We start from the raw sequence: 57,671 nt of genomic DNA on the forward strand, positions 1-57,671 counted from the left end.
ATAATTATGTTCTTACATATAGTTCTAATGTTGACTCAGGCCTGAAGAATACTTTAGCTAACTATATTAATTATGTAGATAGACAAGTTATTGGTTATTTTAATGAGAAAATAAAATTCACAATAGATACGTATAAAAAGACTGCAAATGATGAGTATCAACTTGCCATGCAACAAGCAAAAAATGTACAAAAGGTCAGAATTCAGCAGTTGGAGCATAATATTTTAATAGCCAAAGCCGCTGGGTTACAAAAGCCAGTTGTTAATGCATTTGCTACACAGTCTGTTAATACTGACTTTCCTATTTCATGGGGTTATGATGTATTGAATCGTCAGTTGGAAATTGAAAAGTCAATTACTGATCTAACTACTATTAATGCTGATTTATTAAGAAATAAACTTTATCTTGATAAAATCAATGCATTGCAGCCAATTGTACTTAATACTCAGTCATTTAATTATTTGCAGCTGCCATCTGAACCTGTGCAGCAAGGTGCTGCAAAAAAACAACTATTAGTTATTTTATTTGGCTTTATTGGTTTTGTTAGTTCTATTGGATTTGTCTTGGTCCGTTATTATATTCTAGAACGAAAAAATACATTACTAAAAGAGTCTTGAGAATAATATTTTCTTTAAAATAGCTATAATTAGCGATGGCGTAATTAAGTCATCGCTTTTTTATTATCATCTTTAAACCACCTCATTGAGGTGGTCTTGCATTTCTTCTTCTACAGTACCTCCAATATTAGTACTTCTGTTATTTCTAGCTTTTAACTTGCTCTCTATTTCTGATATATCCCATTCTTTATCTAGCTTTGCCTAGGCAATATTGAAGAATACTATAGTAAAGTTGAATGTGTGACCTAAGTACTTCACCTCACCACCTCTTGATTTTTTGCTAAAGTCGCTAGCTTTCAATTGCTAATCTCTACGATAACTCTCGCCGTGATGTCTGTATACCTAACGCCTTTCTATACTCGTAACCATCAAATTTCCTGAAATATATTTTTATTTGTAAGTTGTCTATATGATTGTTTTTCGAGCAACTAATGTTAGCGTCTAGCATGAAAGCATTGAGGAACAGCGCCATTCTGTGGACAAAATCAGTACAAACTAGTGGTGGGTTTTTCGTATCTATGATTAGTTAATAGTATCAATCAAAGATAATTTTTTAAAATAACCTGTCGTTTTATGAATTGATGGCTAAGCTTTACGTTGAAAATGTCCAAGGATTGGCTGCCGGTAGCCAAGGGCGGTAGCTTTCTTATGGCTAGTTCAGTAACCGAGTAGTATGGTCTTGCCCACGAAAAATTGCCGCCATTAGCTACCAGTGATTTTGTATTCGTTCCTATAGTCACCATTGCAGTGCCTGAAACAATGATCCAATGTTCTGATTGATGATATATCCATCGTGGATTTACCGACATTCATTGTCGTTGCAGCGGCGGCAACGGTGTAGTGCTGAACGAGTACAAGCTGGGCAGCCTCAAGTCGGAACTCTGGGCTAAAATTGCTATTTAGTTGGGGTGTTTATTTATTTTTAATAAATAGAATGTGAATTTTCCCTAAGTATATTTTTTATATTTCTATATGACGTTAGTTATATTATTTCATTCGCTCTATATACCTATAAAAATAAATTGAATTTCCAGCTGTTTTCATAAAATAGTAACAATCTATGCAATGTTAATAATATCAGATTTTAAAGCACCGAAGGGTGTCTGACTGGAGTAAATTAATTTGTTTTTATCTCTTTGGCATCACCGTAGTCTGGTTATTGAACTGACAAAACGTGAGTTTTCCGGTAAATATCGCGGTTCTTTTGGGGGAGTTATTTGGTCTCTTGTACAACCACTATTTATGCTTGCAGTTTACACCATTGCTTTTGGTATGATTCTCAAGGCGAGGTGGGGATTTTCTGGTTCAACTGTGGATTATGCACTAATGCTATTTGCTGGCTTGATTGTTTTTAATTTATTCTCTGAAATTCTTACTAAATCAACGATGCTAATTATCGGGCAGCCCAATTTTGTTAAAAAAGTAGTTTTCCCTTTGGAATTGCTACCTGTCATTACTGTGTTCACTGCATTGGTCCATGCATTTATTGGTATTGTTGTATGGTTGTTGGGATATCAGCTTCTGGTAGGAACACCAAAGCTAACGATATTTTTCGTGCCCTTGATTTTGCTCTGTTTTTTACCAGTTCTATTAGGCGTAGGATGGTTACTTTCATCGATAGGGGTGATTTTCCGTGATATTAGTCAGATAACAGGAATGCTCAATCATGTATTACTTTTTTTAACCCCAATTTTTTTTAGTATTGATGCCGCTCCCCCCATGCTGCAAAAATTTCTGCTGTTAAATCCACTGACATTTATCGTTGAACAATTTCGTCTGGTTTTGTTTTACGGAGAAATACCTATGTTCAAAGGCCTTACTATATATTGTATGTTGGCAACTCTATTTGCCTGGGCCTCGTTTGTGTTGTTCAGTCGTTTGCGCCCTTACTTTGCAAACATGGTGTAAATGATGACCAATGTTGCCATTTCAGTTCGCAATGTCAGTAAATGCTTTCGAGTGTTTGATGATCAACGTTCCCGTTTGCTATACGCCATTTGGCCTAAGTATGTAAAGGGCATGCAAGATGTTTGGGCTCTGAAAGATATTAGTTTTGAGATACAGCGCGGGGAGGCTGTCGCGCTTATTGGTCGTAATGGCGGTGGTAAAAGTACTTTACTTGAGATATTGACGGGGACGCTGACGCCCACTACCGGAGAAGTCCATGTAAATGGTCGCGTCTCAGCTTTATTGGAATTGGGGAGTGGTTTTAATCCCGAATATTCAGGAAGAGATAATGTCATTTTAAATGGCTTACTTTTGGGGCTAAGCAAACAGGAAATAGTAAGTCGTTTTGATGAGATTGAGGCATTTGCTGAGATAGGTGCGGCGATTGAACGGCCAGTCAAGACCTATTCTAGCGGAATGATGATGCGCCTGGCTTTCTCGGTACAAGTTCTCTGTGAGCCGGATGTTCTTATTATTGATGAAGCACTTAGTGTGGGGGATTTTTTCTTTCAACAGAAATGTTTTAGTTATATCCGGGGATTGCGTGCTAAAGGCGTCACGTTACTTTTCGTCTCACATGATATGGGCACGGTTCGGGATTTGTGTAGCCGTGCACTCTATCTGCAACAAGGGCAGATGGTGTGGAATGGGGAGGTCAATGCAGCGATCCAGCGTTATCTTGGTGGGGAGTCGTCGGTGAAAACTTCGTTGATCACAGCGGCAACACTTGATGATGGTATTTCTGCTCATGAACTTACCTCAGAAGCTCCTTGGGGGAAAGCGGCTGTGTGGGAAAGAGTAAGAAGGGCAGATCGGGTTACACAGATTGTGGCCGTTGTTATTGAGGATATTACTGGTAATGCTACTCAGATGGTCCAGATCGGGGAAAGGCTACGTTTGGTAGTGTGGTATCAGGCCAACGAAGAGGAGCCTGTGCATGTTAGCGTTTTACTAAAAAATGCTTACGAGCAATTGGTCAATTGTACCAGTTCGTACACTTTAGGCACTCCAATGTTGGCTAATACAGATTGTAATCTTGCTACTTTTACACTTGATCTTGATATTAATCTTGAAGCAGGACAGTACTCAATCATGGTTAGTTTAGGGTTGATTGGCGATCAACCTAATCAAGGAACAATACTGGATGAAACGCCTTATTTAGGGCCATTGACTGTCCGTTGGGACTACTCGGCGGATATTCCACCTTTTTTGGGGATGTTCGGAATACCCGCTCAGGCTAATTCTCCAGAACTTTACCAAGAGGAAATATAATCATTGTTTGTATTTTAAAAATATGAGAATTACATCCCTCTGATTTTCACAAATAGCAGCATCACCGTTAATGATTACAGCCTGTGGGTTTACTTGTATCTAATGGTCCGCAGTACGATGAAATTGGCCTATTTAGGAATGAGGGCGTTTATTACCACGATTTTTCTATGAAAAAATAAAGGCCAGTGCTTTGAACAGTTATCCAAATATGTATAAATATTATCTGCTATTGTTGCTCTATAATGAGTGTTTAATTATTGGTAGAGAGAAACCAAAAGGTAAATTTAGGGAAATAAAAAATTTTGGGAGGATCTATGGGGGCGGTAAATTTTTCTATTGACCCAATGTTGGTAAATACATTAAAGAGCTCGCTTCCGCTGGATATTTTTGTCGAAACAGGAACTTTTAAAGGGGATACTATTGAGTTAATTAGAGATAAATTTAGTGAGATTTATTCTGTAGAGTTGTCGAATGAATATTATGAAATGGCGGTACAGCGTTTTGCTGATTATGCAAATATAAATTTGGTTCATTCAAACTCTCCTTCGGCTATGCAAAATTGGATGCCGGGGTTAATTAATAAATCAGTACTTTACTTTCTTGATGCACATTGGTGCGCAGCAGAAAATACCGCGAGTATAGCGTCACAGTGCCCTCTGCTAGATGAAATAAATGCAATTGGCAAACTCAATGCCGAAAGTGTTATTGTTATCGACGATGCTCGTTTATTTCTAGCTCCACCATTAATCCCTCATGAAATTTCGCAATGGCCAAGTTTTCATCAGATTATTTCAGCACTTCTTTCAATGAGTTCTAATCATGAATTGATGGTTGTTAATGATGTGATAGTATTCCATCCTAAATATGCCAAAGCAGTGATGCAAAGCTACGCACAAATTAACGGGATAGATTGGCTGATAGCAGCACAAAATATTCATAATGAGTGGATGGAAGAAGCTAAGGAAAAGGAGAATGTAATACAGGATCTTAAGCAGTCCTTATCTGAAAAAGATATTATTATTGAAAGTCAATATAAAGAAATTATTGCTTACCGAACAGCTTATGGTGGCCTAGGCCTGCTACGGCCTTTTGCTCGATTGATTCATCGGCTATACGAAATAGTTCGACCTCGATTAGGTAACCTTAATCAATATGCGCCGCGTGAAGTATATCTTGGGCGGTGGGAAACGAATAAAGTTTTTAATTCTTATCCATCAATTTCGATTGTTACGCCTTCATACAATCAGGCTAGGTTTATCGAGAGAACAATTGTCAGCATACTAGAACAGCAATATCCCAATATAGAGTATTATGTTCAAGACGGTGGTTCGACAGACAGGACTGTAGAAATACTAAAGCAATATCAAGCTAACTTAACTGGATGGGTTTCCGAACCAGACAGCGGGCAGTCACAGGCAATAAATCGAGGTCTGGCTAAAACCAATGGTGAGATCATGGCTTGGCTCAATTCAGATGATTTACTGTTGCCCGGTGCTTTACATACTGTGGCTGACTATTTTATCCGGCATCCTGACATTGATGTTGTATATGGTAACCGCTTATTGATAGATGAGTGCGATAAGGAGATTGGTCGCTGGATCTTGCCGGGACATGATAATGAAGTGTTATCTTGGACCGATTATGTACCACAAGAAACCTTATTTTGGCGACGCAGTATTTGGGAGAAAGCTGGTGGTCAAATTGATGAATCATTCCGTTTTGCCATGGATTGGGATTTACTTGTACGTTTTAGGGATGTTGGTGCCCGCTTTGGGCATGTAGACCAATTTTTGGGGGCATTTAGAATTCACGCATCCCAGAAAACATCTGCTGAAATAAATGAAGTAGGTCATCAGGAAATGGATCGAATTCGCATGCGTATTCTTGGTTCAGTCCCGGATCAGAAAGCGATCCGCAGAGCTATTTTCCCTTATATGATAAAACATATCGTAGCTGATATGAATTACCGGATTAAAACTAGATTAGGAATAAAGACATGAAAATATTGTTATTACGATTATCGATAGCACGTTGTAAAATGTAATTAAGGGAAATAACTATTATGTCTGCCTTTTTGTTTACATTGAGTCTCTTTACCTTCTGGGTGTTGTTAGGGTATGCCATTATTACAGTCTTTACTCCCCGGTTACGTATACTTCAAGGAATATTGATATCGCCAGCTGTCGGTATAGCGACTACCGTATTGGTTGTTTTCTTTATTAATCGGTCTGGCATTCCAGTAAAAGACTTTGGTCAATGGTTACTGCCCTTTCTTGCCTTTTTTTCAATCATCGTATTAGTTATAAAAAAACCGATCATACCATTAAAAAAATTGCTTCCATTTATAGGCATACTACTGGCCGCTCTAATTCTCAATGCTTGGCCGATGTTCAGTTATGGATTCAATTGGGTTAGCTTTGCCAATGATGACATGGCTAATTATGCGCTGGCGGCTCAACGCTTTCTCAATCATGGCTTTTTCGAACAACCAAATTTTGATGATTTACTGGTGGGAAAAGATTATTCCTCAGCCTTTTGGTTTATGCATGTTAGAGGTGGTGTCCGTTCGGGTAGTGAATTGATGCTGGCTGTGGTATGGGCATTCTCAGGTTTAAATGCACATCAGATTTTTATGCCGGTTATTATGGCCTTGCATTTGGTAGTGTTGTCTGTCACTGGTGCCATGGTGTCAGGGTGGGGCTATTCCAGAAGAACTGCTTTAATTGCCATGTCACTGCTAGCTGTTTCACCAATAGCATCGCTTGGTGCTATTTATCAGTTGATTGGCCAAGAAGGAGGCCTGGCTTTGCTGGGGGCAGCTATTACCTTAATGTGCCGACCATACACACTCACACCCGTCGCTAGACGAATCTGGGGTCTGCTCCCTACCGTTTTGGTATTTTCAGGGTTGTTTGTGTGGTATCCAGAGTTGATGCCATTCTTAGGATTGGGATGGTTACTCTATATTTGCTTGTTATTTATCAGGAATAAGAAGAAAACTACAAAAGTCATCGTACCAGCTTTAGTGATTGGTCTCTTCGTACTGATGGTGCTGAATAAATACGCGTTAGCGGCTTTAATGTTTATGTTCGTGCAAGTGACATCGGGTATGACATCGGGTGATTTTAATGGGTTTTCTTTTCCCTATTTTATGGTACCTGGTGGTATTGCGGCGTTCTGGGGATTAATACCGATTACAAGTATCCGTGAACCCTTTCTCTCCATTGCTATTATAAGTGGCTTGTTACTTACCTATTGGTTAGTGTTTCGGGTTATGCCAATGCAGATAAGGCGAGGGATGGCTCCAGTCAGCTTCATGTTGATTATGGTTGTATTGGGGATAATACTGTTCTTTCGCAACAACGATTTTGGTCTTTTTAAAATAACGATGTTTATTCAACCTTTCCTAGTTTGTGTTATAGCTATTGCTATCACAAATTGGAAATTGAGAAAGGTGCCGCGTTTAGTAATTCTCTTCTCAGTAGCTATATTTATTTCCATGCTAGCTTCTAATAACTTCTATCTTAATAAGAGTACTGGAGAAGACTCGGCGGGAGGATTAGTTGAAGTACCTAATGCATCTAAACAAAAGGTATATCAGCAATTACAGAAACTATTCGAATCATTGCCTTCAGAAAATGATAAATATATATCAGGTATAGACAATATTTCATTGGCAAAAATTTTAGTTCTATACTCACAGAGTAATAGTATATTCTTTCCAAGTCGAGACTATTTTGAGCGTATTATAAATACAAAGACAAGTGATATAGAAAATAAAAATGAAGCTGAATATAAAGATAAAAGATTTCGTGAGTATAAAATAGAAATGAATTCTAAAGTTAATCGATTTTCCATACCTGTGGATAGCGAAAATTTATCCTCTCGTTCATTGATTACGACTACAGCGAAACAAAATATTTTCAACGGAATAGAGACTACTGATGGGCATAATTATTTCAAACTAATTACATCCCCCAAGAATTATCTCATCTTCATACATTCAGATCTAGGCAATCACTACTTTTCTCCACCGAACCGTAGAAATGTGGCATTTTATATGTTGGAAAATGATCCTATGTTTCCCGGGCAAAAGTTCTCTGCACTTGGAGAAGATTTATTATTCTTAGTGCTGGGACCGACTAAAAAGCCACGAGCCATGATGGAGTTGACAACTACACTGACAAAGCAATTTGAAAGCGAACTACCAACGCCGCAAGTACAGGGTGTTCCTCTTAAGTTTATCGGGCGTGGGAGTGGCCGAATTTTTTCTGACCCTATTGGGCTTACAGATATTAACGGAATGTCTTTCGTTTCTGTAGATATAGGACGTCAAGGTAAGCAAATGCCAAATTCTCGAAATGGGTTGATGCTGCTATATGGTAGAGGTGTGTCGCTTGATCCTCGTTATATTACGACATTTGGGCGAAATATTTCGCTAATCTCTGAAGAACAATACCAATTGCTGCAATCACCACCAAGTATTACCCATTTCCCGGAAGATCTGGCTAATCCAAATCTGGAGTACTCTGGTATCTATGAAGATGGCTGGATTTCGGAGCGTTCATTTTTCAAATTAAAAAGTGGTAAAGAAACAAGCAAATTTATTGTTCGTGGAGTGATCCCACAGCTCGATAAGGCTGCTGATTTTTCGACTGAACTGATAATTAGTATAAATGGTCAGTTAGTCACACAACGGAAGCTAGGGATAGGGGGATTTTCGGTGGAAATCCCAGCTACTGGTTTAAATAATACCCAGCGTGTTGATCTCGAATTTACAAATTATCTACAACTTCCAGGCGATGATGGCCGTATTACTGCAGGAAAGATTGACTTTATAGGATTTAATTAATATGAACCCTACTCATTTAGCATCTGAATTCACTCCACAAATATCACTAGTTGTCCCAGTTTATAAGGAAGAGGCGAACATTCGCCCCTTTTTACAACGTGCGGAAGCTGTATTTTTGAATATGGGAGTAACCTATGAAATTATATTTTCCTTGGATCCATCACCTGATAAAACAGAAGAAATTATTATTGAGGAAATTAACCGTAATTCAAATATTAAGCTGATGGTATTCTCTCGCCGTTTTGGACAGCCGGCGGCAACCATGGCGGGTATTCTTAGTTGTGTTGGTGAGACCTGTGTAGTGATTGATGTAGATTTGCAGGATCAACCAGAACTGATTGAGAAAATGTTTGCCAAATTACAGGAAGGGTACGAAGTCGTTTGCGCGAAACGGCGTTCCCGTAAGGGGGAAACCCTTATCAAAAGGATAATTGCCCATCTTGGTTATGGGCTAATCAATAAGCTGAGTGATGTGGAGATCCCACGCAATACTGGCGATTTTCGTATCATGACGCGGCGGGTGATTGAAGAATTACGTCGACTGAATGAATGCCATGGCTTTCTACGAGGTTTAGTGGCTTATGTTGGCTTCCGGCAGGCATTTATAGAATATGATCGAGACGAGCGATATGCAGGAAAGGGGAATTATAATCGCTTCACTGGCTCGTTCAAGATTGGACTCAATGGATTGATTAGCTTCAGTTCTAAACCACTATTCGTAATGTCAATCAGTGGTTTTGTGCTTGCTGGTCTAAGCTTTCTTATTGGTGCATGGTATGTTTTTCAAAAACTTGTCGGAATTGATATTACCCCAGGTCTACCAACTACAGTTCTGATTATTAGTTTCTTTGCCGGAGTACAACTATTAGGTCTCGGATTAATTGGCGAGTATGTGGGGCGCATATACGATGAGGTCAAGCGCAGACCAATGTGTATAATTGACCGAAGGATTAATTTTAAAGATGAAAAGTAATGATATGAACGACAATAAATGGCCAAAGTTATTTCCTCCTCTTACTGAGGAGCAACAAAGAATTAGTAATGATTTTATGAAATATTGGCATGATGTATTACCAAAAAAATATGGGTTTGTTGATAGATTTAATCACTCATATCCTGTAAAAACTGCACCAAAGAATTTTTTTCGAACTCTAGAAATTGGTGCAGGGACAGGAGAACATCTCCATTATGAAGAGTTAACCGAAATCCAGGAAGCAAATTATGTAGCGGTTGACATCCGGGAAAATATGGTTTCTGCTTTACGTTCACGTTTTCCGAGAGTTCAGGCAATTGAAGGTGACTGTCAAAAAGAGATGAATTTTGAGGATGGTTATTTTGATCGAATCCTTGCAATCCATGTGCTTGAGCATTTACCTAATTTACCTGCTGCAACTAAAGAGATGTATCGGCTTTGTAATAAAGATAAGGGGGTGTTGTCAGTTGTTATTCCCTGTGAGGGAAGTATGGCTTATTCGCTTGCGCGAAAAATTTCGGCACAGAGAATATTTGAACGGCGTTATAAGCAAAGTTATAAATGGTTCATCGAAAGAGAACATATTAATCTTCCATATGAAATTCTTGAAGAGCTTTCACCATATTTTTCACTGTCATCTTCAACCTACTTTCCTATACCGATAAAATTTGAGTTTTGTAATCTTTGTATTGCGGCAACATTTAAACCTAATTGATTTTTATATATGTGGGTGGGCTTTCGATTCTATTGATATGCTAATTTTCACTTCAGGATTGTATGAAAAAAGCAAATAAATCCATTATTGATTTATGTGGTCATGTTCATTTTTTTTCTAAATTTCTCTTGGTCGGTGGAATGACCATGGCTATATACTTTCTATTTATATGGGTTATGAAAACATTTATTGGACTATCTTATCTTTTTACAGTAAGTTTAGCCTATTTTATCTCAGTATTATTTCATTTTTTTGCAAATAAGTATTTTACGTTTTCAATATCTACATTAGGGGAGAGTAAGGCTATTATTGTTCGGTATCTGTTTTTATTAATTCTTAATTATTTTATTACAATATCTATTGTTGGTTTTTGTGTTGATGTGCTTTATTTTTCAACTTATATTTCAGTCTGTATTTCAGCCGTTTTTACGATGTGCACTGGATATTTATTAGCAAGATACTGGGTCTTCAAAAATTAAGAAGGAAATACTATGAGTTATATAATAGTAACTGGATGCTCTGGTTTCATTGGTAGTAACTTAGTTGATAGGTTATTGATTGATGGTCATAAGGTTCTTGGAATAGATAATTTTAGCACAGGACTGCGTCGCTTTCTTAGTAGTGCTTTGAGAAACTCTAATTTCAATTTAATCGAAGCTGATCTCTTGGATCTTGATTCGATAATACAGGCATTTATAGGTGCTGATATGGTATTCCATCTTGCAGCTAATGCTGATGTTAGATTTGGAACACTGCATCCACGTAAGGATCTGGAGCAGAATACTATCGTTACTTACAATGTTCTGGAAGCAATGCGTGCCAATGGAATTAATAAAATTGCATTTTCTTCGACGGGTTCTGTTTACGGCGAAGCCTCTGTGCCTACTCCCGAAAATGGACCATTTCCTATTCAAACTTCCCTATATGGAGCTTCCAAGGTTGCTGGTGAAGGCTTAATTTCGGCATATTGTGAAGGCTTTGGATTTAAGGCATTTATATTTCGTTTTGTTTCAATTTTGGGTGAGCGTTATACACACGGGCATATATTTGATTTCTATAAAAAATTAAAAACAGATCCTACACGTCTTCCTGTATTAGGGAATGGTAAGCAGCGCAAGTCCTATCTTTATGTACAAGACTGTATTGATGCCATGCTATTTGCTGTAAATAACGCATCAGACAAAGTCAATATTTTCAACCTTGGGGTTGACGGATATTGTGAGGTGAATGACTCTATTGGTTGGATTTGCGAGGAACTGGGTGTTCATCCTCACCTAGAATATTCGGGAGGGGACAGAGGCTGGATTGGGGATAATCCGTTTATTTTCTTAGACACTACGAGGATTCGTACTCTGGGTTGGCAGCCAAAGTTTGATATTCGAGACGGCGTTATCAAAACTGTACAGTATCTTCGTGAGAATGAGTGGGTATTTGAATCAAGAGGATGAGATGACTAAAAAATATACATGCAAAGTTTGTGATGCAATAGCCATTCCCATTGGTTCGCAAAATGGCAACTTAGACGGAAGAACATATGAATTTGCACAATGTAATAATTGTCATTTCTCTTTTGTTATAAATTTCCGCGAAGATTATGCTGAAATATATAATGAAAATTATTATGCTGGCAGAGGCGCTGACCCAATGGTGGATTATATAAATGAATATAAAAATTCATCAATTACGATAAGAAACTATGAATGGCAGGGGATCGTTAAAATTTACCAGGAATTTTGTCCAGAGAATTCTAAATGGCTTGATTTTGGATGTGGTTCAGGAGGGTTAGTCAGGTATGTTAAAAAACAAGGAATAGATATTGTTGGATTCGATGAAGGATGGGCAGCATCATTAGGGCGGGAGGGGGGAACACAAATACTTACTGCTTCTGAATTGATACAGCATAATGGAACGTTCGATTTTTGCAGTGCTATTGAAGTATTTGAACATATACCTAACCCACTAGAAGCCTTTAGGCAAATTAGACGTATATTAAAACCAGGCGGGATATTATTTCTGACAACTGGGAATGCTCAGCCTTGGCGTTCAAAATTATTAAACTGGAGCTATGCAAGTTGTCCTGATGTTAATGTCTCTTTTTATGAGCCGGAAACATTGGAGTTTTGTATGAGAAAAACTGGATTTTTACCGAAGAAAATAGATAATTTTAATCAGTACTCGGATATTATTAAATATAAGATTTTAAAAAACACCGGATTCCAGAATAAAAGTTTTCTAATTGATATGTTGCCTTGGAGAATAATTTCAAAATTGGTCGATTTGCGTTATCAAGTTTCGGCCCAGCCTTATGGAGTCGCAATATAATTATGGGGAAATTAGCAGTAATCACTGGCGCTACTGGTGGGCTAGGTCGCGAGTTAACTCGTAAATTTTGGGATGCTGGATACAACTTGATTTTAGTTTCAAGGCAAGCTGATAAATTAGAATATTTATCACAAGCTCTGGCTAATAAAATTAATCAATCAGTACATTGTATAGAAACTGATTTATCCAGCCTTTCACAGGTATCTTTATTATCAGACTGTTTAACTGAAAAAAAACCTACTGTATTGATAAATAATGCAGCTATTCAAGGCCCCATAGGACCATCGTGGGAAAACGATTCCGCTGAGATTCAATCTACGATTCAAGTGAATTTATTAGCCCCAATTGAGTTATGTCGAGCTGTAGTGCCTGGGATGATAACTAATGGCGGTGGTGCAATCATTAATATATCGGGGGGAGGCGCTACTGCACCTCGAGCTAATTTTACCTCATATGCAACTGCTAAAGCCGGGTTAATAAGATATAGCGAAACGTTGGCAGAAGAAACCGCGGTATATGGCATTAAAATTAATTGTATCGCACCAGGCGTAATGAAAACGAGCATGTTGAGCGAAATACTGAAATGTGGCGCTAATGTTGCTGGTGAACGCGAATTCACCATGGCTAATAAGGTATTTGCCGAAGGTGGTGTATCTATGGAGTTGGCTGCAGAGCTAGCTTTATTTTTAGCCAGTGAAGAGAGTAATGGTGTAAGCGGGAAATTGGTCAGCGCTGTGTGGGACGACTGGACCCACTGGGCAGAACATCTAGAGGAGTTGTCATCTAGCGATGTTTATACTTTGCGACGTATTACTGGTCGAGATCGCGGTTTTTTATGGGGTGACAAATGACTGAAAGTAGACAGGTATTTGGCGTTGGCATAATTGGCTGTGGGCTGATTGGTAAGAAAAGGGCCAAAGCATTGGGCCAAGTAGGAAAACTTTTGGCATGTGCTGATCTTGATGTGAGTCGAGCAGAGAGCTTGGCGAATAGCTATGGCGCCAGAGTATTCCATGATTGGCGAGAGCTAGTGTTATACCCGGGAGTTGAGGTAGTGATTGTTGCAACACTCCACGACTCTCTGGCAGAAATCACGTGTGTCGCAATAGAAGCAGGAAAGCATGTATTGGTTGAGAAGCCTGCAGCAAGAACGGTAGCTGAATTGATGCCTGTGATGGCGGCGGCGGCAAAGTCCGATGTAAAAATTCATGTAGGATTTAATCATCGTTATCATCGTTCTTTACGTAAAGCTAGAGAAATTGTGGATAGCGGTGTACTTGGTGAGTTGATGTTCATTCGTGCTCGATATGGACACGGTGGACGTGTTGGATATGACAAAGAATGGCGCGCAGTACCTAAATTATCTGGTGGGGGGGAGTTGATTGATCAAGGACCGCACTTGATTGACCTCTCTCGCTGGTTTCTAGGTGATTTTACAGAGGCTCATGGTTTTGCACATACATATTACTGGGATATGCCAGTTGATGATAACGGATTCATGATGCTCAAGACCGACCAGAAACAAACTGCGTTTCTGCATGTTTCATGTACTGAATGGAAGAACATGTTTTCACTGGAAATCTACGGCAAGTTCGGAAAATTGGATTTGTCCGGATTAGGTGGTAGCTACGGTGTGGAAAAAATCATCTGGTACAAAATGTTACCTGAAATGGGGCCACCGGAAACCGTGTCGTGGGAGTTTCCTATGGAGGATGATTCATGGGCAGTAGAGCTTGCTGAATTTTTTGATGATATCCGATTGGATCGCCAACCTAGAGCGGGATTGTATGAGGCACAGGCAGTATTAACGATAGTAGAATCAATCTATAAGGAGTCTGGCTATGATAATGGCGCGTAGTCCATTGCGTATTACCTTGGGGGGTGGTGGAACAGATCTACCCTCTTATTATCGTGAGCATGAAGGTTTTTTGATTTCAGCAGCAATAGATAAATATGTATACGTGACAGTTATGAGGCCCTTTACGGAAGGTATTTACCTCAAGTATTCACAACTGGAACACATTAAAAATATCACTGAAGTCAAGCATCCTATCATCAAAGAAGCCTTACAGATACTGGAGTTTAGAACCCCGCAGGTTGAGATTACTACACTAGCTGATATTCCGGCTGGGACCGGATTAGGATCTTCGGGAAGTTTTACAACAGCATTACTGAAAGCACTCTATACCCACCGTAAACGTCACCTCCATCAAGAAGAATTAGCCGAGTTAGCTTGCCATATCGAGATTGATCGTTTAGGTGAGCCAATAGGTAAGCAAGATCAATATATTGCAGCCGTCGGTGGTGTTACCTGCTTTACCTTTCATAAGAACGACTCAGTAACTGCTTCTCCTTTGGGGGTATCCATGGACACCATGTTTAACCTAGAAGACAACCTACTACTGTTCTTTACGGGATTCTCCCGAAGCGCGAGTGGCATCCTGAAAGACCAAAATGTTAAATCGCAGCAAAACGATGTAGAAATGCTTAATAATTTGCATTATGTAAAGGAGTTGGGCTATCGCAGCCGAGATGCTTTGGTACAGGGAAGGTTAGAACTTTTTGGTGAACTCATGCATGAGCACTGGGAACATAAGAAACGGCGTTCAGGTGGTATGAGCAACCCACAAATTAATGAGTGGTACGAATTGGGCATGAGGAATGGTGCTGTGGGCGGTAAGTTAGTTGGTGCTGGTGGTGGAGGGTTTCTGATGTTTATGGCACATGATCGTAGCAAGTTACGTGAAGCTATGGCAACGGCAGGTTTGGAAGAGGTGCGCTTCAAGTTTGATTTTGAAGGTACGAAAGTTGTGATGTCTCATTGATATATTGAACGCGAGGCTTTCATGTTTTCGATTGCGATTTTAGCGGGGGGGTTGGCTACACGTTTGCGCCCAATTACAGAGACTATCCCTAAAGCATTAGTTGATGTGGCAGGTGTTCCTTTTATTTGTCGGCAACTCAATTATTTACGTGATCAGGGAATTGAGCAAGTTGTGCTGTGTATTGGTTACCTCGGTGAAATGATTGAAACATTAGTAGGTAATGGTGAGCAGTTCGGCTTGAAAGTCAGTTATTCCTCTGATGGAACTACCTTGCTGGGGACTGGAGGAGCACTCAGAAAAGCATTGCCATTATTGGGCGAGCATTTTTTCGTGTTGTATGGAGACTCTTTTTTACCAGTAGATTTTTCTGCGGCTCAACGGGCTTATATACACAGTGGACAACAAGGATTAATGACCGTCCTGAAAAACAGTGATCGTTGGGATAAAAGCAATGTTTTATCTATCGATGGACAATTGGTTGAATACAACAAAAGAGCCCCGAGAGCAGATATGACTCATATAGATTATGGATTAGGAGTACTTTCTGCTGGAGTTTTATCTCATTACCCTTTGGATCATTTTTTTGATTTGGCGGATGTCTATCACACGTTGTCTGTGACTGGACAGCTTGCCGGACTAGAAGTGCAGGAACGTTTTTATGAGATTGGTTCACATAGTGGTCTGAAAGAAGCTGAGGAATTCTTTTTAACGAAGGAGTCATCATGAGTTACGCATTACAGCATTTGCAAGAAACGACAGAGATTATTCAAAAAATGGATATCGATGCGATTGAAAAAATGGCGGACTTATTGGTAGCGGTTAGAGCTAACGAAGGGCGGGTTTTCTTCCTTGGTGTCGGGGGAAGCGCAGGCAATTGCTCTCATGCGGTTAATGACTTTCGTAAAATTGTCGGGCTTGAGTGCTATGCCCCTACAGACAATGTTTCGGAATTAACAGCCAGAACTAATGATGAAGGTTGGGCTAGTGTATTTGTTGAGTGGCTCAAAATTAGTAAGTTGCAAGCTAAAGATCTGCTGTTCATCTTCTCTGTAGGTGGGGGCAATCTTGAGAAAAACATTAGCCCTAACTTGGTGGAGGCCATTAAATTAGCAAAAACCGTTGATGCTAAAGTTGCTGGAGTGGTAGGTCGAGACGGTGGTTACACTGCTCAAGCCGCTGATGCTTGCGTGATTGTGCCAACAGTGAATCCGGATAACATCACTCCACACTCAGAAGCATTTCAGGCGGTGCTGTGGCATCTATTAGTCTCCCATCCAAAACTCAAGGTCAATCAAACCAAATGGGAATCTGCGGTTAAATAAGGCAGGGAAATAAATTGCAACCTATGCGAAAGGCTGTTTTTTTAGATAGGGATGGTGTTATTAATCGTGCTCTCGTGAGTGATGGTAAACCTTATCCGCCTGCTAACCTCTCTTCGATGGAAATACTGCCTGGTGTCGATCTTGCAACTCAAGCGCTACACGATGCGGGTTGGTTACTTATTGTGGTGACTAATCAGCCTGATGTTGCCCGCGGGACAACAACACGTGCTGCTGTGGAAGCAATTAATCATTATTTACAAAAAACTTTACCGATTGATGAGTTTCGCACTTGTTACCATGATTCAGATGATGGTTGTAATTGTCGTAAACCATTACCCGGGCTGTTAGTCACCGCTGCCAAGACGCACAATATTGACCTTACCGCCAGCTATATGGTTGGTGATCGTTGGCGTGATATTGAAGCGGGTAAATGTGCTGGCTGCAAAACTATTTTTATTGATTATGGCTATGCTGAGAAACAACCTACGATTGTTAACCTTCGCGTCCAGTCTTTATTAGAAGCGGCGCATATTATTTTAGGAATAAGGATATGAAAAAAATAGAAGATCTTAAAGTTCAGATTTTTGCTGATGGTGCAGATAAAGCAGGTATGTTGGAAATGTATGCTAAGCCTTATATAAAGGGACTGACTACTAATCCTACTCTAATGAAAAAAGCGAACATTAATGACTATCGCGCGTTTTGCAAAGATATCCTTACTTATATAAAAGATAAACCTTTGTCATTCGAAGTTTTTTCTGACGATTTTGCAGAGATGGAACGTCAAGCAATGGAGATTGCCAGTTGGGGTGATAATGTTTATGTCAAGATTCCTGTGACAAATACAAAGGAGGAAACTTGCTATGAGCTGGTTAAAAAGTTAGGTGCGCGAAAAGTTAAAATGAATATCACCGCTATTATGACGTTAACCCAAGTTTGGAATGTCGTAGCATCGCTTAATCCTAATGTTCCTAGTTACGTATCTGTCTTTGCAGGCCGAATTGCCGATACTGGGCGCGATCCTGTTCCAATGATGACAGCTGCAGTAGAAATGCTTAAAGTAGCACCTGCTGCAGAGTTGATCTGGGCTAGTCCACGTGAACTGCTTAATATTTTTCAAGCAGATCAAATTGGTTGCCAGGTTATTACAGTGACCAACGATATTCTAAAAAAACTCTCTTTAGTGGGTTATGATCTAAATATTTACTCGCTAGATACGGTAAAGATGTTCTATAACGATGCGGTTGCTGCTGGATTTAAACTTTAAACAAGATGCTTTAATCACGGAAATAACCAGTCAGGATAGTCTTTATTGAATTTTTATTCAGCAAGGACTATTAAATAAATGATTTAGAAATAAAGGCCCTTTACCCATGATTCCATTGGTAACTATTGCTGTTCCATCTTTTAACCAAGGGCGATTTCTTGACGATGCGCTGTTGTCGATTTTTCAGCAACAGATTCCTGTTGAGGTATTTGTTCTAGATGGCGGTTCAACAGATAACTCAGTTGATGTTATTCGTAAATGGGATAACCAATTAGCGGGTTGGCGTAGCCGTAGCGATGATGGACAGGCTTCTGCTATCAACGAAGGAATTGCATTGGGTAGTGCACCCTTTGTGTGCTGGTTAAATAGTGATGACTGGTTTTTACCTAATGCATTGTCAATATTGCTCAATGAGTTGCAAATGTATCCTAAAGTCCCTGCAGTTTATGGACGCTCTTGGAATTTTGAACAAAAAACAGGGAAACAGACCCCTGTATGGGTTGAACCCTTTGCGGAGAAACGACTAGCACTGCGTTGTATTGTTTCACAGCCTGCGACACTAATTCGTCGTTCGGCATGGGACGCTGTTGGGGGGTTAGATAGTCAACTACATCTAGCTATGGATTATGACTTGTGGTGGCGTCTGTACAAACAAATCGGTGTTTTGCATTTTGTGGACGAGTTTATTGCGATAAATCGGGAGCACGAAGCCACCAAAACTAAAACCCTGCGCTATCGTCACTACCAAGAAGCAATAGCCGTAGTACGAAAATACCATGGGCGTGTTCCACTAAAGTGGTGGTTAGCTCAACCATATGCCGTGTGGTTCAAGTCGATAGTTGGATAGGCTGATAACTTTGGCGGATATATATGAGAGTTCTTCATTTTTATAAAACAGCATTTCCTGACACCATGGGTGGGGTTGAACAAACTATTGATCAAATAGCCAGAGGGGCTAACAAGTTAGGCGTTGAAGTCGATGTGCTATCACTAACATCACGACAAGTACCTCGGACGATAGAAATTGATGGTTATCTGGTGCATCGGGCTAAGCTCGATCTGCAGATTGCATCAACTGGTTTTTCCATATCCGCTTTTTTACGTTTTTCACAGTTAGCAAAAAAGGCAGATATAATCCATTATCATTTCCCTTGGCCATTTATGGATGTTGTGCATTTCGCTACCAGAGTAAAAAAACCGACAGTAGTAACCTATCATTCAGATATAATTCGTCAAAAAAACTTACTCAAGATATACCAACCACTCCAGTGGAAGTTTTTAGGTGATGTGAATCGAATAGTTGCTACATCACCAAATTATCTGGCAACTAGTAGTATATTGGAAAAGTACAATCATAAAGTTAGCGTAATTCCTATTGGCTTAGACAAGCCTACCTATCCCGTACCGTCTCAGGCAAAATTGGATTATTGGCGTGAAAAGGTAGGAATAAAGTTTTTCCTTTTTATAGGTGTTATTCGCTATTACAAAGGTTTGCATATTTTGATGGAGGCAGCACAGGGAACTGATTATCCTATTGTAATTGTTGGTGCTGGACCGATTGAGATGGAGCTCAAAGCTCAGGCTAATAAATTGAATTTACGTAATATATATTTTTTAGGGCATTTACCAGATGAAGACAAAGTTTCATTGCTAACGTTGTGTTATGCCATCCTTTTCCCCTCCCACTTACGTTCAGAAGCCTTTGGTATATCGTTATTGGAGGGAGCGATGTATGGTAAGCCTATGATTTCTAGTGAAATTGGAACGGGAACAACGTTCATTAATATTGGTAACCAAACCGGATTGGTTGTACCGCCTAGTGATCCATTGGCAATGCGGCAGGCAATGAGTTATCTCTGGCTACACCCAGCGGAGGCGGCTGAAATGGGGCGTCGTGCTGAGGCACGATATTGGCAGCACTTTACGGCAGATCGGATGGTTCAGTCATATATTGATTTGTATACCGACTTAATTAAGTAAACCCTAGAGGGTTTTGTCATTTAATATTAGGCCCTTTTCTTACCAACAAATATGCTACTATTCTGCTTTCTTCTATATTCCCAGAATATCTACTATGAAATTTCCTGGCAAACGCAAATCTAAACACTATTTTCCTGTTAATGCTCGCGATCCCTTATTGCAGCCGGCTCAGACAGAAAATGAAGTGAGTACATCTTATATTGTTGGCATTGATCAGACGCTGGTTGATATTGAAGCGAAGGTCGATGAGGACTTTATTACGCGTTATGGTCTTAGTCAGGGGCACTCTTTGGTTATCGAGGATGATGTCGCCGAACGTCTTTATCAAGAATTGATGGCTAACGGACTGATTACTCATGAGTTTGCTGGCGGTACCATCGGTAATACGTTACATAATTATTCAGTGTTGGCTGATGACCGTTCTATTTTGTTAGGTACGATGTGCAGCAATATTAAAATTGGCAGCTATGCCTATCGCTATCTGTGTAATACCTCGAGTCGCACCGATTTGAATTATTTACAGGCAGTAGATGGTGCGATTGGCCGTTGTTTTACTTTAGTCACCGAAAATGGTGAGCGAACATTTGCTATCAGTCCCGGCCAAATGAACCAGTTACGGCCAGAAAGTATTCCTGAAGAGGTCATTGCGGGTGCATCAGCACTGGTCCTTACTGCTTATCTGGTACGCTGCAAACCCGGTGAGCCGATGCCTGATGCAACTATGCAGGCTATTCGTTATGCGAAGAAACACAATGTTCCGGTGGTGATGACATTAGGAACGAAATACGTCATTGCAGATAATCCGCAGTGGTGGCGTGATTTCCTTAATGAGCACGTTTCTATCGTAGCGATGAATGAAGATGAGGCTTATGAGCTGACGGGCCTAAATGATCCGTTAATGGCCTCTGATATGGCATTGAACTGGGTTGATTTAGTCCTCTGTACCGCCGGGCCTAATGGGCTGTATATGGCAGGCTATACGGAAGAAGCTAATAAACGTCAAACTCAGCACCCATTATTACCCGGTGCCATTGCTGAATTTAACTTGTATGAATTTAGTCGAGCAATGCGCAAAGAGCATTGTGATAATCCATTACGTATTTATTCGCATATAGCCCCTTATATGGGCGGGCCTGAGAAGATAATGAATACTAATGGGGCAGGGGATGGCGCTTTATCTGCTGTGTTGCATGACATTGCAGCTAATGGCTATCACCGTAATAATGTTCCTAACTCAAGTAAACATGTGCGCAGTTATCTGAGCTACTCTTCATTGGCGCAAGTATGTAAATATGCCAATCGGGTGAGTTATCAAGTGTTGAATCAGCATTCACCGCGTTTAACTCGTGGTTTGCCGGAGCGAGAAGACAGTTTGGAAGAGTCTTACTGGGAACGGTAATTAGAGTGTTAGATTAATAAACAGGGCCGGCATATGCTGGCCCTGTTTGTTTTTGTCTTATTGGATAACGAAATGGTGCTTAGATTGGGCAGACTGGGCGCTTATCGTCTTCGGTCAGCGTTTCTATTTTCAGCATATTAAGCATGCTGTTAGCGATTTCACGTTCGCCCATCACAACCTGATTGGCACCACGGTCGGAGATATAAACAACTTCATCGTCGTAATGAGCACGCGCAATTATCTCAAGGTCTGGCCGTTTAATTCTGGCGGAGGCAACAATTTCCCCAGCCTCGTAACCATTTGGAATTGTCAGTAATAGCCAACGGGCGCAATCCAAACGTGCCAGTGACATAATATCTGCACTGGCAGCATTGCCTAATACCGCATTAATGCCTTGCTCACGTAGGGCTTCCACTCTTGGTCGGGAATTCTCAATGACAACCAATGGAATTCCTTCAGCATGCAATTTTGCCCCTAATAGGCTACCCACTCGACCATAACCCACTAATAAAGCATGGTTGCACAGGTCGACAGGGATCTGTTTTTCCTCTTCGACAGCCTCTTCCAGAATCAGGTCTTCCATAGTTTCGTTCTTGGCTAAATAGCGGTCTAGCAGAGTGAAAAGTAGCGGATTGAGCATGATGGACAAAATCGCGCCAGCCAGTACCAGATTACGGCCATGTTCTGACATCAAACCAAGAGAAATCCCGAGCCCCGCCAAAATAAAGGCGAATTCACCAATTTGTGCCAAGCTGACTGAGATAGTGAGTGCGGTGCGTTTTGAGTGACCAAACAACCGTACCAAGATGAATGCCGCAGCTGATTTCCCAAAGATGATGATCGCCAATGAAGCCGCTACGGCTAACGGCTCATGCACTAAGATCATCGGGTCGAACAGCATCCCAACCGAAACGAAGAACAGCACGGCGAATGCGTCACGCAGTGGCAAGGTATCTTGCGCGGCTCGGTGGCTCAGTTCAGACTCATTCAATACCATTCCGGCGAAGAATGCCCCCAGAGCAAAGGATACGTCAAACAGCCCTACAGCGCCGTAGGCAATACCGAGCGCTAATACCAACACCGCTAACGTAAACAGCTCACGAGAGCCTGTACTGGCGGTTTTGGCCAGTATCCATGGAACCAACCGGCGGCCCACAACAATCATCAACGTAATAAAGGCGATGACTTTACCAATGGTAATTGCCAGCTCAGTGAATAATTGGCTCAGACTGGTGGTTTCATTCCCCATCACGCCAGCAAATGCCGGTAATAGGACCAGTGTCAGTACCATCGCCAGATCTTCAACAATCAGCCAGCCAATCGCAATCTGCCCTCGTTGACTGTCAATTAGTTGCCGTTCTTCCAGTGCTCGCAGTAATACCACGGTACTGGCGGTTGATAGACAAAGACCGAAGACAAATCCTGTCATCAAGTCCCAGCCTAATAAATGAGATAGCCCCATACCGAGTAGGGTGGCGACGGCTATTTGCGCGACCGCTCCGGGTATGGCGATGGCTTTTACTGCGAGGAGGTCTTTAAGCGAGAAGTGAAGTCCAACACCAAACATCAACAAAATAACACCAATTTCAGCCAGTTCAGGTGCTAATGAGGTATCAGCGACAAAACCTGGCGTGAATGGCCCGGCTAGCACCCCTGCGGCAAGGTACCCCACCAGTGGTGAGATGCGCAGACGGTGAGCCAGAGTGCCCAAGAGGAAGGCGAGAACAAGGCCTCCGACGATCGTGGTAATTAAGGGTGTTGAGTGGTGCATCCAGACTCCTTCTCGTTATACCCGCCATCTTTTAAGCTGCAGGTGTGTGGCTGTATTCAAATCTGCTTCCAGCGGCTTTGTCACCCGAGTCACTTACCTGAGTAAGTTGATCGAGATTATGCGCCAGACTAGGGGTTCACTCTTTGGGCTAGCGCCGCATTTTTGAAATCTATTGGGATATACAGGGCGGTAGCATTTCACAGCAATAACATCAGTTTATTGCATTTATGCGATCAATGCGCGATAAAAATTAAATTTTTATCGATAAAAGTCTGCTTTGGCATGGAAACTGTTTGAAGTGGTTGTTTGTGGGGGATTTGATATTTTCATCACGATTACACTGGGAACTCTCCCGACTGAAACATATATCTCAGTCGGGATTATAAGGTTATTACTATTACTTATCTTCTATATTAGGCAGTAAGGCAGTAAATATCCCCAGTAATGGTAAGAATGCACATATTTGATAAACCAGCTCAATACTGGTTAAATCCGCAACATACCCTAGTACAGCCGCACCTACCCCCCCCATACCGAAAGCAAAACCGAAGAATAGGCCCGATACCATGCCCACTTTCCCCGGAATCAACTCCTGCGCATACACCAATATTGCGGAAAAGGCTGATGCCAGGATAACACCAATGATCACAGTCAAAATCCCAATCCAATACAGCGATGCGTAGGGTAAAATAAGGGTAAATGGTGCAACACCCAAAATTGAGCCCCAAATAACATATTTTCTCCCAATTCTGTCGCCGAGAGGGCCGCCAATTATGGTGCCAGCGGCAACGGCAAAGAGGAATACAAATAAATGTATTTGGGCATTTTGTACTGAAACACCGAATTTATGCATCAGAAAAAAGGTGTAATAGCTGCTGATGCTGGTCAAGTAGAAGTATTTAGAGAATATCAGCACCATCAAGACAGCTAACGTGCTTACAACCGTCTTTTTCGGCAGTACTTTTGCTGATGAGACCTTGATGACTTTGCCATGACTGGCTCTTTGTTGCTGCTGATACCATTTACTGACTTGCAATAGCACCACAATCGCCAGTAATGCGGCGAGTGAGAACCAGCCAACATTGCCTTTACCGTAAGGCGCAATCAGGATTGCGGCTAACAACGGGCCGAGAGCACTGCCGAAATTACCACCAACCTGAAAAATGGACTGAGCCATACCATGACGGCCACCAGATGCCATACGAGCGACCCGCGAAGATTCCGGATGGAAGACTGAAGAACCTGTCCCGACCAATGCTGCCGCCAATAAAACCACCGGGAAGGTTGTGGCAACCGCTAGCAACAAAATACCGGATAGGGTGAAACCCATCCCGATAGGCAAAGAATAGGGCTGGGGATGTTTATCCGTATACAGACCTATCAAAGGCTGCAATAGCGAGGCCGTCAGTTGGTAAGTCAGGGTAATTAACCCTATCTGGGCAAAACTCAGTGAAAACTCGGCTTGTAGTAGTGGATAAATCGCCAGAATCAGCGACTGGATCATATCGTTGAGCAAGTGAGATACGCTGATAGCACCCAAAATAGAGAAAGAGGTGCGTTTTACAGAAGTGTTAACGGAAGGCTGGAGTCCAGTCTCAGAGCGATCGGTCATAATGAGTATTCGCCTAATAGTTTTCACTGTTAATAATATGTTGGTAATGAATACATATTATGCAGTTCGAATGATTTTTACTACTACTGACATAATTTGATATATATTCCAAAGTTATGAAATTTGTACTTCCGTCATCACATTACAATACAAAGTGTGTCACAGTATGGCCTTGATTTATCGTGATATTGGTATATATCCCTCAAATTTCATTCATTAAGCTGGCATTTTTGGTGCTGGTTTTTAACGACAACATGGAGATTTGCCATGCGTTTTTCATTACCAACCACAGCCTGTGCCTTAGCTGTGTCGCTGGCGTTTGCACCGGGATGGGCGGCGGCCTGGGAAAAAGACAAAACTTACGACATCACTATTTTGCACACCAATGATCATCATGGTCATTTCTGGCAAAACGATTATGGCGAGTATGGTCTAGCCGCACAGAAAACGGTGGTGGATGAGATTCGCAAGCAAGTAGCCGCCGAGGGGGGAAGTTTGTTACTGCTCTCCGGTGGGGATATCAATACCGGTGTGCCTGAATCTGATTTGCAGGATGCCGAGCCCGATTTCCGTGGTATGAATTTAGTGGGTTATGATGCCATGGCTATCGGTAATCATGAGTTTGATAACCCACTGAGTGTGCTGCGCCAGCAGGAAAAGTGGGCGACCTTCCCGCTATTATCGGCCAATATCTACCAGAAAAGTACTCAACAGCGGTTGTTCAAACCTTACGCTTTGTTTGATAAGCAAGGGGTGAAAATTGCGGTAATTGGCTTAACCACTGACGATACTGCGAAGATCGGGAATCCCGAGTATTTCACGGATATCGAATTCCGCGTGCCGGCGGTAGAGGCAAAGCAAGTTGTCGATCAACTGAGAAAGACCGATAAGCCTGACATTATTATCGCCGCGACACATATGGGGCATTACGATGATGGCAAACATGGTTCTAATGCTCCGGGTGATGTCGAGATGGCGCGCAGCCTCCCCGCAGGCTATTTAGATATGATAGTGGGCGGTCACTCGCAGGACCCGGTGTGTATGGCCAGTGAAAATCATAAACAGGCGAATTATATCCCGGGGACGCCTTGTGCCCCAGATCGACAAAATGGTACGTGGATCGTGCAAGCCCATGAGTGGGGTAAATATGTTGGACGAGCTGACTTTACCTTCCGTAATGGTGAGTTGAAACTGGTGAGTTATCAGTTAATCCCAATCAATTTAAAGAAAAAAGTTGAGAAGGCGGATGGCACCAGCGAGCGAGTTTTCTATACGCAAGAGATTGCCCAAGACCCATCGATGCTGAAGCTTTTAACCCCATTTGAAGAGCAGGGTAAAGCACAACTAGAGATTAAAGTGGGCAGTGTGAATGACAAGTTGGAGGGGGATCGCAGCAAAGTCCGCTTCGAACAAACCAATCTGGCACGGATGTTATTGGCGGCACAAATGGAACGTGCGGGTGCTGATTTTGCTGTGATGAGTGGCGGCGGTGTTCGCGATTCTATCGAAGCCGGTGATATCACTTATAAAGATGTGCTTAAGGTTCAACCATTCGGTAATACTCTGGTTTACGCCGACATGAAAGGCAGTGAGGTTGAGAAGTATCTGGCGGTGGTGGCAAATAAAAAAGTAGATTCTGGCGCTTATGCTCAATTTGCCAATGTTAGCCTGGTGGCTGATGGCGAGGGGGTTAGCGAGGTGAAAATACAGGGTAAGCCGTTAGAACCGAATAAAACTTATCGTCTGGCGACATTGAATTTCAACGCGCTAGGCGGTGATGGATATCCGAAGATTGATACCTTGCCGGGGTATGTCAATACTGGTTTTATCGATGCAGAAGTTCTCAAACAGTATATAGAAAAACACTCGCCACTGGATGCTAGTCAGTATCAGCCGAAAGGTGAGATTGTTTATAAGTAAGCGATGAATCTGGAAGCCTCCTGCTACTGATGGAGGCTTCTTTCATCCCCTTGTTAATATCCCCGTCATCTTTCAAGTTGCAGGGTTGTTGGCTGCCATCACTCACCCAAGTCATTGAGCTATCTCAACGCCTTGGATTCATTCAGTTGCCGCCTACCTGCAACTCGAAATCTATTGGGTATACAACCGATTTATCAATCCCTTTTCGCGATATCAGCAAATGTACCTTGCAGTAATCGGCACAGATCTGTTGCAGCTAATTCAATGTCTAAACCGCGTTTGCCGCCAGAAACAAAGATAGTGGCATATTCTTGTGCCGGGCTATCAATCACTGTAGGGAGGCGTTTTTTCTGCCCTAATGGACTAATACCGCCAACTAAATATCCGGTGCTGCGCTGTGCCAACTGCGGGTCAGCCATTTCTGCTTTTTTTGCCCCTAATGCACGAGCCACCTTTTTTAGGTCAAGCTGGGTGGCAACAGGGGTCACGGCAACCGCCAGATTTTTGGCATCGCCATTTAATGCAACCAACAAGGTCTTATAGACTTGGTCTGCATTGAGCCCCAGCTTTTTAACCGCCTCATCGCCAAAGTTAGTCTCTGTGGCATCGTGGTGATAAGGGTGTAAGGTGAAAGGAACTTTTTGTTTTTCCAGCAAAACGACTGCAGGTGTCATAATAAACGTCCAATTTAAAATGAAGATTTATTCCAGTGGATTATCCTACATATGAACATTGGCGTAAGGTTAAAAATTAACCTAACAAAATCAGCATAATGCTCAAATGTCATGTGAGTTACGATGAATGTCGGTTGCTAATCTAATCGTCAGGTTGCTACCCTGTATTTGCTGCTCATATTATCCGCAAGGAATGTGAGCGCTTAATAACTAAAATAATGAAAATTCCTCTTTGACTGGCCGATAGCGATATCGGCCATTTTTTTATTGCAGACCGGGTTGCAATAATTCAGGAAGATTTCCTTCGCCATATAAATGTAGTGCACCGACCGCAACCACATAGCGCCCGGCAGGTAATTGCTCCAGTTGCTGCTGCCAGCGTTTGTTGCGCTGAATCATTAGCACGTCGTACAGGCCTTGGCTAAAAGTGGGCGCCAGTGTGCTCAAATCATTTACCGGATGATGCTCCAGCCACCAGCTAATCATGGTTTGCAGCAGACGGGCATTGGTGTGCCAGTGGGTCAAAGTATCCAGCAGTAAAGACATGCCGTTGTCTGGCAGGGTCTCGAGCAAATCGAGCTGCATTTGCGCGCCTTCCAGCTCAATAACATTTTTCTCCTGTGCCGCCGCCGCTTTCAATAATTGGTAATCGATGCCGTATTCACCACGTAGCCCTAAACGTTGAGCCTGACGGGCCTGTAGCATTAGGGCAACTTGCCATGCTGGTAGAAACGCCATGGACTGTGGGTCGCTGCCCAACTCTTCGCAGCGCTGCAATAACTGTTGATAATGCTCTTCAGATAACCGGTCAACTAATGCTTCATCAAGACTATCGTTACCAAAGGGCGAGGCTGTTTCAGTGATATCAGCTTCGACAATGAGCGCATCAGCCAGATTCAACTTATTGAGCAACTCGTGGGGAAGGGGAAACATACCTTCGGTTCCCATATGAATGCTACCGACCAAGTGAAAATGACGTTCACCGGGTAACGTGATATCCAAAGCAGGGTAGGTATAGGTCGCCGAGGCAGTGATGCCCAGAAATTTTGCGATGCGGCGTAATAATTGGCCCATGTGGTTCCCTTATTAGCGTTTTCTAACATGCTAAACGCTAAATGGCGCACAAGAAAGTGTTGTGCGCCATTAGGTTATCGGGAAAGCCCCTTTTGACTTGAAACCGCACTGTTGTTAGCGGCATTCAGTGACTTGTTGGCCTCGACTGTTCGAGGCCGCTGCAAGCCGCCATTCCAATTACTTTGACACTTGGTGAGTGCTAGGTTTAAAACGCAGTAACCGGTTAGCATTACTAACAACTGTAATCGATGACAGAGCCATAGCCGCCCCCGCCACTACTGGGCTGAGTAAGGTTCCGGTGAAGGGGAACAAAATACCCGCTGCAATCGGGATCCCCAGCGCATTATAGAAAAATGCCCCCAGCAGATTTTGTTTCATGTTCCGCAATGTGGCTTTGGAAAGCTCTACTGCATCTGCTACTCCATGCAAACTATGGCGCATCAGGGTAATCGCCGCAGTTTCAATCGCAATATCACTGCCGCCGCCCATGGCAATCCCGACATCGGCCTGTGCCAGTGCTGGCGCATCATTGATGCCATCGCCAATCATCGCCACTTTATGCCCGGCAGCTTGCAGTTGCTTAATCGCCTCTGCTTTACCATCAGGCAAGACTCCGGCGATCACCTGATCAATACCGGCTTCTTTGGCGATAGCATTCGCGGTAATAGGGTTGTCACCGGTTAACATCACCAAGTTGTATCCTTGCTGATGTAATCGTTGCAGTGCGCTAACACTATCACTGCGCAGTGGATCTCGAATCGACAATAGCGCTGCCGGTTTGCCTTGTGCCGTCAGAATAACCGGCGTAGCACCGCTTTCAGCTTGTTGCTGCATCAGTGATTGCAACTCACTGGTATCAATCTGCTGTTCCTCCAACAGACGATTATTCCCCAGCAATAGCGGGATGCCATCGACTTCACCACTGACCCCCAAACCGCGTAATGTACGGAATTGGTTAACCGTCGCCAGTGTCAGCCCCTCTGCTCGCTGTAAAATAGCACGTGCCAATGGGTGATTAGAGCCGGTCTCCAGTGCCGCCGCCCATTCCAATGCTTGCTGTTCGCTGACACCATTGAAGGTATGAATAGCGACCACTTGCGGTTGCCCTTCGGTCAGGGTACCTGTTTTATCGAACACTAAAGTGTCGAGGTTGCTGGCCTGCTGCAATGCATCTGCATCACGTACCAGTACGCCAAACTCGGCCGCACGGCCTACACCGGAGATAATCGACATCGGCGTTGCCAGCCCTAGAGCACATGGGCAGGCGATAATCAGCACCGTCGTGGCGACTACCAGGGTGTAAACCAGCTGCGGTTGTGGGCCGAAGAAATACCAAATTAGCCCTGCAATAACCGCAATAACGACCACCGTTGGCACAAACACGGCCGAGATTCTATCCGCCAATTTGCCGATTTCCGGCTTGCTGCTTTGCGCCTGCCGGACCAGTTTGATGATGCGCGCCAAGGTGGTCTGACTGCCAATGGCATTGGCGCGGAACAGCACTGACCCATCCTGCACTTGGGTTCCGGCATGGACGACATCACCCGCCGATTTTTGTTGCGGGATAGGTTCGCCGGTCAGCATGGCTTCATCCATCCACACTTCACCTTGCACGATTTCACCGTCAACCGGAACGCGGTCGCCTGTCGTCAGGCGCAATGTCATGCCCAGTTGCACATCCGCGAGTGGGATGACCTGCTCGCCTTCGTCTGTCACCCGCCGTGCGGTTGGCGGAGCCAAGTCTAGCAAGCGCTCCAGCGCATTTGATGAACGCTGTCTGACGCGTTGCTCCATAGCATGACCAAGGTTAATTAAACCGATGATCATGGCACTGGCTTCATAATAAAGATGGCGTGCTTCCATCGGGAAAACTTCTGGCCAGATATTCACCGTGATGGAGTAGAGCCAGGCCGCACCGGTACCCAAGGCCACCAAAGTATCCATGGTGGCACTGCCATTCTTCAGACTGACCCAGGCATTACGATAAAAGTGACCGCCGGCAAATATCATCACCAGCAGAGTGATCACCCCGACAATCAGCCACGGCGTTTGGGTTTCGGGCGTTAGCGTCATACTGCCGCCAAATAACCCCCATCCCATCAATGGGATACCCAGCAACAGGCCAAGAGCAGCTTGCCACTGAAAACGCTTCATACTGGCTTGCGACATTTGATGCTGGCGTTCACGCCGCTCGCCTTCATCTTCAATGATTTCAGCACCATAACCGGCGTTTTTCACCGCGGCAATTAAGGCTTCATTGCTGGGGTGACCGGTCACTAATGCACTGCGCTCGGCAAGGTTGACGCGCGCCACCTCGACACCATCAACACTTTCCAGCGCATTTTGTACTTTAGACACGCAACTGGCGCAGCTCATTCCGGTCAGTAATAACTGAACACTGTCGCTATCACTGGCTGCGGGGTCTGCCGCTGATGTTGTTGCCGGAACAGTTGAAGAGGCCGCTGCCAGATGTTCCGGCTGAGATGGGGCTGAGTGAGTCAGCGGCTCAGTTTTTGGGGATTCAGCCCCTTGCAGTGTGGCGTGATAGCCCGCTTGTTCCACGGCATCAATCAATGCTTGTGCATCAGCCTGACCATAAATTTTGGCACTATCGAGGGTCACATCAGCCGCAATCACACCAAGGACTGCTTCCAGTGCTTTACGGGTAGACTCAGTACAATGTCCACAACTTAAGCCGGAGAGCTGTAATTCAACATCCGGTGTTTGAGCTTCTTCCGCCTGATAACCTGCCTGTTTGACGGTATCAATCAGCACATGAGTTTCAGCTTCACCAGTGACTTTCGCATAGTGAACATTCACTTCAGCATGATGAACATCTTCACGGCTTTCTAGCGCAGTTTTCACGCGTTTGGCACAATTCATACAGGAGAGGCCGTGTAAGGCCAGCACTGTGGTTTGCAACATAGTTAACTCCTTATCGAGTAGGAACCTATCCATAAATTTTGTAGGGATAAGTTTAGTCGGTATTCCCCGTCATAGACCTTATTCATGGCAAAAATGGACTGATATATCGCCTTTAACTGTACAGCTTTTATTCCGTTGACCGTCTTTCATTCTGCTTGACTAGCATGGTTATTTTCACTAATTATAGAGGTTAAACCTTCCAGCAAGGGGAAGGTCAAGGGGGAATGATGAATATCAGCGATGTCGCAAAAAAAACCGGTTTAACCAGTAAAGCCATCCGTTTTTATGAAGAAAAAAAACTGGTGACCCCGCCGATCCGGACGGATAACGGCTACCGCAGCTACAGTGCTAAGCACATTGAAGAATTGACACTTTTACGTCAGGCGCGGCAGGTTGGTTTTACACTGGATGAGTGCCGTGAATTATTGGCATTGTTTCATAATCCGGCTCGGCACAGTGCAGATGTGAAAGCTGCGACGTTGCAGAAAGTCGCAGAAATCGAGCAGCATATTAATGATCTTAATCAGATGCGATTACGCTTGTTGGCTTTGGCCGAAGAGTGCCCAGGCGATGATGGTGCGGATTGTCCGATTATTAATAATCTGGCGGGATGTTGCCATGCGGATAATAAGCAGGAAGCTAGCACCAAGCAAAAAGTTGAGAGTTAACCAAGAAATCGGTTACTGATTTTTTGTTATTAACCTCGGCGTATTTAGATAAATACGCCTTTAGATTAAATTTTCAGTGATGAGTTATTGGACGAACATGCAAAGTGTTGCCTTCCACTAATATCACTTCAACTTCAGTACCGACACTCAGCTCAGTGGCGCTGTAAATGCGCCAGCTACTGTCACCCACCTTCATGCGGCCATAGCCATCAACGGTTGCTTCAGTTAGCGTTGCGCGCGTTCCCAACAATTGATGATTGCGTTGGTTCAGCATGGCGGGCTGTGGTTTGATGCGTTTGCTCAACCAGTACCACCAGAGGATGGCAGAGACCACTGTCAGCACAGAAAACAGCACGCCCTGCATTTCCCAGCTAAAAGGAAATAGCCAGACTAGAATGCCGACCACCACTGCAGCCACACCGCTCCACAGCATGTAACCACTGGCACCTAGCATCTCAGCGGCCAGTAATAGGCCGCCGAGTGATAGCCAAAACCAGTTTGGGTTTACTGCAATATCCTCCAGCATGGTTATTTACCTCGGCTGTTTTTACTCTCGCCAATCAGTTCTGCAATACCACCAATAGCACCCATCAGGCTGCTGGCTTCCAGTGGCATCATAATGACTTTACTGTTATTAGCTGAGCCGATGTGTTGCAGTGCATCGGTATATCTTTGGGCCACAAAGTAGTTAATGGCTTGAATATCACCAGCAGCGATAGCCTCAGAAACCATTTTGGTCGCCTGAGCTTCTGCTTCTGCCGCACGTTCACGCGCTTCAGCCGCCAAGAATGCGGACTGACGCTCACCTTCCGCTTTCAGAATTTGTGACTGTTTTTCACCCTCGGCACGCAAAATAGCCGCCTGACGAACCCCTTCGGCTTCCAGAATATCTGCACGTTTGGTACGTTCAGCTTTCATCTGAGCATTCATCGCAGAAATTAGTTCAGTCGGTGGGCGCACGTCGCGGATTTCAATACGAGTGATTTTAATGCCCCACGGGTTGGTGGCTTCATCGACGATATGCAGCAAGCGGCTGTTGATGTTGTCGCGTTGAGACAACATTTCATCCAGCTCCATTGAACCCAAAACAGTACGGAAGTTGGTCATGGTCAAGTTGACGATGGCGAGTTCCAAATTGCTGACTTCATATGCAGCTTTTACCGGGTCAATAACCTGGATAAAGCAGACGGCATCAATCGCCACATTGGCGTTATCGCGAGAAATAATTTCTTGGGATGGGATATCCAGAACCTGTTCCATCATATTGATTTTACGACCAATACGATCCATAAATGGCACAACGATATTCAGGCCTGGCATCAGTGTTTTGGTATAACGGCCAAAACGCTCGACAGTCCACTGAAAACCTTGTGGGACGATCTTGATTGAGGAAAAGACCACAATCAAAGCTACAACGATAAGAACAGGGATGACCGTAAACATATTTAACTTCCTGTCAGCAATGAATATTGTTTCTTAATATTACGTGACAGAGCGCTAAATGCCTAACGAAAGGCAGGTAAAAGCGTGTAAAGGAGAAAAAGCGCGATTGGGGCAGAATAAAACAGCGCGGGATGGCCCCGCGCAGTAGCAAATAATGGCAATAGAATAACGGTGAATGACCGTTAAATATCCCTATCAGTACAGTAATGAATACAGTTGACGACGATATTTAGCTGCCAGCGCATCGCCAGTGCCTAATGCCGCTAAAATATCCATTAAAGTCTTACGAGCGGTACCATTGGCAGCGGCCAAGTCTTTCTTCAGATGCCCCAATAATAGCTCCAATGCTTCTTCGTTGCGACCCACCTGATGCAGTTGCAGTGCTAATTGCACCGCAAGTTCGGCGTTATCGGGTTGCTCAGCCACTTGCTGTTGTAGTTGCTGAATTTCAGGGGTATCGGCGGCCTGTTTTAACAACTCGATCTGTGCAATCAGCCCCTGGTAGCGGGTATCACGGTCCTGGAGCGGAATGGTCGCCAACACGCCTTCGGCATCTTCACTGCGGTTGAGCAGAATTTGTGCTTCTGCCAGTTGCAGCGCGATGTCGCTGGTTTGTGGGTTATGGCTTTGCTGCATTAATTGCCAGGCGTCTTTCAGCAATGGCAAGGCTTCTTGTACATTACCCTCACTCATCAATTTTGCCGCTTCGGCTGCTTTCAGTTCTTCAGGTTTTGGCAGCACACGTTGCAGCAGTTCGCGGATAACCTCTTCTGGCTGTGGCCCCTGAAAACCATCGACCGGCTGGCCGTCTTTAAACAGATAAACCGCCGGGATTGAGCGCAAACCAAACTGTGACGCAACCATCTGTTGTGCATCACAATCGACACGCGCCAGAATAAATTGGCCCGCATATTCTGCGGCTAATTTATCCAATACCGGAGTGAGTTGCAGACAGTGCTGGCTGCGTTCTGACCAAAAGTAGAACAATACTGGCACAGCCATGGATTGTTCTAATGCCTGATGTAGGTTCGCTTCAGTAATATCAATCGTTGTAGGTGCTAGCATGAATTTTTTCTCTCATCTGTTTTAACAGTAGATGGGGGCAGATTATGTTGCTTCAACCCTGACGACTATTATCAAGAATTGCCACGCAGGACTTTATCTAACATTCGTCCCGGTAATATACGGCGCAGTATTGTCAGTGCATGGGCCACCAAGGTGACTGGATAACGCAATTGCGGGCGCGGGCTTTCCAGCGCATGGCGCAATTTCGGTAATATAGCTTCCGGTGGCAGGGTAAAACGCTTCGCAATACCGGGATTATTCACCGGTTTATCCGCTTCTGCCTGATTCACATTTTGCGTGAAATGGGTACTTATCGGGCCGGGTTCAATCAAGCTGACATGAATACCGCTGCCGTGCAGCTCCATACGCAATGCATCTGACCAGGCTTCCAGTGCATATTTACTGGCAGCATAAGCGCCGCGACCGGCGGTTGAAACCAGCCCCATGACTGAGCTGGTTTGAATAATACGCCCTTCGCTGTGGGGGAGCATTGCGGGTAGCAGCAACTGTGTTAGTTGGTGAGTACCAAACAGGTTAGTGGAAAATTGTTTCTCTAACTGTTGGCGAGAAATGGTGTGCAGTGGGCCGTAGAGGCCAAAACCGCCATTATTAAACAAAGCATACAAGCGCCCACCGGTCAGTTCGATGACTTGTGCTGCGGCACGTTCGACACTGTCACTGTCATCCAAATCCAGCTCAATACCTTCCAGACCCATCTGTGTCATTTTGACCACGTCATCGGGTTTACGGCAGGCTGCCAATACGCGGTAACCGCGGTTTTTCAAATCTTTTGCCGCAACCAGGCCAATGCCACTGGAACAACCAGTAATTAATACTGCTTTTTGCATAACTTTACCTAGTGAGTGAATCTATTTGTTTAAAGTAATGGTTAACTAATCACTATAATTCAATGTTATTTGATAACTAACGGCTGGAGCTGTTGCGCCATCCAATCAGCAATGAAAGGTTGGGCTTCTGCGTTAGGATGTAAACCATCATCCTGCATCCACTCCGGTTTTACGGCCACTTGTTCCATAAAGAATGGAACCAGCGGGATGCCAAATTGCTGTGCCAGTTGCGGATACATTGCAGTGAAGGCATCAGTATAACGGCGGCCATAGTTAGGCGGAATGCGGATTTGCATCAATAAAGGCTGGGCTTTCGCTTCCTTTATCAGATTGATAACTTGCGTGAGATCCCGTTGAATATCCGGTGTTGGAAAACCACGCAACCCGTCATTAGCGCCCAGTTCAATCAATACCCAGCGCGGCTGATGTTGTTTGAGCAGGGCGGGTAGGCGCGCCAAACCTTGCGCGGCAGTATCACCACTGATACTGGCGTTAACCACCCTAGGCAGTGATGGCGTGGCTTGCCATGTTTTATCCAGCCGTGAAGGCCATGCTTCGGCAATAGGCAAGCGGTAACCGGCGCTTAAACTGTCGCCGAGAATCAAAAGTGTATCGGTTGCGGCGGCACGCAAACTGAATAATCCCAACAGTAATAGGAAGGGAAGATGCCAGCGGAAAACGTTCTTGAAGTTCATCATCTTAATAAACACGTCGGTCAGGGTGAGCAACAGCTCTCCATCCTTACCGGAGTTGAGCTGGTTGTCAAACCCGCTCAAACAATTGCGCTGATTGGTGAGTCAGGTTCAGGTAAATCAACTTTGCTGGGAATTCTGGCAGGTCTGGATGATGGCAGCAGTGGTGAAGTGAGCTTGCTGGGGCAGTCATTGACTGCTATGGATGAAGAAGGGCGGGCGCAACTGCGGGCCAAAAACGTCGGTTTTGTGTTTCAGTCATTTATGTTGGTGCCCACACTCAATACCTTAGAGAACGTACAATTACCCGCACTATTACGCGGGGAAAGCGAACGTGAAAGTAAAGTACATGCCATTGAGTTATTAAAGCAGGTGGGGTTGGAGAAACGTCTTCACCATCTTCCGGCTCAGCTTTCCGGTGGCGAACAGCAGCGCGTGGCGTTAGCTCGGGCCTTTAGTGGTCGGCCAAAAGTATTATTTGCTGATGAGCCAACCGGCAATCTTGACCGGCACACTGGCGACCGTATTGCCGATTTACTGTTTTCCCTTAACCGGGACTACGACACCACGTTAATTCTGGTGACCCATGATGTGCAACTGGCTGGTCGCTGCCAACGTCGGCTGCGCCTGCAGGACGGTAAATTGTGGGAGGAAGCATGATTTGGCGGTGGTTTTGGCGTGAGTGGCGCTCACCCTCACTGCTGATTGTTTGGCTGGCATTAACACTGGCGGTGGCCTGTGTGCTGGCGCTGGGCAGTATCAGTGATCGGATGGAGCAAGGGCTTAATCAGCAAAGCCGTGATTTTCTGGCGGGTGATAGGGTACTGAGAGCCTCTCATCCAGCACCGGAAGGCTGGTTACAGGAAGCGAAGCAGCAGGGGCTGACCGTCAGTCGCCAGCTTTCGTTTATGACCATGACCTTTGCTGGCGACCGACCTCAACTGGCTGATGTCAAAGCCACTGATTTGGCCTATCCGCTGTATGGCGAATTAGAAACCTTGCCTCCGCACGTCAAGCTTGAACCGGGGACGGCGCTGGTGGCCCCGCGTCTGCTGGCGCTGTTGGGGGTTAAGGTCGGGGATTCAGTTGAAGTGGGTGATACCTCGCTGAAAATTATTGGCGAAGTGATTCAGGAGCCAGATTCAGGTTTTAACCCATTCCAAACCGCCCCACGAATTTTGATTAATTTGAGTGATGTGGAAAAAACCGGTGCGATACAGCCGGGTAGCCGCTTGAGCTACCGTTATATGTTTGCTGGCTCACCCGATGCTATCGCGCAATTTAGTGACTGGCTTACACCACAACTGACACCGGAGCAGCGCTGGTATGGTTTACAAGAGTCCGGTGGTGCACTGGGTAAATCCCTGCAACGGGCGCAACAATTCTTGCTGCTATCGGCATTATTGACGTTATTGTTGTCTATTGCCGCGGTTGCTGTGGCGATGGGGCACTATTGCCGCAGTCGCTATGATTTAGTGGCGGTGCTGAAAACATTGGGGGCCGGGCGCAGTGCATTGCGACGGCTGATTATTGGCCAGTGGCTCTCTGTTTTGGTGCTGGCGGGTCTGTGTGGCAGCGTCATTGGGCTATTGTTCGAGAAAATATTAATCCGCTTATTGTCCCCGGTGTTACCGGCCGCATTACCAGCGGCCGGGTTATGGCCATGGGTATGGTCAATGGGATCGCTGGTATTGATTTCATTGCTGGTGGGGATTCGCCCTTATCGGCAATTACTGGCGACTCAGCCCTTGCGAGTATTGCGCCGCGATGTCTCTGCCAATGTTTGGCCACTACGTTACTTTATTCCGGTGATGATCGTGGTCGTGGTGGGGTTATTGGCCCTACTGATGGGGGGGAACGCTCTGTTATGGGCGATCCTCGGTGGCATGGTGGTATTGGCGCTGCTGTTAGGTGTCATTGGCTGGGGCGGTTTATTGCTGCTACGTCGCTTGACCGTCACTCGCTTGTCATTGCGGCTGGCGATCAACCGGTTATTGCGCCAACCGTGGATGACTCTGACCCAACTGGCGGCATTCTCACTCTCATTTATGTTATTGGCTTTGTTATTGGTGCTGCGCGGGGATCTATTGGATCGCTGGCAACAACAGTTGCCGCCAGATAGCCCCAACTATTTCTTGCTGAATATCACTCCGCAGCAGGTGCCGCAAGTGACTGAATTCCTCACCCAGCATCAGATAACGCCGTCAACTTTCTATCCTATTGTCCGGGCGCGTTTAACGGAAATTAACCAGCAACTGGCGACGGAGCGGGTACATGAAGACGCCCCCGGTGGCGAGGCTGTCAACCGGGAGCTGAATCTTACCTGGCAGCAGGATCTACCGGCGCACAATCTTTTGACTGCGGGGCAGTGGCCACCAAAGGCAAATGAAGTGTCGATGGAGCAGGGGATTGCTGACCGATTGGGAATTAAAATCGGCGATAAGCTGACATTCAGCGGCGATACCCAGTCATTTGAGGCCACGGTGAGCAGTATTCGTCAGGTAGATTGGGAAAGTCTGCGTCCTAATTTTTACTTTATTTTCCCGCCGGGTGCGCTGGATAATCAGCCGCAAACTTGGCTGACCAGCTTCCGCTATCAAGGGGATGGAGAGGTGCTGACGCAATTAAACCGCCAGTTCCCAACCCTCAGTTTGCTGGATATCGGCGCGATGCTTAAACAGGTCGGGCAGGTGCTACAACAGGTTAGCCGTGCACTGGAAGTGATGGTTATTCTGGTCATTATTTGTGGCACCTTGTTGCTGTTGGCACAAGTACAGGTCGGCATGCGCCAGCGCCGTCAGGAGTTGGTGGTCTATCGCACGCTCGGAGCAAGTAAACGCTTACTGCGGGGCACATTGTGGTGGGAGTTTGCACTACTGGGATTGGTTGCTGGCTTGGCGGCGGCAATCGGTGCAGAAGCTGCACTCTGGGCCTTGCAGCGGTTAGTGTTTGATTTCCCATGGCAACCCAACTGGGTGATGTGGTGGTTACTGCCATTGGCGGCGGCACTGTTACTGTCAGTTTGTGGTGGTTGGTTGGGCGCGCGATTGTTACGAGGCCGAGCATTATTCAGAGGATATGAAAGCTAGTTCTGTTCTAGTGCGGGCAGTGCGTAACTGCCCGCTTACTGATTACAGCTTATTCTGCGCCCAGGTTAAACCGGACTGATATTCGGTTGGTAATAAAGGTGCCAAAGCCACCAAGGCGGCACGCAGCGCCGCGCCGTCCGGGTCATTTAAATTCAAATGGCCCACTTTACGCCCGTCGCGCACCTCTTTTTCATACCAATGCAGATGGACCAATGGCAGCGACAACCACTCGGTATTCACTGGCGTACCAATCAGATTAACCATGGCTGACGGGGTATTCACCACCGGAGTTGGCAGCGGTAAATCTAAAATAGCGCGCAAATGCAGCTCAAACTGGCTGATGGACGCCCCATTTTGCGTCCAGTGACCGCTGTTATGCACCCGTGGAGCCAGTTCATTGATAAGCAAACTGTCCCCGACGATAAAGCACTCCATCGCCATAACACCGACATAATTCAGCTCATCCATAATGGCCGCCAGCATCTTCTCAGCTTGCAGTTGTAAGCGGCTATCCGGCTGTGGCAACGCCACACTCATGCGCAAAATGCCATCTTCATGCAGATTATGAGTTAGCGGATAAAAAACCGATTTACCTTGATGGCTACGAGCACCCACCAGCGAAACTTCGCCAGAAAAGTTGATGCCCTGCTCGACAATACATTCGCCGTAAGCATCGGCAGGCAAGGAGTCTTGCTCTCCGGCGCGTAAACGCCATTGACCACGGCCGTCATAGCCGCCGACCCGACGTTTCACGATAGCTAATTCACCTAGTGTGGCGAAGACTTGTGGCCACTGGCTAGCACTGGCCAATAATTGCCATGGAGCCGTCACCAGATTCAGGCTATCGAGTAACTGCTTTTGTGTCAGACGGTCGGCCAGTCGCGGGAAGATATCGCGGTTAACAAAAGCGGTGTGTGTGGCAAGTTCGCGAGTTAAGGCGGTTTCTGGCCAGCGTTCAATCTCGGCGGTAATCACACTGTGCTGATAAGGCACAGCTTCCGGTTCAGCATCTAAACCCACCGGATACACAGCAATACCCAGTGGTTCGCCAGCCTGACGCAGCATGCGCCCTAACTGACCGTTGCCTAATACGCAAACTGGTTTCATGCTTTCACCTGTGAATTCGCCGCCGGCAGATCTGACTCCCGCGGATCTGGATTATCTAATACTTCGTCAGTTTGGCTTTTACGCCAATCGGCCAAACGCACAGCTAATTCGTGGTCATGTAGCGCCAGTATTTGAGCCGCCAGCAAGGCCGCATTCGCCGCCCCTGCTTTACCAATGGCCAGTGTTCCCACTGGAATACCGCGCGGCATCTGCACAATGGAATACAGGCTATCGACGCCACTTAATGCTGCACTTTGTACTGGCACCCCTAAAACCGGCACCAATGTTTTTGCCGCCAGCATACCCGGTAGGTGAGCAGCACCTCCTGCGCCAGCAATAATGACATGTAAGCCATTAGCATCAGCTTGTTCGGCAAAACTGAACAGTTTGTCGGGGGTTCTGTGTGCAGAAACAACTTCGACATGAAACGGAACATTGAGCGTGGTGAGCACGTCGGCGGCGAACTGCATGGTGGCCCAGTCACTCTTGGACCCCATTACGATAGCGATTTTAACCCCGGCTGCATAAGCCGAATCGAGGTTGGCTCCCATGGGTGTAAAGCTCCTGTGATTGCGCAAGCGTCGGCCAGACCGATTTGATATAAATCGTGACTGGCGAAGAGGGCGTAGAGCATATCATGAGCCAAAGGCAAGGAAAACGGTTGCGTCGCGGCTTTTGCTGGGTTTTATCGGTTTTTTTGTTAGGCAGCGATGGATAACAATAGCTGATTAAAACGGGAATTTAATCAACTCAACGCTCTCTTTGGTGACTTTTACCATCGACCCTTCAACATGCCAGGCTCCCAAAACGACCCGATGTGCTGTTGTGGCGGGTAATTCTACCGTATGAACCGCAGGGCGATGGGTATGCCCATGAATCATCCAACTGACATTATTGCGCTGGAATGCATCCACTACAGCTTGTGGGTTTACATCCATAATCAGTTGCGATTTACCGCTATTATTTTGCTGGCTTTGATTGCGCATATAAGCCGCAATACGTAAGCGAAAGCGCAGAGGCAACCACAGGAATAATTTCTGGATCAGAGGATTGTGTACTCGGCGGCGAAAATGTTGATAGTCGGCGTCATCAGTGCACAGGGTATCACCGTGTAAAATCACAATGTCACGGCCATACAACTCGACCACTTTCTCTTCGGGCAGCAAGATCATGCCACTTTCAATAGCAAAGCGCTTGCCGAGCAGAAAATCGCGGTTACCGTGAATGAAGTAGCAGGGCACGCCCTGTTGTTGGAGTGATTTTAATGCCGCAGCGATCTGCCGATACAGTGGTTCGGGGTCGTCATCGCCAATCCAGGACTCAAATAAATCGCCCAAGATATATAAGGCATCAGCATGAATGGCTTCACGCTGTATAAAATGCAGGAAACCGGCAGTGATTGCCGGTTCCTGAACGCTAAGATGCAAATCTGCAATAAAAAGCGTGCTCATTAAGCAGTCATTACTCGCTTACAGTAACACTTTTAATGATCACATCTTCTTTTGGCACGTCTTGATGCATACCGCTGCGGCCAGTAGAAACGTTTTTGATTTTATCAACCACGTCCAGACCTTCAACCACTTCAGCGAATACACAGTAACCCCAACCATCAGGGCGCTCTGAACGGAAGTTCAGGAAGTCGTTATCAGCAACGTTAATAAAGAACTGAGCAGTGGCAGAGTGTGGATCATTGGTACGTGCCATTGCTAAGGTGCCACGGGTGTTTTTCAGACCGTTATTGGCTTCGTTCTTGATAGGTGCATCAGTATCTTTCTGGTTCATGCCCGGCTCAAACCCACCGCCTTGGATCATGAAACCATCGATAACACGGTGGAAGATAGTGTTATCATAGAAACCTTTACGGCAGTAGTTCAGGAAGTTTTCAACGGTAACCGGCGCTTTATCGGCGAAGGTATTGACGACGATATCGCCGTGATTAGTATGAAACGTGACCATAATAATGTTCCTGCTAGTGTAATAAGTGTATTCACAATGAGTCGTAACTCTTTAGACGGCTCTTATATCATATCTGCGAGATTGAGTCAGCACTCGAAACGTCGCCTTTATGGGCGAAAAAGTGCTGGATCAGAGGCTGATTTGCCTCATAATCTGATGATATCCTTTTTACTCATGGTAGTGATTACTTTGGGTATAAACCATGCGTACTGCAAAAACAAAAACCACGGAATGTCCCGATGCTAAAGATTTTTAATACACTGAGTCGCCAAAAAGAGGAATTCAAGCCTATCCATGCCGGTAAAGTTGGCATGTACGTATGCGGGATCACCATTTATGACCTGTGTCACATTGGGCATGGGCGTACTTTTGTCGCTTTCGACGTTGTTGCGCGTTATTTGCGTTATTTAGGTTACTCTCTGACCTATGTGCGCAACGTGACCGATGTTGACGATAAAATAATTAAACGTGCGATTGAAAACAATGAAACCTGCGAGCAACTGACTACACGGATGTTGGCCGAAATGCACAAAGATTTCGACGCCTTGAATCTTGAACGTCCAGATTTAGAGCCGCGTGCCACTCATCATATCCCCGAAATCATTGAGCTGACCGAGCGGCTGATCGCCCGTGATCACGCCTACGTGGCGTCAAATGGTGATGTGATGTTCGCGGTAGACAGTGATCCAGATTATGGCCTGTTATCGCGTCAGGATCTGGATCAGTTGCAGGCTGGCGCTCGGGTTGAAGTGGCGGATGTCAAACGCAACCCGATGGATTTTGTTTTGTGGAAAATGTCGAAACCCGGTGAACCGAGCTGGGAATCACCATGGGGGCCGGGTCGCCCTGGCTGGCATATTGAGTGTTCCGCAATGAATGGCAAGCAGTTAGGTGCGCATTTCGATATTCACGGTGGTGGCTCTGATTTGATGTTCCCACACCATGAAAATGAAATTGCACAATCTACCTGTGCCCATGATGGTCCTTACGTGAATTACTGGATGCACTCCGGTATGGTGATGATAGACAAAGAGAAAATGTCTAAATCACTGAATAACTTTTTCACTATTCGCGATGTGTTGGCCTATTACGATGCCGAGACGGTGCGTTATTTCTTGATGTCCGGGCATTATCGCAGCCAGCTTAACTACAGTGAAGAGAACCTCAAGCAGGCACGTGCTTCATTAGAGCGCTTATATACCGCACTGCGTGGAACTGATGCGAATGCAACTCCGGCAGGTGGTGCTGAGTTTGAAGCGCGCTTCCGTGCTGCTATGGATGACGATTTCAATACCCCAGAAGCCTATTCTGTGCTGTTTGATATCGCTCGCGAAGTGAACCGGCTAAAAACTGAAGATATCGCTGCGGCGAATGGTTTGGCGGCAGAGTTGCGTAAACTGGCTCATGTGCTGGGTTTGTTGGAGCAGGATCCGGAACTGTTTTTACAAAGCGGCGCACAGACTGACGACGATGAAGTGGCAAAAATTGAAGCTTTGATTAAGCAGCGCAATGACGCCCGCAGCAGCAAAGACTGGGCGCTGGCAGATTCTGCACGTGACCAATTGAATGAGCTGGGTATTGTGTTGGAAGATGGCCCGCAAGGGACGACATGGCGTCGTAAATAAAGGTGGTTAGCTCAGCCGGTTATTAGCATCTGGCGGGTAAACTCTAAAAAAATTGCGGTGCTGGCATTGACCAGTAACCGCAATTTTTTTGCCCATACTTTATGCTGCCAGCAGGGGAGGTTAAGATCAGGCTTTAACCTGCACTTTCATGCCTTGAAACTCAACAACTTGGTCAGCCACGATTTTGCAGCGCTTGCGCGTTTCTACATTCCCGTCGACTTTTACCTGACCATCAGCGATGGCGGCTTTTGCTGAGGCGCCGCTGTCGTTCCAACCTTGCAACTTTAATAAGTCACACAGTTCGACATGCGGGTGTTTTTCCAAATGAAAAATGTCCATTACTGTCCTTTCTATCAATTTTCGTTGATGTCGTGATATTCCTCGCAGGCTTGCAAGGTATTTTGTATCAGTGTTGCGACGGTCATTGGCCCAACGCCACCGGGAACCGGTGTAATCCAACCCGCACGTTCAACAGCGACATCAAATTCTACATCTCCGACTACTTTACCACTTTCCAGGCGGTTAATGCCCACATCAATCACGATAGCGCCCGGTTTAATCCACTCGCCGGGAATAAAACCGGGTTTGCCCACTGCAACCACGAGTAAATCAGCATTTTCGACATGTTGGCGCAGATTCTTGGTGAAACGGTGCGTTACTGTGGTGGTGCACCCCGCCAGCAGCAGCTCAAGGCTCATCGGGCGGCCAACAATATTGGATGCGCCGACGACGACGGCATTTAGGCCATAAGTGGGGATTTCATAGCGCTCCAGCAGTGTAACAATACCGCGTGGGGTACAAGGGCGCAGTTTTGGCGCACGTTGGCACAAACGGCCTACGTTATACGGATGGAAGCCATCTACGTCTTTATCTGGATGAATACGTTCCAAGACTTTGACATTATCAATCCCGGCAGGCAGCGGCAGTTGCACCAGAATCCCATCGATTTCACCGTCATCATTCAGTGAATCAATTAAAGCTAACAGCTCAGCTTCAGTAGTCGTCATCGGCAGGTCATAAGAACGGGAAACAAAACCGACCTCTTCGCATGCCTTACGCTTGCTGGCGACATAAATTTGTGATGCCGGATTCTCACCTACCAACACCACCGCAAGCCCGGGAGCACGTTTACCCGCAGCTAAACGTTTCTGTACCAACGCAGCAACTTCGTTTCTTACCTGCTGCGCAATCGTTTTACCATCAATAATTTTTGCTGACATCAGTGGAAAGGTCCATCAATTAAAAAAGCGGGAATCCACCTATTTTGTCAGAAGCGGGGCGTGCTGTCAGGCGTATAATAACGATTAATTAACGATTAAATAGCCAGATGATAAACCATAAGGCGAAAACCCATTGACTCGAAAGCGACTGCCCGTATAATCCACCCCGCAACTGACTACCGGCAGCCTCTATGCTGCGGTAAATATCAAATGCGCCCTTAGCTCAGTTGGATAGAGCAACGGCCTTCTAAGCCGTAGGTCACAGGTTCGAGCCCTGTAGGGCGTACCATCTTTACGTCTCCTGAAGTCTATCTAAGTCCATAAATCCCTTATATAATCAGTATCTCTGGAACTTCCTGGTATCCCTGTGCTTGTTCACATCCACTGAGTTATATAGATAGATGGGGGTATAAATGGGGGTAAGTCCAGGTTCAATGGATTGAGATACCCCCACATGAAACTAAACGCCCGGCAAGTCGATACCGCAAAGCGAAAAGAGAAACCTTACAAGCTCTCCGACGGCGGTGGATTATTTTTATTAGTAAACTCAAATGGTTCACGTTACTGGCGGTTGAAGTATCGGATTGCTGGAAAAGAAAAGCTGCTATCAATCGGGGTCTATCCCGATATCACTCTCGCTGAGGCCCGTGCCAAAAGGGACGAAGCCAAACGAATTCTGGCTGCTGGTGGGGATCCCGGTGAAGAAAAAAAAGCAGATAAACAGGCCAAGAAAGTCAGCATTGATAACACGTTCGAAGCGCTGGCCAGAGAATGGCATGCTTATAAAAGACCTAATTGGTCGAAAGGTTACGCCGACGATTTAATGGAATCGTTTGAAAATGATATTTTTCCCTATGTTGGAAAGCGCCCTGTTGCTGAAATCAAGCCGTTAGAGATGCTTGAAACACTGCGTAAACTAGAGGCGCGTGGTGTCCTCGATAAAATGCGCAAAATTCGTCAGGCGTGCAATCAGACTTTTCGCTATGCGATCGTGACCGGCAGGGCGGAGAACAACCCCGCCAGTGAGCTGGCAGGTGCTTTGGCAGTACAGAAACATCAGCATTATCCCCACCTTTTAGCCGCTGAACTTCCTGAATATCTTCAGTCTCTTAGTGCCTATAGCGGCAGCCCTGTCACACGAATAGCAACCCGTTTGCTCATGCTTACCGGCGTTCGAACAATCGAGCTACGTGCTGCTGAGTGGGTTGAATTCAATTTAGATAAAGGTCTGTGGGAAGTTCCCATTATTCGAATGAAAATGCGTCGTCCACATCTGGTCCCTTTATCTGAACAGGTTTTAGAGTTGTTGTTGCAACTGCATGCTATTACCGGTCGCTTTAAATTAGTTTTTCCTGGTCGTAATGACAGTCTAAAGCCAATGAGCGAGGCCAGTATTAATCAGGTCATAAAGCGTATTGGCTACCATGGCAGAGCCACCGGGCACGGTTTTCGCCACACAATGAGCACTATTTTGCATGAGCAGGGCTTTAATACTGCCTGGATAGAAACACAACTGGCTCACGTCGATAAAAACAGTATTCGCGGTACCTATAATCATGCTCAATATCTGGATGGTCGCAGAGAAATGCTGCAATGGTATGCCGACTATATGGATAGCCTGGAAAATGGCGAGAATGTGATTCATGGCAGATTTGGGAAACGGGCATAATTCGTATCACAAATTCTGAAGATAGGTTAAAACGGGCCACTATGGCAGATGGCCCAGAAGACTGAGGCTAAGATACACTTTTATGAGCAGTTTAAAGGGTTAAATTCCTGAAAGCTCGTTAATCAAAGAGGGATGCCGATCAATCATTATCAATAGCTTAAGTGAGCTACCTGATGGAATCCTTCTATGTTGCTCCCACGCTTCAACTAATGAAGGACTCACACCAACAAGTTGTGCAAAGTCTTTTTGCCTGTACCCAATTTTCTTTCTGATTTCTTTTACATCAGGGATAGCAACCTCAGTGACTCTGCCTGCTTTTAATTCATCATGGCTAATCGCTACAGCCTGTTTCGCGGATGTCATTAAATCATTGAAAAAATCACTCATGCCGCACTCCCTTTGATTTGTATTATCACATCTTTGAATTGCTGTTTCTCACTACTGGTCAGCGTATCTTTTTGATTTTTGGGGTAGACAGTAAAAAACCATATCCTTCCCTGTGGTTCCTGATAGTAATAAATAACGCGGACACCACCACTTTTCCCTTTCTGGCCGATGGCAAATCTTACCTTGCGTACACCGCTGGTACCCACAATCAATGCACCCGAAGATGGGTTTAATAGCAAGACTTGCTGAAGCTCTCTGAACTCATCTTCGGTTAGTAATACCTCCCGTTGCTTAGAGAAGAACGGGGTTTCAATGAACTGCAAAAAATCCATTATGTAGTCATCCTTGACATCACCTTAACTTAGGCTGAGTTAATTTTAGTCTTACATGGTAAGGATTTCAATCTGTTTATTGACTAATGCATACTTTCGGGAAAGGCATCTCACGATGCCTTTTTGTATTTTGGGCGTTATGCCGCAGCTTCCAGAGGTTCGTTGAGATCTTGATGATAGATGCGGTGTAGCAGGTCTATTTGCTGTTGTAGGACAAAATTGAGTATTTCTTTCACTTCCTGCGATTCGAGTGTGACGATGGCGTAAATCAGCGCACGGCAGTGATCAATGACTTCTTCTAATTCTGGGGGCGAATTATCGTACATGGCGCACCTCCGTCGGGAGAGTGGCGGCCAGTGATGTTGGCAGGTGAAGAAAAACTGTGCGGCAAGGGGCTTTAGTCGTCGAATCCATGATGACAACCTCTCAGTTGATGGCTTTAAAATCACCACCAAGAGACGCTACCTCAAGAGGGTGGTGAGCTGAACGAGGTTAGCGTAACCGGTCAACAGAGAACCCGGCGCATCTTTCGATGCCCCCGTCCAGCCCACCATTGCTTTTTCACAGGTGTAACTGTACCCGCACATAGTAACCGCCATCGCTGCCGAGAGCAGATCAAAATAGCAAAATTGAGGGTCATTAGGGCTGGGGGAGCGGATCACGCTGAGCGCGTCCTGAATCAATAATGGCGGCGTAACTGGCCTGGCATCATTCAATTCGATCAGCAGCCAGTTAGCTATCTGCGCTTGACTCATCGCGGGGTGGAGATGTGATATCCGGTTAATCAGCTCCCTGATACTGATAAATTCCTGCTGCTTCGCCTTGAGCTTTTCCGCTGGGTTTATCATGAGATTACTCCTGTTATCTCTGGTTGGCCCTGCTTTGAATGGTACCGAACATAATGGTTCAAAGTGAAAGTAGTAGGGGGATGGTGTTGATTTCAGTTCGGTGTACAGTGATATTCAATCGGATGTATCGCTATAGGTTTTTTGAGATAATCTACAAACAATAATCTGTTAACATTATGGCTATAAAGTGTTTTTTAATCTATTTTTAAGATAATCATATTTACATATTTGAGATAATCTAACTTTATGCCTAAATTTAATCACTATGATTTAGCACTGTTAAACCCCAGTTTCGACTCGCTACTGGTTGATGCGTTGACCGAGCTTGAGTTACTGAGACACCTGCGCCTTGAAACTGATGTGCATCCTTTGTTATTTGCGCAGTTAAAAAGTATTTTTCATATGTTGGAATGATGCTTTTGATGGTTAAACATAGGGTGAAGATAACAAAGCCATTCCCCAATCTGAGCTTTTTTTCAGCCCAATTTGGGAGCAAACATTAATTCGAGGGTATTGTTGGTGGTATATGAATAGTTTAACTAAAAAACATTATTTAACAATTACTTAAGTTTTTAGTTTTACTCCTGTAGGATCTCCAAATTATCCGTATAGGACGAATTTGGGACGTAACCGCCAAAAATGCTATCAATTTGCTTGGCATGAACACTCAAATAACACAGTGTAAGGTGAGCATACTTCCATACCATTTCAATCGATTCTTAACCGCCCATTTCCTGCAAACCGTCTCCCTTGCTCCTGATCGGCAATGCGCTGGCGACGCCAAACGCTTTTCCAGTATCCGTTGCCGTTCCTGTTGATGAATACTTTGTTGAACCGGGATTAATTCTGCGCAATGATTGACGTGAGTAATAGTTACCGCAGGAAGTAATACGCCAGCAATTAATATAAAATTATAGGAAAACAGCTAGGGCATACTCTTATTTTCCCTGATAGGTAGATAAAGAGTAGATTTAAATAATTTATTGCATTATTCCTGCTTATCTATTGTTTTTAAGGTGTTTTTAATTCTATAAATAACACAGTAGCGCCTGATTATTGTGGGAGATATCCTGAAATCTGGATAAAGCCAAGAAATATCTTATTCTGATGGATGCAAAGTGAAAGGAAGTAAATATTAAATATCGCCGTAAATGTTAAATCAATTGTTACGTTTACGCCCATGAGTATGATAAAATCAATGCAGATTTTGAGCTTGGCAGAGTATGTCCGTTCCCCAATTAACAAAGCTTCGTAATCCGTAAAAGTCTGGCAGTTCCTGAACGTGACAACCTGTTTTGTGATGATGAAATGTAATTCAACATATAAAATACTGGCAGTATTAAATATCAGGAAAGTAAATGTTAGAAATTTTCGATGTCCGATACAGTGAGTTGACTGATGTACGGTCTGAAGATCTGTATAAATTGAGGAAAAAGACATTTAAAGATCGGCTTAATTGGGCGGTGAATTGCAGTAATGATATGGAATTCGATGAATATGACAATCCAGATACACGTTACCTACTGGGTGTTTATCAGGGGCAATTAATCTGTAGTGTCCGTTTTATCCCTCTCCGTCTACCTAATATGATCACCCATACTTTTAACGCTCTCTTCTCTGACGTGGTGTTACCTACAGAAGGGTATATAGAGTCGAGCCGTTTCTTTGTTGATAAAACCCGCGCCCAGTTGCTTTTGGGGAGCCGTTATCCCATCAGTTATGTGTTCTTTCTGTCGATTATTAATTACTCTCGACATCATGGATACTTAGGTATTTATACTATTGTCAGCCGGGCCATGTTCACCATACTTAGGCGATCAGGTTGGCAGGTAGAGGTAATAGAAGAAGGCGATGTTGCGGAAAAAGAACGTATCTATCTACTGCGTCTCCCGACAGATCAGAATAACCAGGCTCGTTTACTCCGACAAGTTAGTCAACTCTTGCAGGATCCAGATCTTACATTGAGTACATGGCCAATGGTGCTGCCTATCATATCAGAACCGGTTTGATCAGTTCGAGTTCAACGCCAAGCCTGATTGCCTGTTTGGCGTTAATCACTCCCAGTTTTTTTACCACATTTCCTATGTGATATTTTACTGTTCTTGGCGTGATGTCTGTAATCAGCGCAATTTCCTGATAGGTTTTTCCCATGCTGGCCCAGTGAAGTACTTCATTTTCGCGGGGGGTTAAAATGGCTTTACTCGGTATTTCTACCCCTTTGCGTTCTGGGTTATTACCCTTATTTTGACTTAGCATAAGCATCTTTTCATGGATTTCGATCAGGGATATCTGTAGTTTCCCCCTGTCTTTAGATACACTATCTTCTCGTCCTTGTTGAACACTATCGTCCATTATCAGTGATAACATTGCCATGTTATTCATTGTATCGTGGAGGACATAAGTGTAGCCATTAACGATATTATATTGTTTGGAAAGGGTAAAAATTTTTGATGATTTTAAATCTGACAAGATAGTGATATTTTCATCCCATGAGAACGGTGAGAATCGTTTCAAAGCAGTTAGAACGATGGGATCGATATGTTGGAAGCTATTGGTTGTGTAGAGTTCAGCCCACTCATTTGGATAGCTGGTAATAATAAATATATCGGCAGAATTCTTTTTATTGATCACCATGTAAGTGTATTTGGGATTACCATAGGCGATGAGTTTTCTATCAATATAATCACGCAGCGTTTCTATTATCTCTGCATTTTTTTTGAAACCAGAATGCATTTCCCCACTCCATTTACTGTCTTAAAGTACAATACAATATTGCCCTTTAGTACAACTATCGTCCCACGCTAGCATCCGTATAATCATCATCAGGAGTTGATAAAAAAACCTGACCATGAGAGTCAGGCGACAACATTAGTCTAATCAACACCAGGGAAAACAATAAATATACTGATGGAAAATGCTACAGAAGTGCATTTGTTTTTGCAAGTGTAACTTCTGGAGTATGAAATATAATGAACTACTTACTTGTCCTTATTCCTCTTTCGACAGACCAAGATTAATTAGCATGTGAATTACTTTGCATTTTCAGGTAATAATATGATTGATAACGATTGGAATTAGATTAGATTATCCTGTTAGAAATATACATCGTCATGATCCTTCCTCACTCGCAATTCAATAGCACCCGCCCAAAGTAGGCATTCTCAGTAGATTGGGGCATTGGCGCTGCTAATACTTAAGCAGCACCAGGCTTTCATCATTACTGGATTTTGTTAATTGTAATGGCTCAATAAGACCGGACACATTATTAGAGATTTAATAAACAATATTAACGAGGTGAAAATGTTACGGCTACGACAATATGAGCCTAGGTGGATTTTCATTTAGAGTTCAATGTGGGCTCATTGCGAACTCGGCCATTTACGATGGCAAACCGCTACCAATCGGTTACTCCTCGCATTGGACGCTTAACAATGCGATCCCAGCTTCGTGGTAATCAGCAGCATCTTCCGGCAGGGTATCGAGCACAATGGTGTCGATTTGTGCCGGAGTGGCGAACTGCGCCAGTGAAGTGTTGCCCAGCTTTGTATGATCGCAGACTACAATCACCTGATTGGCGTGTTCCACCATACTGCGTTTGGTTTCTGCTAGCATAATGTCGGCCACGCATGCTCCATACCTACAGACGAAATATCTCCTCTAAATCTCAGGTTGAAAGTTTGTCACGTTTAAGGGGTAAACTTGAGGGTCGAACAGCCCAAAGGGATATTCCCCTTCAGGCTCTCTCACAACCGCACATGGAATAACCGGCATTCACCACCGGTAATAAATATGTTCCGCATGCTCGCGTGCTGACGCGTCATTCCCTTCCAGTCTTGCCGCAATAGTTAGAGCAAAATCAAATACGCGGCCTAATCCTTTGCCGCTGATTAAGTTACCGTCTTCCACCACGTCTGCATCCACGTAAACGCCGTCTGTGACTTGTTGCCATAAGTCACCAGAGCACACATAGCGACGGCCTTTCAACAAACCGTTACCTCCTAATACCCGCGCTGCAGCAGAACAAATTGGACAGATAAATTTCCCCGCTTCATCGTGGCGCTGCACAAAAGCAATCACGCTTTTGCTGTTAGCCATGAATATGCTGCCTTCCGGGCCACCCGGTAAAACGATGGCATCAAATGTAGTATCAAAACTTTCACTCAGTGTAGCATCGGCCACCATCGGGATATCGTGATAGCTCACCACTGTACGGGTATCAACACAGGAAAGTGTTTGTACATTAATCTTCAACCTGCGAAGAATATCAATGGTAACAATGGCTTCCCCTTCTTCAAAACCGGGTGCCAGTAGTACTGCAACAGTTTTCATTACTGCCCTCCAGGGGTTAAAACTTACCAGTAGGAATGCCAAACTTGACGCAGTCGTGCCAGCGCTTCGAGGTAGAAATAGTCTCCCCAACTGCAACATTCATCGACTCCTTTACCGCTCGCCATGTGGTAAACCGAGTGTTTCAGCAGACCTTCACAAGCCTCATCATCGCGCGCCAGATAGTTGTCGGTAAGCGACTCAACAATGCACAGTGCCATTTCTTCGTAATGGGCGCGATGTTGGTCAAGTGTTGGCAATATCTTCACCAGTTCTAGTAGGCCGCAGGCTGCAATTGCCGCCGCCGAGCTGTCGCGTACTGCATTAGTGCCGAGTAACGCCAGATCCCAATGGCAAATGTTATCCTCCGGCAGGCGGTTGATAAAATAATGCGCCAAGCTGCGTGACAGTTCGACCATGCTTTTGTCACCGGAATGCAAGTAGCTGAGCAGGAAGCCGTAAATACCCCATGCCTGTCCGCGCGACCAGCAAGACGTGTCGTTGTAGCCTTGATGTGTGTTGCCGAAACGCGGCTCACCTGTTTTCACATCCATATAGTAAGTGTGCCAGGTCGAGGCGTCCGGCCGAACGATGTATTTCGCGGCCTGTTCGACGTGTGCTATCGCCGCCTGTGCATAACGTGGGTCGCCGGTTTGCTCGCTGGCCCAGTACAGCAGTGGTAGATTCATATTACAGTCGATTATCATACGCCCCTGCTGCTCTGGGTCGTTTAAGTCGCCCCATGCCTGAATGATTTTCGCTGTCGGATTAAAGCGTTCCATCAGTGCATCGGCAGCCTTCAGTGCCGACCGACGAGCAGATTCATTACCGGTTAGTCGCCATGCGTTAACGCAGGATAATGAATACAGGAAGCCGAGATCGTGAGTCGCCGTATCGATGCGTTTCTCGATACGTTCCGTGAATGAAGCAACATAGCGCTCGGCAGCTTCACGGTACTTCTTATCCCCGGTCATTTCCCAGACCAGCCAAAGTTGTCCTGGCCAAAAACCCGTGGTCCATTCCACGTTTTCAGTACGTGGCCAGACGCCATTTTCACAAGCTTCACCGGGGAATTTATCGCCAAAGGCAATCATGTTTTTGTCCAGCTTGCGCGTAATGCGTGCCAGTGCTTCGTCCAGTTTCTGGCGCAGTGCCAGTCTATCGGTCTGGTGCAGTTCAATCGGGCGCAGGGCCTCAGTCTTCACAGAATGAGTCATAACATCTCCTGAATTAAGGTTTAACAGGTTCAATCGGGGCAGTATTGAGCACTGGGGTAAAATTACGAGATTCATCGCGTTTTGACTGACAGCGCGAGAGTGTAAAGGCGGAAATTAAAGTAAACAGCAACGCGCAAGAACCCATCATCAGGTAGGTGTGCTCAAAGCCAATTTTGTCGTAAAGATAGCCAGCAGGAGGCGCAACCACGACGGAACCGACATATATCATCGCCTGATAGCCAAGCAGGTACATGGTCGCGTTAACTTTCTTGTTAAAATGTTCGGCGATGTATTTGAAAACTGAAATCAGCAGCAGTGAAATCTCAAGGCCGTAGAAGGGTTTAATGATCGAAATAATCAACGGATCGGAGGTCAGGCCGGAAGCAATCAAGCGCGCACCCACCACGCAACCGCAGAGCAGTAGCCCGCGTTTTGCTCCGTAATAGTTAACCAGTAGCGGGATAAACATCATCATCACAAACTCGGTGCCGGACTGAACGGTGCTCAGATAGCCGTACCAGGCATTGCCCTGTTCTTTGGTCGAGAAGAACGAGACGAAATAGCGCGGGAACTGCTGCTCGGCGATAAACATCATCCACACTACGCCAGCGACGTAGAGGCTAAACATCCAGAACTTGCGGTTTTGCAACAGCACCAATACATCGGCAAAAACAATCTTATTCGCCGAAACTACATTGTTATTACGCAAGTGTTCGTCGCCAATTTTCAGGCTAATCAGCACCAGCAGCATCAGAACTGAAGTGGTGCTGCTAACAATGAAATTTGCCAGCGGTGTGAAGTTAAACAGTAGGCCAGATACCGAAGCCGCCATCGCCCAGCCGAGCGATCCCCACATACGAATACGACCAAACTCCAGGCCATATAAACGGCTAAAGCGGTCGGCATAAGATTCGGACGCAGCCACACCCGCATACCAACCGAGGCTTAGGTAGAACGCACCGATAACAATCCCTACCATGGTGTGACTCAAAAGCAGAGGCTGGTAAATAAACACGAAGAAAGGTGCCATCAGCGCGGACACTAGGCAAACGAAATAGAGCAGGTATTTGCTCATGCCGATTTTGTCCATGATGTAGCCATAAATCGGTTTGAGGATCACTGCAAATACGCCGTTAATGGCAAATACGCTGCCGATAGTGATACTGTCCAGCCCGACTTTCTGGCTGAGCCACAGTGCATAAAGTCCAAAACTTGATGACCAAGTAAAGAAATAGAGAAAAATGAAGCTGCTCATTTTTATCTGTGCGGTGCGAGTAATTGTCGAAATCGTCATACGAGTTTCTCCTGAGCCATCACGGCAAATCGACTAAAGTGAGACGTTTTTCATGATGGGCCGTTACCAGGCGTACTTCGTCATCGCCAATAAGGACCTGTGGGCAAAGCTGTGCATTGAAGGCTGATGTCTCTCCAGCCCAGACTGCGCTAATCAATAAGTGTTTCCCTTGCGTGATTTCTCCTCGCAAAAGTGGGATCACAGCACGTTCGGCAAACAATAAATTGCTGTTCGGTGGCGTTAACACCTGTTCGCCACTGCGCATATTTGAACTTAAACAAAAGATCGCGCTGACATCCGTCGGGGTGGTGAACTGGCAACTACCGTGCTCCATCTGAGCTTGCTGCATCGTGCTATTTGGCAGGCTGAAACCGCCTTCTGCCGTGTCGAGATCGCGCGCGGTGCTGATGTGGTGAACACGTATTTGCCAGTCACCAAGTGGCAGCAGCCAAGTGTCGATGGTGACGTCGTGCCACGGCTGCCAGCGGCTGTAAATTGCGCTGTCCTCCGTTCGCACAAAAGAACAGTCACGTCGCCCGCGCCAGTAATTGTCTTTTTCGCTCAGCAACAGCATCGAGTCTGCACTTGCGTGGGAAAGACCATAGCGCCCACGTTCAATGGTGAAGCCGTAGCGAGTGGAGTAAGCAAATTTGCAGTATTTGGTTTCGGTATTGACGAAATTATTCAGCTCAAGTTGCCCGGAAGTCAGCATCCATAAATGACCGGGCTGGTGAACCAGAATTTGATCGGCATGGGGAATGCTGTGCTGTGCGGCAAGCTCTGGTAACGGTAATTCCTGTGCTTGCCAGAACACATCGTCTTCACTCAACGCAAGCACCAACATGGTTTTCAGCCCCCAGTACGGCGAACCCGGAGCGTTGTAATCTTCCGCCATAATCAGGTTCGGATAGCTGTAACCCACACTTAATATGCCGTCGCGATCGAACAACGGCTGTTTCATCCACCAGCGTAAATGGCGCAAAACAATGCCTTTTACTACGCCCGGCGAGTAAACCTCTAAACCGGCAAAGGCGGCGGCGCTCCAAAAAGCTGCCTGCGCAAAGCGATAGGTTAGACTGCGGCCAAACGGAATAGCGGCCCCGTCGTCGGCAAAGAAATGAATAAAATCAGCAGCAAACTGAGTGGCGCGGTGGCGTAGTATTGCGCAGCGTTTGGGGTCAACATCGGTCATCAATTTCGAATAAATCAGGCCGTAGAAATGGAAGGCCATAGATATGTAGTAATCACGTGGACGGCCCAGCCCGTCGGAATACCAACCGTCACCGAGATAATAGTGCTCCATCGCGGCGAAGTGCTTTTCCAGCGCTAGCGGGTTTTCCGGCATCCCGGCATGATGAAAACCAACCTGTACCAGAATCGGGAAAAAGTGCCAGTTGTTATCAGGTATGTCCTGAGTTTCACACTGTTTCAGCCAGCGCCAAAAGTTGTTCTTTTCCTGCTCGTTAAAATGTGCCAGCACGGATTTATGGGCCAGCGCCAATAACAGCCCGTAAGCGGCCATTTCCACAATGCGCTGGTCGTAAGGTGCAGCTTTACCCCAATAATCAATATGCTGAGGGTCCGTACCGTTTTTTATTGCTTGAATATAAAAAGCAAAATGTTCCGGCTCGCTGCCGCTAGCAAGTAATGGTGTCACTCCCCACAGCAGACGTGAAAAAGTTTCCATACTCGCCACTGCTTGTCCGTAATGTGCAGTGAAATTAGCGAGGTCTATGCGGCTAGCATCTTTTTTAAAAAAAGGTGTAACTGCGTTAAGTAATTCATTAACCAATTGCTGGGTATCATTCCGGCACAGCAACGGATTGGATACAGTTATATTTTTAGGTTGCACGATGTCCTCCCGCTTGAAACGAGAAATAGATAAGTCATTGTTATTAATGTTTTCTAAAGATATTCACACGACGTCGTAGCGAAGAGTAACTGCTTTTATTTAGTACACTGAGTGAGCCTGCTCACAAAATTGAACCGCCGTTTCAAATTCACTGGATTTTTCATATCGCAGCGGTAATAAATTGTAATTGGTAGCGTAAAAATTTAAATTTGTTGTCCTGGAGAATAATGAGCGAAGCACAACTGCTTGAGCGGATCACTCTTGATAGTCGGGTTATTTCCTTTAACCGTCAGCGTTCTTTGAGCGCGGTGTATTATCACTGGCATCAGTGCGTAGAATTGCTCTATATCTCAAAAGGCTACGGTATTGTGGTGGTTGATAATCAACACTACACAGCAAGACCTGGGCGTTTGTTTATCTTCCCGCCGTTTCGTCTGCATAAAGTTCACGTTGATGACAGTGAGAAAAACCACTATCACCGTACTACCATGCATATTGAGCAATCGGTGGTCGAGAGCGCTCTGCATGCGTTTCCACGGCATCAGGCACAGTTTGCGGCGCTTGCT

At 45.1% G+C, this 57,671-nt stretch carries 53 protein-coding genes, 1 tRNA gene and 4 pseudogenes (1 of these 58 running past the window's edge); 30 read left to right on the plus strand and 28 right to left on the minus strand.

Features of this window, described 5'->3' with window-relative positions; genetic code table 11:
- Positions 1-617: pseudogene (locus FTA96_RS23230) on the plus strand (Wzz/FepE/Etk N-terminal domain-containing protein); the annotation flags it as partial.
- 539 nt (positions 618-1,156) lie between these two features.
- Here FTA96_RS23230 and FTA96_RS23745 read toward each other — a convergent pair.
- The gene (locus tag FTA96_RS23745) at positions 1,157-1,426 is read right to left on the minus strand and encodes a hypothetical protein (RefSeq protein ID WP_145573385.1); all 270 of its coding nucleotides are present in this window, start codon (positions 1,424-1,426) and stop codon (positions 1,157-1,159) included.
- 313 nt (positions 1,427-1,739) lie between these two features.
- Here FTA96_RS23745 and FTA96_RS06315 point away from each other — a divergent pair, with 313 nt between their 5' ends.
- The 19 genes from FTA96_RS06315 to FTA96_RS06405 all read left to right on the plus strand — a co-directional run bounded on the left by FTA96_RS06315 (position 1,740) and on the right by FTA96_RS06405 (position 21,491).
- A complete protein-coding gene (locus FTA96_RS06315) occupies positions 1,740-2,525 on the plus strand; it encodes an ABC transporter permease (protein WP_145573387.1) in 786 nt (261 codons plus the stop codon).
- Positions 2,526-3,836, plus strand: a complete 1,311-nt coding sequence (locus FTA96_RS06320; RefSeq protein ID WP_222424307.1) for an ABC transporter ATP-binding protein — start codon at positions 2,526-2,528, stop codon at positions 3,834-3,836.
- Between the two features lie 314 nt (positions 3,837-4,150).
- Positions 4,151-5,836, plus strand: coding sequence for a glycosyltransferase family 2 protein (locus FTA96_RS06325; RefSeq protein ID WP_145573389.1), 1,686 nt, complete (start codon positions 4,151-4,153; stop codon positions 5,834-5,836).
- 62 nt (positions 5,837-5,898) lie between these two features.
- Entirely contained in the window at positions 5,899-8,688 is a 2,790-nt protein-coding gene (locus FTA96_RS06330) for a DUF2339 domain-containing protein (RefSeq protein ID WP_145573390.1), read from the plus strand.
- A 1-nt stretch (position 8,689) separates the two neighbouring features.
- Positions 8,690-9,661, plus strand: coding sequence for a glycosyltransferase family 2 protein (locus FTA96_RS06335; protein WP_145573392.1), 972 nt, complete (start codon positions 8,690-8,692; stop codon positions 9,659-9,661).
- Positions 9,651-10,376 (plus strand): class I SAM-dependent methyltransferase, encoded by a 726-nt coding sequence (locus FTA96_RS06340; RefSeq protein WP_222424308.1) that lies wholly within the window; start codon positions 9,651-9,653, stop codon positions 10,374-10,376. The genes FTA96_RS06335 and FTA96_RS06340 overlap by 11 nt, the downstream gene beginning before the upstream one ends.
- Before the next feature lie 62 nt (positions 10,377-10,438).
- Complete coding sequence (locus FTA96_RS23750) at positions 10,439-10,855, plus strand: GtrA family protein (RefSeq protein ID WP_145573394.1); 417 nt, start codon at positions 10,439-10,441, stop codon at positions 10,853-10,855.
- A gap of 12 nt (positions 10,856-10,867) precedes the next feature.
- Positions 10,868-11,824, plus strand: a complete 957-nt coding sequence (locus FTA96_RS06350; RefSeq protein ID WP_145573396.1) for an NAD-dependent epimerase/dehydratase family protein — start codon at positions 10,868-10,870, stop codon at positions 11,822-11,824.
- A gap of 1 nt (position 11,825) precedes the next feature.
- Complete coding sequence (locus FTA96_RS06355; protein ID WP_186372858.1) at positions 11,826-12,698, plus strand: class I SAM-dependent methyltransferase; 873 nt, start codon at positions 11,826-11,828, stop codon at positions 12,696-12,698.
- Positions 12,699-12,700: 2 nt separating this feature from the next.
- Positions 12,701-13,549 carry an SDR family NAD(P)-dependent oxidoreductase gene (locus FTA96_RS06360; protein WP_145573400.1) on the plus strand — a complete coding sequence of 283 codons (849 nt, stop codon included), beginning with the start codon at positions 12,701-12,703 and terminating at the stop codon, positions 13,547-13,549.
- Positions 13,546-14,556, plus strand: a complete 1,011-nt coding sequence (locus FTA96_RS06365) for a Gfo/Idh/MocA family protein (RefSeq protein WP_145573401.1) — start codon at positions 13,546-13,548, stop codon at positions 14,554-14,556. Before FTA96_RS06360 ends, FTA96_RS06365 begins: the two co-directional genes overlap by 4 nt.
- On the plus strand, positions 14,540-15,523 hold the full coding sequence (locus FTA96_RS06370) for a GHMP family kinase ATP-binding protein (protein WP_145573403.1): 984 nt from the start codon (positions 14,540-14,542) through the stop codon (positions 15,521-15,523). The genes FTA96_RS06365 and FTA96_RS06370 overlap by 17 nt, the downstream gene beginning before the upstream one ends.
- A 21-nt stretch (positions 15,524-15,544) precedes the next feature.
- Positions 15,545-16,249 carry a nucleotidyltransferase family protein gene (locus FTA96_RS06375; RefSeq protein WP_145573405.1) on the plus strand — a complete coding sequence of 235 codons (705 nt, stop codon included), beginning with the start codon at positions 15,545-15,547 and terminating at the stop codon, positions 16,247-16,249.
- Positions 16,246-16,845 carry an SIS domain-containing protein gene (locus tag FTA96_RS06380; protein ID WP_145573407.1) on the plus strand — a complete coding sequence of 200 codons (600 nt, stop codon included), beginning with the start codon at positions 16,246-16,248 and terminating at the stop codon, positions 16,843-16,845. The genes FTA96_RS06375 and FTA96_RS06380 overlap by 4 nt, the downstream gene beginning before the upstream one ends.
- A gap of 23 nt (positions 16,846-16,868) precedes the next feature.
- Positions 16,869-17,399 (plus strand): D-glycero-alpha-D-manno-heptose-1,7-bisphosphate 7-phosphatase, encoded by a 531-nt coding sequence (locus FTA96_RS06385; RefSeq protein ID WP_145573408.1) that lies wholly within the window; start codon positions 16,869-16,871, stop codon positions 17,397-17,399.
- Positions 17,396-18,112 carry a transaldolase gene (locus FTA96_RS06390; protein ID WP_145573410.1) on the plus strand — a complete coding sequence of 239 codons (717 nt, stop codon included), beginning with the start codon at positions 17,396-17,398 and terminating at the stop codon, positions 18,110-18,112. Before FTA96_RS06385 ends, FTA96_RS06390 begins: the two co-directional genes overlap by 4 nt.
- 106 nt (positions 18,113-18,218) lie before the next feature.
- Complete coding sequence (locus FTA96_RS06395) at positions 18,219-18,959, plus strand: glycosyltransferase family 2 protein (protein WP_145573412.1); 741 nt, start codon at positions 18,219-18,221, stop codon at positions 18,957-18,959.
- 23 nt (positions 18,960-18,982) lie between these two features.
- Positions 18,983-20,092, plus strand: a complete 1,110-nt coding sequence (locus FTA96_RS06400) for a glycosyltransferase family 4 protein (RefSeq protein WP_145573414.1) — start codon at positions 18,983-18,985, stop codon at positions 20,090-20,092.
- A gap of 94 nt (positions 20,093-20,186) precedes the next feature.
- A complete protein-coding gene (locus FTA96_RS06405; RefSeq protein WP_050133528.1) occupies positions 20,187-21,491 on the plus strand; it encodes an inosine/guanosine kinase in 1,305 nt (434 codons plus the stop codon).
- Between the two features lie 79 nt (positions 21,492-21,570).
- Here FTA96_RS06405 and ybaL read toward each other — a convergent pair whose 3' ends face one another.
- Entirely contained in the window at positions 21,571-23,262 is a 1,692-nt protein-coding gene (gene ybaL, locus FTA96_RS06410; protein WP_050108868.1) for a YbaL family putative K(+) efflux transporter, read from the minus strand.
- A gap of 397 nt (positions 23,263-23,659) precedes the next feature.
- Positions 23,660-24,874 carry an MFS transporter gene (locus FTA96_RS06415; protein WP_050108866.1) on the minus strand — a complete coding sequence of 405 codons (1,215 nt, stop codon included), beginning with the start codon at positions 24,872-24,874 and terminating at the stop codon, positions 23,660-23,662.
- Between the two features lie 267 nt (positions 24,875-25,141).
- On the opposite strand from FTA96_RS06415, the gene ushA reads away from it, so the two are divergent.
- Entirely contained in the window at positions 25,142-26,794 is a 1,653-nt protein-coding gene (ushA, locus tag FTA96_RS06420; protein WP_145573416.1) for a bifunctional UDP-sugar hydrolase/5'-nucleotidase UshA, read from the plus strand.
- Between the two features lie 194 nt (positions 26,795-26,988).
- Here the strand turns inward: ushA and ybaK are convergent, their stop codons facing one another.
- From ybaK to copA, 3 genes are all read right to left on the minus strand, one after another.
- The gene (gene ybaK, locus FTA96_RS06425) at positions 26,989-27,468 is read right to left on the minus strand and encodes a Cys-tRNA(Pro)/Cys-tRNA(Cys) deacylase YbaK (protein WP_005167764.1); all 480 of its coding nucleotides are present in this window, start codon (positions 27,466-27,468) and stop codon (positions 26,989-26,991) included.
- A gap of 264 nt (positions 27,469-27,732) precedes the next feature.
- On the minus strand, positions 27,733-28,542 hold the full coding sequence (locus FTA96_RS06430; protein ID WP_050144935.1) for a TraB/GumN family protein: 810 nt from the start codon (positions 28,540-28,542) through the stop codon (positions 27,733-27,735).
- Positions 28,543-28,719: 177 nt separating this feature from the next.
- Complete coding sequence (copA, locus tag FTA96_RS06435) at positions 28,720-31,467, minus strand: copper-exporting P-type ATPase CopA (RefSeq protein ID WP_145573418.1); 2,748 nt, start codon at positions 31,465-31,467, stop codon at positions 28,720-28,722.
- A 227-nt stretch (positions 31,468-31,694) separates the two neighbouring features.
- Here copA and cueR point away from each other — a divergent pair, with 227 nt between their 5' ends.
- A complete protein-coding gene (cueR, locus tag FTA96_RS06440) occupies positions 31,695-32,135 on the plus strand; it encodes a Cu(I)-responsive transcriptional regulator (protein ID WP_050133514.1) in 441 nt (146 codons plus the stop codon).
- Positions 32,136-32,208: 73 nt separating this feature from the next.
- Here cueR and FTA96_RS06445 read toward each other — a convergent pair whose 3' ends face one another.
- The 5 genes from FTA96_RS06445 to tesA form a co-directional block, all read right to left on the minus strand.
- The gene (locus FTA96_RS06445) at positions 32,209-32,661 is read right to left on the minus strand and encodes an NfeD family protein (protein WP_050108856.1); all 453 of its coding nucleotides are present in this window, start codon (positions 32,659-32,661) and stop codon (positions 32,209-32,211) included.
- A 2-nt stretch (positions 32,662-32,663) separates the two neighbouring features.
- On the minus strand, positions 32,664-33,578 hold the full coding sequence (locus FTA96_RS06450) for an SPFH domain-containing protein (protein ID WP_004712636.1): 915 nt from the start codon (positions 33,576-33,578) through the stop codon (positions 32,664-32,666).
- Positions 33,579-33,773: 195 nt separating this feature from the next.
- Complete coding sequence (locus tag FTA96_RS06455; protein ID WP_050108853.1) at positions 33,774-34,643, minus strand: co-chaperone YbbN; 870 nt, start codon at positions 34,641-34,643, stop codon at positions 33,774-33,776.
- Positions 34,644-34,714: 71 nt separating this feature from the next.
- Entirely contained in the window at positions 34,715-35,491 is a 777-nt protein-coding gene (locus FTA96_RS06460) for an SDR family oxidoreductase (protein ID WP_050108851.1), read from the minus strand.
- Between the two features lie 65 nt (positions 35,492-35,556).
- On the minus strand, positions 35,557-36,186 hold the full coding sequence (gene tesA, locus FTA96_RS06465) for a multifunctional acyl-CoA thioesterase I/protease I/lysophospholipase L1 (RefSeq protein WP_186371544.1): 630 nt from the start codon (positions 36,184-36,186) through the stop codon (positions 35,557-35,559).
- Between tesA and ybbA the strand changes: the two genes are divergently transcribed.
- The gene (gene ybbA, locus FTA96_RS06470; RefSeq protein WP_050108998.1) at positions 36,157-36,843 is read left to right on the plus strand and encodes a putative ABC transporter ATP-binding protein YbbA; all 687 of its coding nucleotides are present in this window, start codon (positions 36,157-36,159) and stop codon (positions 36,841-36,843) included. The two genes, tesA and ybbA, sit on opposite strands and share 30 nt — an antisense overlap.
- A complete protein-coding gene (ybbP, locus tag FTA96_RS06475; RefSeq protein WP_050151509.1) occupies positions 36,840-39,272 on the plus strand; it encodes a putative ABC transporter permease subunit YbbP in 2,433 nt (810 codons plus the stop codon). The genes ybbA and ybbP overlap by 4 nt, the downstream gene beginning before the upstream one ends.
- Before the next feature lie 42 nt (positions 39,273-39,314).
- Here ybbP and purK read toward each other — a convergent pair whose 3' ends face one another.
- From purK to ppiB, 4 genes are all read right to left on the minus strand, one after another.
- On the minus strand, positions 39,315-40,379 hold the full coding sequence (purK, locus tag FTA96_RS06480; RefSeq protein WP_145573420.1) for a 5-(carboxyamino)imidazole ribonucleotide synthase: 1,065 nt from the start codon (positions 40,377-40,379) through the stop codon (positions 39,315-39,317).
- Complete coding sequence (purE, locus tag FTA96_RS06485; protein WP_050108845.1) at positions 40,376-40,930, minus strand: 5-(carboxyamino)imidazole ribonucleotide mutase; 555 nt, start codon at positions 40,928-40,930, stop codon at positions 40,376-40,378. The genes purK and purE overlap by 4 nt, the downstream gene beginning before the upstream one ends.
- Before the next feature lie 177 nt (positions 40,931-41,107).
- Positions 41,108-41,830, minus strand: a complete 723-nt coding sequence (locus FTA96_RS06490; RefSeq protein ID WP_050144945.1) for a UDP-2,3-diacylglucosamine diphosphatase — start codon at positions 41,828-41,830, stop codon at positions 41,108-41,110.
- Positions 41,831-41,840: 10 nt separating this feature from the next.
- Positions 41,841-42,335 (minus strand): peptidylprolyl isomerase B, encoded by a 495-nt coding sequence (gene ppiB / locus FTA96_RS06495; RefSeq protein ID WP_050108841.1) that lies wholly within the window; start codon positions 42,333-42,335, stop codon positions 41,841-41,843.
- Positions 42,336-42,574: 239 nt separating this feature from the next.
- Between ppiB and cysS the strand changes: the two genes are divergently transcribed.
- Positions 42,575-43,960, plus strand: a complete 1,386-nt coding sequence (gene cysS, locus FTA96_RS06500; RefSeq protein WP_050108839.1) for a cysteine--tRNA ligase — start codon at positions 42,575-42,577, stop codon at positions 43,958-43,960.
- Between the two features lie 126 nt (positions 43,961-44,086).
- Here cysS and ybcJ read toward each other — a convergent pair whose 3' ends face one another.
- Both ybcJ and folD read right to left on the minus strand, forming a co-directional pair.
- Positions 44,087-44,299 carry a ribosome-associated protein YbcJ gene (gene ybcJ, locus FTA96_RS06505; RefSeq protein WP_050108836.1) on the minus strand — a complete coding sequence of 71 codons (213 nt, stop codon included), beginning with the start codon at positions 44,297-44,299 and terminating at the stop codon, positions 44,087-44,089.
- 14 nt (positions 44,300-44,313) lie between these two features.
- Entirely contained in the window at positions 44,314-45,180 is an 867-nt protein-coding gene (gene folD / locus FTA96_RS06510) for a bifunctional methylenetetrahydrofolate dehydrogenase/methenyltetrahydrofolate cyclohydrolase FolD (RefSeq protein ID WP_050108834.1), read from the minus strand.
- A 212-nt stretch (positions 45,181-45,392) separates the two neighbouring features.
- Between folD and FTA96_RS06515 the strand changes: the two genes are divergently transcribed.
- Both FTA96_RS06515 and FTA96_RS06520 read left to right on the plus strand, forming a co-directional pair.
- Positions 45,393-45,469 (plus strand) — tRNA-Arg (locus tag FTA96_RS06515).
- A gap of 165 nt (positions 45,470-45,634) precedes the next feature.
- The gene (locus FTA96_RS06520; protein WP_145573421.1) at positions 45,635-46,849 is read left to right on the plus strand and encodes a tyrosine-type recombinase/integrase; all 1,215 of its coding nucleotides are present in this window, start codon (positions 45,635-45,637) and stop codon (positions 46,847-46,849) included.
- Positions 46,850-46,948: 99 nt separating this feature from the next.
- Here FTA96_RS06520 and nadS read toward each other — a convergent pair whose 3' ends face one another.
- The 4 genes from nadS to FTA96_RS23385 all read right to left on the minus strand — a co-directional run bounded on the left by nadS (position 46,949) and on the right by FTA96_RS23385 (position 48,416).
- Positions 46,949-47,236, minus strand: a complete 288-nt coding sequence (nadS, locus tag FTA96_RS06525) for a NadS family protein (RefSeq protein ID WP_050133476.1) — start codon at positions 47,234-47,236, stop codon at positions 46,949-46,951.
- Complete coding sequence (locus tag FTA96_RS06530; RefSeq protein ID WP_145573423.1) at positions 47,233-47,568, minus strand: type II toxin-antitoxin system RelE/ParE family toxin; 336 nt, start codon at positions 47,566-47,568, stop codon at positions 47,233-47,235. The genes nadS and FTA96_RS06530 overlap by 4 nt, the downstream gene beginning before the upstream one ends.
- A 137-nt stretch (positions 47,569-47,705) precedes the next feature.
- Positions 47,706-47,894, minus strand: a complete 189-nt coding sequence (locus FTA96_RS06535; RefSeq protein WP_145573425.1) for a hypothetical protein — start codon at positions 47,892-47,894, stop codon at positions 47,706-47,708.
- Between the two features lie 135 nt (positions 47,895-48,029).
- Positions 48,030-48,416, minus strand: a complete 387-nt coding sequence (locus tag FTA96_RS23385) for a hypothetical protein (RefSeq protein ID WP_314732596.1) — start codon at positions 48,414-48,416, stop codon at positions 48,030-48,032.
- Positions 48,417-48,662: 246 nt separating this feature from the next.
- Between FTA96_RS23385 and FTA96_RS06545 the strand changes: the two are divergent.
- Positions 48,663-48,827, plus strand: a pseudogene (locus FTA96_RS06545) (Fic family protein); the annotation flags it as partial.
- Between the two features lie 167 nt (positions 48,828-48,994).
- Here FTA96_RS06545 and FTA96_RS23455 read toward each other — a convergent pair.
- Positions 48,995-49,156: pseudogene (locus FTA96_RS23455) on the minus strand (integrase); the annotation flags it as partial.
- Positions 49,157-49,774: 618 nt separating this feature from the next.
- Here FTA96_RS23455 and FTA96_RS06550 point away from each other — a divergent pair.
- A complete protein-coding gene (locus FTA96_RS06550) occupies positions 49,775-50,425 on the plus strand; it encodes an acyl-homoserine-lactone synthase (protein WP_050108832.1) in 651 nt (216 codons plus the stop codon).
- On the opposite strand, the gene FTA96_RS06555 is transcribed toward FTA96_RS06550, so the two are convergent.
- From FTA96_RS06555 to FTA96_RS06580, 6 genes and pseudogenes are all read right to left on the minus strand, one after another.
- Positions 50,406-51,149 (minus strand): LuxR family transcriptional regulator, encoded by a 744-nt coding sequence (locus FTA96_RS06555; RefSeq protein ID WP_050108830.1) that lies wholly within the window; start codon positions 51,147-51,149, stop codon positions 50,406-50,408. The two genes, FTA96_RS06550 and FTA96_RS06555, sit on opposite strands and share 20 nt — an antisense overlap.
- Positions 51,150-51,821: 672 nt before the next feature.
- A pseudogene (locus FTA96_RS06560) lies at positions 51,822-52,055 on the minus strand (DeoR/GlpR family DNA-binding transcription regulator); the annotation flags it as partial.
- 132 nt (positions 52,056-52,187) lie between these two features.
- Positions 52,188-52,745, minus strand: coding sequence for a DJ-1 family glyoxalase III (locus FTA96_RS06565; protein ID WP_050144953.1), 558 nt, complete (start codon positions 52,743-52,745; stop codon positions 52,188-52,190).
- A gap of 23 nt (positions 52,746-52,768) precedes the next feature.
- Positions 52,769-53,959: a glycoside hydrolase family 88 protein gene (locus tag FTA96_RS06570; protein ID WP_145538116.1), complete on the minus strand. Its 1,191-nt coding sequence runs from the start codon at positions 53,957-53,959 to the stop codon at positions 52,769-52,771.
- A 13-nt stretch (positions 53,960-53,972) separates the two neighbouring features.
- Entirely contained in the window at positions 53,973-55,253 is a 1,281-nt protein-coding gene (locus tag FTA96_RS06575) for an oligosaccharide MFS transporter (protein WP_050108822.1), read from the minus strand.
- A gap of 19 nt (positions 55,254-55,272) precedes the next feature.
- Entirely contained in the window at positions 55,273-57,105 is a 1,833-nt protein-coding gene (locus FTA96_RS06580) for a DUF2264 domain-containing protein (protein ID WP_145573427.1), read from the minus strand.
- A gap of 227 nt (positions 57,106-57,332) precedes the next feature.
- Between FTA96_RS06580 and FTA96_RS06585 the strand changes: the two genes are divergently transcribed.
- On the plus strand, positions 57,333-57,671 hold the 5' portion of the coding sequence (locus tag FTA96_RS06585; RefSeq protein WP_087817817.1) for a helix-turn-helix domain-containing protein. Its footprint extends 516 nt past the window's final position; only the first 339 of its 855 coding nucleotides appear in the window; it begins with the start codon at positions 57,333-57,335; its stop codon lies beyond the right edge, outside the window.

It is taken from the genome of Yersinia alsatica (assembly GCF_902170305.1).
Lineage (GTDB): Bacteria > Pseudomonadota > Gammaproteobacteria > Enterobacterales > Enterobacteriaceae > Yersinia > Yersinia alsatica.

What these genes read in the sequence shown, in the direction of transcription:
- FTA96_RS23745 (WP_145573385.1), bottom strand. Translation starts at nt 1,426, where the DNA reads ATGTCGGTAAATCCACGATGGATATATCATCAATCAGAACATTGGATC.
- FTA96_RS06320 (WP_222424307.1), top strand. Translation starts at nt 2,526, where the DNA reads ATGATGACCAATGTTGCCATTTCAGTTCGCAATGTCAGTAAATGCTTT.
- FTA96_RS06325 (WP_145573389.1), top strand. Translation starts at nt 4,151, where the DNA reads ATGGGGGCGGTAAATTTTTCTATTGACCCAATGTTGGTAAATACATTA.
- FTA96_RS06330 (WP_145573390.1), top strand. Translation starts at nt 5,899, where the DNA reads ATGTCTGCCTTTTTGTTTACATTGAGTCTCTTTACCTTCTGGGTGTTG.
- FTA96_RS06335 (WP_145573392.1), top strand. Translation starts at nt 8,690, where the DNA reads ATGAACCCTACTCATTTAGCATCTGAATTCACTCCACAAATATCACTA.
- FTA96_RS06340 (WP_222424308.1), top strand. Translation starts at nt 9,651, where the DNA reads ATGAAAAGTAATGATATGAACGACAATAAATGGCCAAAGTTATTTCCT.
- FTA96_RS23750 (WP_145573394.1), top strand. Translation starts at nt 10,439, where the DNA reads ATGAAAAAAGCAAATAAATCCATTATTGATTTATGTGGTCATGTTCAT.
- FTA96_RS06350 (WP_145573396.1), top strand. Translation starts at nt 10,868, where the DNA reads ATGAGTTATATAATAGTAACTGGATGCTCTGGTTTCATTGGTAGTAAC.
- FTA96_RS06355 (WP_186372858.1), top strand. Translation starts at nt 11,826, where the DNA reads ATGACTAAAAAATATACATGCAAAGTTTGTGATGCAATAGCCATTCCC.
- FTA96_RS06360 (WP_145573400.1), top strand. Translation starts at nt 12,701, where the DNA reads ATGGGGAAATTAGCAGTAATCACTGGCGCTACTGGTGGGCTAGGTCGC.
- FTA96_RS06365 (WP_145573401.1), top strand. Translation starts at nt 13,546, where the DNA reads ATGACTGAAAGTAGACAGGTATTTGGCGTTGGCATAATTGGCTGTGGG.
- FTA96_RS06370 (WP_145573403.1), top strand. Translation starts at nt 14,540, where the DNA reads ATGATAATGGCGCGTAGTCCATTGCGTATTACCTTGGGGGGTGGTGGA.
- FTA96_RS06375 (WP_145573405.1), top strand. Translation starts at nt 15,545, where the DNA reads ATGTTTTCGATTGCGATTTTAGCGGGGGGGTTGGCTACACGTTTGCGC.
- FTA96_RS06380 (WP_145573407.1), top strand. Translation starts at nt 16,246, where the DNA reads ATGAGTTACGCATTACAGCATTTGCAAGAAACGACAGAGATTATTCAA.
- FTA96_RS06385 (WP_145573408.1), top strand. Translation starts at nt 16,869, where the DNA reads ATGCGAAAGGCTGTTTTTTTAGATAGGGATGGTGTTATTAATCGTGCT.
- FTA96_RS06390 (WP_145573410.1), top strand. Translation starts at nt 17,396, where the DNA reads ATGAAAAAAATAGAAGATCTTAAAGTTCAGATTTTTGCTGATGGTGCA.
- FTA96_RS06395 (WP_145573412.1), top strand. Translation starts at nt 18,219, where the DNA reads ATGATTCCATTGGTAACTATTGCTGTTCCATCTTTTAACCAAGGGCGA.
- FTA96_RS06400 (WP_145573414.1), top strand. Translation starts at nt 18,983, where the DNA reads ATGAGAGTTCTTCATTTTTATAAAACAGCATTTCCTGACACCATGGGT.
- FTA96_RS06405 (WP_050133528.1), top strand. Translation starts at nt 20,187, where the DNA reads ATGAAATTTCCTGGCAAACGCAAATCTAAACACTATTTTCCTGTTAAT.
- ybaL (WP_050108868.1), bottom strand. Translation starts at nt 23,262, where the DNA reads ATGCACCACTCAACACCCTTAATTACCACGATCGTCGGAGGCCTTGTT.
- FTA96_RS06415 (WP_050108866.1), bottom strand. Translation starts at nt 24,874, where the DNA reads ATGACCGATCGCTCTGAGACTGGACTCCAGCCTTCCGTTAACACTTCT.
- ushA (WP_145573416.1), top strand. Translation starts at nt 25,142, where the DNA reads ATGCGTTTTTCATTACCAACCACAGCCTGTGCCTTAGCTGTGTCGCTG.
- ybaK (WP_005167764.1), bottom strand. Translation starts at nt 27,468, where the DNA reads ATGACACCTGCAGTCGTTTTGCTGGAAAAACAAAAAGTTCCTTTCACC.
- FTA96_RS06430 (WP_050144935.1), bottom strand. Translation starts at nt 28,542, where the DNA reads ATGGGCCAATTATTACGCCGCATCGCAAAATTTCTGGGCATCACTGCC.
- copA (WP_145573418.1), bottom strand. Translation starts at nt 31,467, where the DNA reads ATGTTGCAAACCACAGTGCTGGCCTTACACGGCCTCTCCTGTATGAAT.
- cueR (WP_050133514.1), top strand. Translation starts at nt 31,695, where the DNA reads ATGAATATCAGCGATGTCGCAAAAAAAACCGGTTTAACCAGTAAAGCC.
- FTA96_RS06445 (WP_050108856.1), bottom strand. Translation starts at nt 32,661, where the DNA reads ATGCTGGAGGATATTGCAGTAAACCCAAACTGGTTTTGGCTATCACTC.
- FTA96_RS06450 (WP_004712636.1), bottom strand. Translation starts at nt 33,578, where the DNA reads ATGTTTACGGTCATCCCTGTTCTTATCGTTGTAGCTTTGATTGTGGTC.
- FTA96_RS06455 (WP_050108853.1), bottom strand. Translation starts at nt 34,643, where the DNA reads ATGCTAGCACCTACAACGATTGATATTACTGAAGCGAACCTACATCAG.
- FTA96_RS06460 (WP_050108851.1), bottom strand. Translation starts at nt 35,491, where the DNA reads ATGCAAAAAGCAGTATTAATTACTGGTTGTTCCAGTGGCATTGGCCTG.
- ybbA (WP_050108998.1), top strand. Translation starts at nt 36,157, where the DNA reads ATGCCAGCGGAAAACGTTCTTGAAGTTCATCATCTTAATAAACACGTC.
- tesA (WP_186371544.1), bottom strand. Translation starts at nt 36,186, where the DNA reads ATGAACTTCAAGAACGTTTTCCGCTGGCATCTTCCCTTCCTATTACTG.
- ybbP (WP_050151509.1), top strand. Translation starts at nt 36,840, where the DNA reads ATGATTTGGCGGTGGTTTTGGCGTGAGTGGCGCTCACCCTCACTGCTG.
- purK (WP_145573420.1), bottom strand. Translation starts at nt 40,379, where the DNA reads ATGAAACCAGTTTGCGTATTAGGCAACGGTCAGTTAGGGCGCATGCTG.
- purE (WP_050108845.1), bottom strand. Translation starts at nt 40,930, where the DNA reads ATGGGAGCCAACCTCGATTCGGCTTATGCAGCCGGGGTTAAAATCGCT.
- FTA96_RS06490 (WP_050144945.1), bottom strand. Translation starts at nt 41,830, where the DNA reads ATGAGCACGCTTTTTATTGCAGATTTGCATCTTAGCGTTCAGGAACCG.
- ppiB (WP_050108841.1), bottom strand. Translation starts at nt 42,335, where the DNA reads ATGGTCACGTTTCATACTAATCACGGCGATATCGTCGTCAATACCTTC.
- cysS (WP_050108839.1), top strand. Translation starts at nt 42,575, where the DNA reads ATGCTAAAGATTTTTAATACACTGAGTCGCCAAAAAGAGGAATTCAAG.
- ybcJ (WP_050108836.1), bottom strand. Translation starts at nt 44,299, where the DNA reads ATGGACATTTTTCATTTGGAAAAACACCCGCATGTCGAACTGTGTGAC.
- folD (WP_050108834.1), bottom strand. Translation starts at nt 45,180, where the DNA reads ATGTCAGCAAAAATTATTGATGGTAAAACGATTGCGCAGCAGGTAAGA.
- FTA96_RS06520 (WP_145573421.1), top strand. Translation starts at nt 45,635, where the DNA reads ATGAAACTAAACGCCCGGCAAGTCGATACCGCAAAGCGAAAAGAGAAA.
- nadS (WP_050133476.1), bottom strand. Translation starts at nt 47,236, where the DNA reads ATGAGTGATTTTTTCAATGATTTAATGACATCCGCGAAACAGGCTGTA.
- FTA96_RS06530 (WP_145573423.1), bottom strand. Translation starts at nt 47,568, where the DNA reads ATGGATTTTTTGCAGTTCATTGAAACCCCGTTCTTCTCTAAGCAACGG.
- FTA96_RS06535 (WP_145573425.1), bottom strand. Translation starts at nt 47,894, where the DNA reads ATGTACGATAATTCGCCCCCAGAATTAGAAGAAGTCATTGATCACTGC.
- FTA96_RS23385 (WP_314732596.1), bottom strand. Translation starts at nt 48,416, where the DNA reads ATGATAAACCCAGCGGAAAAGCTCAAGGCGAAGCAGCAGGAATTTATC.
- FTA96_RS06550 (WP_050108832.1), top strand. Translation starts at nt 49,775, where the DNA reads ATGTTAGAAATTTTCGATGTCCGATACAGTGAGTTGACTGATGTACGG.
- FTA96_RS06555 (WP_050108830.1), bottom strand. Translation starts at nt 51,149, where the DNA reads ATGCATTCTGGTTTCAAAAAAAATGCAGAGATAATAGAAACGCTGCGT.
- FTA96_RS06565 (WP_050144953.1), bottom strand. Translation starts at nt 52,745, where the DNA reads ATGAAAACTGTTGCAGTACTACTGGCACCCGGTTTTGAAGAAGGGGAA.
- FTA96_RS06570 (WP_145538116.1), bottom strand. Translation starts at nt 53,959, where the DNA reads ATGACTCATTCTGTGAAGACTGAGGCCCTGCGCCCGATTGAACTGCAC.
- FTA96_RS06575 (WP_050108822.1), bottom strand. Translation starts at nt 55,253, where the DNA reads ATGACGATTTCGACAATTACTCGCACCGCACAGATAAAAATGAGCAGC.